Raw genomic sequence first — 56,247 nt, forward strand, 5'->3', positions numbered from 1 at the left:
AATGCCAAGCAGAACAGTGCACGTCAGAGACAAGAAGCCAGTTCGTTTCATACTCGCCCACTCACGATTGTGGGAAGTAGCCAAACGCACCACGCCTGAGACAATCTCGGCTCGCGTGCGCTATATATAGAGTCAGGGAGATCCACATACGACGAGAAGGGCGGCACGCGTGAGCGACCTTTCCACCTGCCCCACCAACGCAGCAGCCAGCGATGGCGACACCCCGCACGACGAGTGCGGCGTCTTTGGCGTCTGGGCCCCCGGGCGCGACGTCGCCCGCATGACGTACTTCGCACTGCGTGCGCTGCAGCACCGCGGCCAGGAGTCCGCCGGCATCGCCGTGGGCAACGGCGACACCGTGCTCGTACGCAAGGACCTTGGCCTGGTGACGCAGGTGTTCTCGGATGCCGACCTCTCGGCCATGCCAGGCAGGGTCGCCATCGGGCACGTGCGCTATGGCACGGCTGGCGCCAAGGGCTGGGAGTCCTCGCAGCCGCACCTCTCCACCATCGATGACGTGATCATCGCGCTGGCGCACAATGGCACGCTCGTCAACTTCGACGCCCTGCGCCGCGAGCTCATCGAGATGGGCATCCCCTTCCGCTCCAACACCGACTCCGAGGTGGCGGCCAAGCTCATCGGCTACTTCACCGTGCGCGCCGGACGCCTGCGCTCCGGCATCGCACACACCATGCACCTGCTCGAGGGCGGCTATGCCATCGTGCTCGTGCGCGAGAACGCGCTCTACGCCTTCCGCGACCCGCACGGCATCCGTCCGCTCGTGCTGGGTCGGCTGGACGGCGACGGCTGGGCCGTCGCCAGCGAGACCTGCGCCCTCGACATCGTGGGCGCCACGTTCGTGCGCGAGGTGATCCCAGGGGAGATCGTCCGCATCTCCGAGGATGGCCTGAGGTCCGAGGTGGGTCTCGAGCCGCTGCCGCCAGCCCACTGCATCTTCGAGCACGTGTACTTCTCGCGTCCCGACTCCGTCCAGGATGGCTCGTCGTTCTACAAGATGCGCCACGACATGGGCCGCCGCCTGGCGCGCGAGACCCCCGTAGACGCGGATCTCGTGATCAGCGTCCCCGACTCCGGTACGCCCGCAGCGGAGGGCTTTGCCGCCGAACTGGGCCTTCCCTACGGGACGGGTCTCATCAAGAACCGCTACGTGGCGCGCACCTTCATCCAACCCACCCAGGAGCTGCGCCAGCTGGGCGTGCGCCTCAAGCTCAACGCCCTGCCCGACGCCGTGGCCGGCAAGCGCCTAGTGATGGTGGACGACTCCATCGTACGCGGCACCACCTCCAAGCAGATCGTGCGCATGCTGCGCAACGCCGGTGCCACCGAGGTGCACGTGCGCAGCGCCTCCCCCATGGTCATGTGGCCCTGCTTCTATGGCATCGACACGGCCGACCAGGATCAGCTCATCGCGGCCAACATGTCCCTCGAGGAGATTCGCGGCTACATCGGTGCGGACTCGCTGGGCTTTCTCTCCACGAAGGGCCTGCTCGACGTGGTGCCCGTCAACGGCTACTGCACGGCCTGCTTTACGGGCGCCTATCCCGTGGAGATTCCCGAGTCGTTCTATAGGGACAAGTTCCCACCCGGCAACCGTCCTCACAACCTGTCAAACGCCTCGGCGACCTCACGGATGTCCATCGACGAGGTGGTCGCAGAGTAACAGGCGGACGTCGCTCCCCACCTCCCCTGCCACACCCTACCATGTCTTCGTCATGGTCCCTGTCGTGCGAGTGGAGAAAGGTACCCACACGACAGGGACATGCCGACGGCGACACGGCGCAGCGCGACTCGTCCCCCCCCACTACAGCCTGCGCAGGCCCTCCCAGCCCCACATGAGGATGGGGTCAGGTATCACCTTGGCCAGGATGCGTAGGATGGCGCCCGTCACGCAGCAGGTGGCGATGGGATAGTTGCAGCGGTTGACCAGCATCGACCACCAGGCGACCCTGCGCGGCGAGAGGGTCGGCATGGGATGCCGTACCGTGGTGCCGTTCGCCGTCCGCCGTGCCACGTCCATAAACTCCGTGCGTATCCATATGGGACAGACCGCCGTCACGAAGATGCCCCGCCCGCGCAGCTCGAAGCGGAGCGACCGCGTGTAGCTGCGCACGAACACCTTGCTGGCCGCATACACGCCCAGCCCCGGGAGCGGCGCGAACGATGCCGTCGAGGCAACCTGCAGGATGCGGCTCCCCCGCCGCATGAGCGGCAGGCACAGCTGCGTCATGTCCACGAGCACACCACAGTTGAGCCGCACCATGCCGTCCACCTCGACACGGCTGAGGTCGTCACAGGTACCGAACTTGCCAAAGCCCGCCGCGTTCACGAGCAGCCCCACAGAGAGCCCCGCCCGCTCCCGGGTGGCCTGCGCGAGCAGGGCCTCCATCCTGTCCATGGCATCAGGCGCAAGCAGGTCGAGTGTCACCACCCGCGTGGGGACGCCCAGTTCAGCGGCGAGCTCGCGCAGGCGATCCTCGCGCCGGGCGATGAGCCAGAGCTCCTCGTAGCGCCCGCTTCCGGCGGCGATGCGCGCATACTCCCTGCCCAGCCCGCTCGATGCTCCCGTTATGATCGCAATGCCCATGGCATACCCCCTGTCCCTTTGGGCACAATCCTAGCGGTCGGCCGCGATCGGTGGGCGGAGAGGAGATGCGACGATGGGCCCACGAGAGGCGCACCCAGACAGCTCGTCCGTGAGGTGCGACACGGGACCTCCCGAGGAGCTCGGCCACGTACTGGGCAGCGATCCGGATGGCGAGAGATCGATGCTGCTCATGGCCCCCCTCTCTGCGCGACGCCAGGCCCACGCGGCCCGAGGACATCGCCGACGAGACGCCTGCCATCCTCGAGCAGCGACACGCTGGGGACCGCACGAGGCCCCACGGGCGGTCGTAGACGCACTACTATCAGATGCGGCGGGATGGCTGTGGCGATGTGCCAGACGAGGGGGACGATGGCCATGATGACCGGCAGGACTGAGGGTTTCGGCAGGGCGCTCGAGGACGAGTTCCTGGAGCTTGCGCGCTCGCTTGGTGGTGACGTGGCAAGCCGTGCCCGGGGCGACGCCTATCTCGCCCGCACCAACGCCCTCTATCATGGGAAACCCTGCAGCTGGGCCTTCACGCCCAAGATCTTCGATCGCGACCAGATTGCCACGCTGGCAGACGCTGCCGAGACCATGGGGCGCATCATGGAGAAGGTCACGTGCACCTTCTGTGCCGACGAGCGCGTACGCAGGCTCTTCAACCTCCCACCAGCCCTCGAGCGCCTGGCACTCGTGCCAGGCGGCTACGAGCGACAGATCCCACTCGCGCGCGTGGACGTGTTCTTCGACGAGGAGACGGGCGACTACCAGTTCTGCGAGCTCAACACCGACGGATCGGCCGGCATGACCAATACCGTGGAGGTCACACGGGCCATCCAGCAGAGCGAGACCTATCGTCGCTTCGCCGCGCGTCATCCCGACATACGGACGTTCGACATCCTGAACGGCGCCGTGGACGCCCTGCTCGACACCTATGCCAGCTGGCGGGAGGGCCATCCCACCGCATCCGAGCGACCTGCCGTGGCCATCGTGGACTACACCGAGAGCGCCTCCCTCGACGAGCTGGAGGACATCCTCATGCTGCTCTCGGAGCGGGGGCTGTATGCACAGTACGTGGACATCCGCACCCTCCGTGTGGGCGAGACCACGGGCGTGCCACGACTCATGATGGACGATGGCCCCATTGACCTGGTGTATCGCCGCGCCGTGACCTCCGAGGTCGCCGAGAGGCCCTGTCCTGGCGTGGACGCGCTCACGCGCGCCGCCGCCGAGGAGCTGGCCTGCGTGGCTGGTGGCTACCGCACCTGGCCCTGCGCGGCCAAGACCGTGTTCGTCGCCCTGTACGACCCCCTGATGGAGGAGGTCCTCTCGCCCGAGGAGCTGGACTTCGTGAGACGCCATGTGCCCTACACCCAGCAGCTCGCTCCCGAGAGCGACCTCGCACCCTTCGCGGAGAGGGACCGCTGGATCGTGAAGCCCGCAGGCGGCTACAACGCCGTGGGCGTGACAGCGGGCCGGGACTGCACGCAGGCGGAGTGGGAGAGCGCGCTCGCTCGGACGGCACGGGCCAACGGCGTGGTGCAGGCCTACGCGCCCCAGTACCGCACGCCCGTCATGCGGGGCGGCGTGCTGGGGCCCGGCGAGGATCCACTTGCGGCGGAGCCCATGAGCAACATGGAGGGGCTCTACCTCTTCAACGGGAGGTTCGGCGGCGTGTTCACGCGCTGTGGCACCCAGAGCGTCATCGGCGAGCACACGCATCGTCTCAACATGGGCTGCCTTGTGGTGGGGTAGACCAATCCACACGGCCTGGCCGACCCACCCGTCTACATGAGCGCACGCACGCGCCGGCGCAGCTCGGGCAGGACATCCTCCTCGAACCAGGGGTTGCGTGCCATCCACATCTGGTTGCGCGGAGAGGGATGCACCAGCGGAACGTACGTGGGTAGGTAGTCCCTGAAGTTGCGCACGACGTTCGTGAGTGTGTCCTTGCTCCTGAGTCCCAGATAGTGCCTGTTGGCATAGTTGCCCACCAGCACCGTGAGCTCGATCTTGGGCGTGAGCTCCCACAGGCGCGGGTGCCACTTCTCGGCAAAGCCCTTGCGTGGCGGCAGGTCGCCCGACTTTCCCCTGCCCGGAAAGTAGAAGTCCATGGGCACGATGGCGAGCTTGCCCGACTCGTAGAACTCCTCGCGACTGACGCCCATCCAGTCGCGCAGGCGGTCGCCGGACTTGTCGTTCCACACGATGCCCGTGTCCTGCGCGACGCGACCTGGCGCCTGCCCGATGACGGCGATGGTCGCCTCCGGCCCCACCGAGTAGAGCGGGTCGATGCCGCGCCTCGTGAACTCCGCGTTCTGGGGATCGGCCCTAATCTCATCGAAGACCTGCTGGAATGGGTCCTTCTCTGCCATATGTGTCATCGCCCTTCGGTTGATTGTCGCCAGTATGTACCACTACCGCCTCACATTCCGTCGCAATTACGACGAATATGGCAATCCTCCCCGACACTTGCGCTACGCTAGGCGCCATGGAAAGGAGCCCCATGTCCACCTACCTCAACCCCAGCCCCGTCTTTGGGCCCGTGCACAGCCGCCGCCTCGGCGTCTCGCTGGGTGTCAACCTCATGCCCGCCATGGGCAAGATCTGCTCGTTCGACTGCATCTACTGCGAGAACGGCCTCAACGAGGAGCACCGCACGAAGGATCCCTATGTGACGCTCCCCGAGCTCACGCAGGCCCTCGAGGGGGCGCTCTCGCAGATGGGGGAAGGCGGCGAGACACCCGACGTCATCACCTTCGCCGGCAACGGTGAGCCCACGGCAAGCCCCATCTTTCCCGAGGCCATCGCCATGGCACGTCAACTACGCGACCGGTACTGCCCCTCGGCTAGGGTTGCCGTGCTCTCCAACGGTGCCTACGCCGACCGTCCCCGCGTCCGCGAGGCGCTCATGGGCGTTGAGGACAACATCCTCAAGCTGGACACCGTGGACGCCGACTACATACGGCTGCTCGACCGGCCCGCTGGCGACTACGACGTCAAACGTCAGGTGGAGACCTTCGCCTCCTACGGGGGTCATGTGATCATACAGACCATCTTCCTCACGGGCACGGTGTGGGGACATGACATGGATGACACCGGCGAGCACTACGTAGGTCCGTGGCTCCATGCCCTCGAGCGCATTCGCCCCTCGGGCGTCACGGTCTATACCATCGCGCGCGACACGCCCGAGCCGGGCCTGCACAAGGCCTCGCCCGAGGCGCTCGATGCCATCGGGGCGCGGGTGCATGCGCTGGGCATCCCCTGCTCCGTATCGTACTGAGGCACACCTTGCACCACCTCCCACCCCAACTCACCGAACTTATGGGGAGCCCCTGCTTTTTGCGGGGGGCCAACGAGGGGATGGTAGCCTAGATGCCACTGGAAGACCCGATGGGGAGAGGGCATGGGCGAGCTCGACGACCGGCAGACGCATAGGCACGGCACCCTGCAATCGGGCAGCAAGTTCAGCCGCCGCGCGGGTTCGAGCACGGTCAGGAACGCACGGCCCACCTCGCGTGATGTACCCGTCACCAAGCGCCGACTGCAGGACGCACCCGCACGGCCTGCGGAGGACTATGACGACCCTCGCCGGTACGCCGAGATGAACCGTCGGCGCACCGCGCGCCCCCGGACAGGCGCAGACGTCGCCCAGCGCGTCGAGCGTGGCATGCGGGAGCGCCTGGAGCAGGGGCGCGACGAGGTGCTCGAGCGCTACCAACGCGGCCGGCAGCGTCCAGAGGACGGCTTCTCGCGCAGGCGCGCCTGGGGCCGCAGGCGCGCGGGACAGGCCGACGCCCCACGCAGGCGCCGCCACGTCGGGCGCACCATCCTCATCGCACTGGCGGCCGTCGTCGCGGCGCTCCTCGTCATCTATGCCATCGTGTTCGCACCCATAGACCAGAGGATCGCCTTCAGCGATGCGGACGGCCGGGCGCTCTCGGGCAAGCTCACGACGAGCACGCCGCTTGCGCCCTACTACGCGCTGCTGCTGGGCTCGGACGATCGCGAGAACGGCGAGCCCGCGCGCACGGACACCATGATGCTGGCGCGCATCGACCCCCTGGGCAACAAGGTCACGCTCGTCTCCATCCCCCGCGACTCCAAGGTGGAGATCGACGGCCACGGGACACAGAAGGTCAATGCCGCCTTTGCCATCGGGGGCGCCTCGGGTACGGTCGATGCCGTGGAGAAGCTTACCGGCATTCGCGCAAGCCAGGTGGCCGTCATCGACTTCAACGGCCTTGCCAAGCTCATCGATGCCATCGGAGGCATTGACGTCAACGTCCCCGTCGCCGTCAACGACCCGGAGTATGCCCAACTCGTGCTGCCCGCCGGCGAGCAGCACATGGACGGCGACACGGCCATGCGCTTCTCACGCGTGCGCCATGGATTTGCGCTGGGCGACTACCAGCGCCAGGCCGATCAGGCGCTCGTGATGAAGGCCATCGTGGAGAGGCTGCGCACCAACCCCACGCTGCTGCCCGCCGCCGCCGATTCCATGGGCGAGGTGATGGACACCACCTATCACTGCTACGACCTCATCCCCCTGCTGCTGCGCATGAGCCTGCAGGCACCAACGATGTACAGCGCATCGCTGCCCTCCGCAGCCAAGATGGAGGGCGGCGTGAGCTACGTCATCGTGGACGCCGATGCCACCAAGCAGCTCATGAGCGTGGTGGACGCCGGCGGCGACCCCTCCACCGTGGCGAACGGCTACCAGGAGGGCTCCACCGTGCCGGACGAGGGCTCTGCCCCCACGGGGAGTGGCAGCAGCGGCTCGAAGCCCACGGGCAGGTCAAGCGGCACGGGATCCTCGCGCTCAACCGGTAGCTCGCGCTCCACCGGCGGTTCGGGCAAGACCACGGGCACCACATCGCGCAGGCGCTGATGCCTGCCGCGCCGCTTGCGCCGCCCTACGCCTCGGCACCCCAGAGCAGCTCGCCCTCGCCGGGCCGCTCGCCCAGGCGGATGGCGCGAATCGCCCCCTTGTGAAAGGCCACGGACTCCCCCGTCAGCGTGCAAGCCAACCGCTCCATGAACGGAACGTGCCCCACGGCGACGACGGTCGGCTCATGCGCGGCGCCAAGCTCGGCCAGGAACCGTTCCTCGTCCTGCTCGTAGAGGGAATCGTGGGGGTCTATGTCCTCGGGGTCAATGCCTAGGGCGTGGGCGACGACCTTGGCCGTCTGCAGCGCGCGAACGGCAGGGCTGGCCCACAGCGCAAGCCCCTTTACTCCGTGCAGGGAGGCAAGCGCCTGGGGGTATGCTCGCTCCAGCGCCCGCAGGCCCACAGCCGTGAGCTGGCGCTCCTTGTCCCCATGCACATTACGGGGTTCCGCATCGCCATGTCGCACCAACACCACCGTCGTGACCATAGATGACCCCCTCACGTCAAACTGCACACGCAACGCCTTCATTGTGACGCAACGGACACGTTTGCCCAGGTGCTTTTTCCGGGCAATCATTGCGTGTGCACTTCTATCCCACATCCTGAGATCGGATTCGGTCGGATCCGTTTTAATGTACCCCCATGGGGTATAGTACGCATCGTACGGAACAAGGGGGTCCAATGGTCGACAGCTGTCATGGCAAGAAGCACACACCGCGTTCGGACGAGCTCAAGAGGAGCGTGACCGGACGCCTCAACCGCGCCATCGGCCAGCTTGAGGGCGTCAAGTCCATGGTGAAGGAGGACCGCTACTGTGGAGACGTCCTCACGCAGCTCGCAGCGGCTGAGAGCGCCGTCAAGGCGGTGTCGCGCATGATCCTCAAGGATCACCTGGAGACCTGTGTGGTCGAGCAGGTATCGGTTGGCAACACCGAGATCATCGACGAAGTCATGGACCTCATGAAAAAGTTTGGTGCATAGGAGGCAATACAACATGGCTCAGACACAACGGCGGGAGACGTTCGACATCAGGGGGATGACCTGCGCGGCCTGCGAGGCGCGCGTGCAGAGGTCCGCCGCGGCCGTCAAGGGCGTGAGCGAGGCCAGCGTCAACCTGCTCAAGAACTCGATGGAGCTCAGCTACGATGGCGACCCCAAGACCATCGACGCCGTGGTCGCCGCCATCGACAGGGCTGGCTACGGGGCCGTGCCGCGCAGCACAGGCAGGGTCACCACGCGCCAGAAGGCCCCCGCCTTCGTCGACCCCAAGGTCAACGCCCAGAAGGCCGTGCGCGCCAGGCGCAACCAACTCGTAGGCTCGCTCGTCTTCGGCGTGCCCCTCTTCTACCTGGCCATGGGTCCGATGCTCGGTTGGCCCGAGGTGCCGGGGCTCGACGGCATGGGCAACATGATGGCCGCCGCCGTGACGCAGCTGCTGCTGGCCGTGTGCGTCATGTTCGTCAACCGCAGCTACTTCACCATGGGCTTCAAGACGCTCCTCCACGGCTCGCCCAACATGGACTCGCTCATCGCCATCGGCTCGGCGGCATCCTTCGGCTACAGCCTCGTCGGCGTCTACCAGATGGCCTTTGCGCTCGGCCACATGGACGTGGGGGCCGCGCACGACGCGATGATGCACGCACTGTTCTTCGACTCGGCGGGCACCATCCTCGTGCTCATCACGCTCGGCAAGTACTTCGAGGCCCGCGCCAAGGGCAAGACCACGAGCTCCATCTCGGCCCTCATCGACCTCGCCCCCAAGGAGGCGACGGTCGTGCGCGGCGGGGAGGAGGTCAAGATCCCCACCGGCGAGGTCTCCGTCGGCGACAGGGTCGTCGTGCGCGCCGGTGAGTCGGTGCCGGTGGACGGCGTCGTCGTGGAGGGGTCGGCCTCGGTGGACGAGTCCGCCATCACCGGCGAGCCGCTGCCCGTGGAGAAGGCCGCAGGCGACACGGTCACCGGCGCCACCGTCTCCCGGCGCGGCTGGTTCGCGATGGAGGCCTCCGCCGTCGGGGCCGACACGACGCTCGCCCGCATCATCCGCCTCGTCGATGAGGCCACCAGCTCCAAGGCCCCCATCGAGCGTCAGGCCGACCGGATCGCCGGCATCTTCGTGCCGGTCGTGCTCGGCATCGCGGCCGTCACCTTCGTGGCGTGGGTCGCCCTCCTCGTGCCGGGCGACCTCGCCACGGCGATCAACCACGCGGTCTCCGTCCTCGTGATCTCCTGCCCCTGCGCCCTGGGCCTCGCCACGCCCACCGCCGTCATGGTGGGCACCGAGCGCGGTGCCAAGGCTGGCATCCTCGTCAAGAGCGCCGAGGCGCTCGAGACGGCGGGTTCGCTCGACACCGTCGTGCTCGACAAGACCGGCACCATCACCGCGGGCACGCCCGAGGTCACCGATCTGCGGCTGGCACCCGGCATCACCAAGCGCGACCTGCTCCGCGTGGCGGCCGCCCTGGAGCGCAAGAGCGAGCACCCACTCGCCGAAGCCGTCTGCGCCTATGCGGACAAGGAGGCGCCCGGCGTGGACGCGACCGCCGAAGTTACCGACTTCACGCAGGTCGCAGGTGGTGGCCTCGTGGCAACGGTGGACGGCCATGCGGTCGTGGCCGGCAACGCCCGCCTGATGGGTCAGCGGGGCATCGACCTCACGGACCTTTCGGCGGACGCCGATGCCCTGGCGGCCCAGGCCAAGACACCGCTCTCCTTCGCCTCGGACGGGCGCGCACTCGGTGTGGTGGGCGTCGCCGACGTCGTGAAGCCCACCTCGGCAGATGCCATCGCACGCCTGCGCGCGATGGGCATCCGCACGGTCATGCTCACGGGCGACCAGGAGCGGACCGCGCACGCCATCGCCAGCCAGGTGGGTGTCGACGAGGTCGTCGCCGGGGTGCTCCCCGACCAGAAGGAGCGCAAGGTCCACGACCTCCAGCGCCAGGGGCACAGGGTCGCGATGGTCGGCGACGGCATCAACGACGCCCCGGCCCTCGCCCGTGCGGACGTGGGCATCGCCATCGGCGCCGGCACCGACGTGGCCATCGAGTCGGCCGACGTCGTGCTCATGCGCTCCGACCCCGGCGATGTCGCGACCGCCATCGAGCTCTCGCGCGCCACCATGCGCGACATCCGCCAGAACCTGTTCTGGGCCCTGTTCTACAACGCCATCTGCATCCCGGTGGCCATGGGCGCCCTCACACCCCTGGGCATCACGCTCAACCCGATGATCGGCGCGGCGGCCATGGGCTTCTCGTCCGTGTTCGTCGTGTCCAACGCCCTCCGGCTCTTCGCCTGGAGGCCGTCGACCGGTGGAGCGCCTGCCGCCACACCACCAACCACCATCGCTACCTCTGTGGAGGGAAAGGAAGGGAACGAGACTATGACCACGAAGACCCTGGACATCGAAGGCATGATGTGCGACCACTGCGTGCAGCACGTGACGCAGGCGCTCGAGGGCGTGAGGGGCGTCAAGAACGTCCACGTCTCGCTCGAGGACCACAAGGCCACGCTCGAGGCCGGCGCGCTCGTCTCCAACAAGAGGCTCGAGAACGCCGTCGAGGATGCCGGCTACAAGGTAACCGGCATTGCGTGATGCGCATCCCAAGTAGCGAGGCGCTCGGGGTGCCAGGGGTGCATGCCTGGCACCCCACGGCCCCCCTTACAGCAAGCATCCATCCTTCTAGCGCTTAGGTGTACGAGGGAACAGGCATATGTGGTGTCTTGTCAACAGACAACGTGTCCTGTAAGATGAGTGCATCACGTGTACGTGCTCACCTTATGATACAAGGTAACAAGACAAGGGAGTCATGCATGAATACACACGAAAGCAACCTGTTCTCAGACATCAGCCTCCGTGGGGCGCGCCCCATCATCAAGACCGTCCTGTGCGTGACGGCCGCGGCGCTGTTGCTCTGCCTCTCGGCCTCTGTTGAGATTCCCCTCCAACCGGTGCCCTTCACCCTACAGGTTCTGGCCCTGGGCATCATTGCGGCAACGTTTGATCCCGGCGAGGCGGTCGCAAGCGTACTCGTCTACATCGCCATCGGCGCCTTGGGCGCACCCGTGTTCTCTGGCGCCATGGGTGGGCTGCTGCGCCTTGTGGGCCCCACGGGGGGCTTCATTGTGGGCTTCGTCCCGGGTGTCGCGGTGGGGTCGTTCGTCCGCAAGTTGCTCATCAGACACAGGATGCCCCGCCCCATCGCGACGTTCCTCGCGCTTGGTGCCATGATGGTCATCATCTACCTGCTTGGTTGGGGCCAGCTCGCACTCGTCGCTCACCTCTCCCCCACCGCTGCCTTTGCCGCCGGTGTGGCCCCCTTCGTCACCCTGGACATGCTCAAGGCAGTCATCGCCACCAGTGTGGCATGCGCCATCGACGCGGCGGCAACGGCAAGGTAGGGATCCCTGACGCGGATCGAGGGGTCTCGGCGACTACGCCGACCGTGACAGCACATACGGCGACTCGGGCGGCCTTCTGCGGAAGGTCGCCCCCTTCATCATCTCGTCCGTCTCGTGCCAAAGGGTGCCGTGGGGTTACGAATGGTGCGGCGTGCAGTGCTCGTATCCTCGCATGCGGCCATCATACCCTACAGTATCCACTGGCTACCGAGGGCAGCCGGCATCGGTTGCCCCATCCTCTCGTTGGAGCAGGCATGACACGTCACACCACCCCCAAACGCACAACAAACTTCAATGTCAGGTACTTCTTCCGCAACCTCAACGACCAGATACGCACCGACCGGCGCACCTTCATCCTCTACACCATCCTGCGGGCGCTGGTGATGATCACCCTCGTTCGTTCCATCATGATCGGCTCCATCGAGAGCGCGGCGCTCTGCGTGTTCTCGCTCGTGCTCTTCCTGCTGCCGGCACTGGCCGAGACCCAGTTGCGGATAGAGATCCCGCCCCTGTTCGAGGGCATGATCTACCTCTTCATCTTTGCCGCCGAGATACTTGGGGAGGTCAATCACTACTACGTGCTCATCCCCGGCTGGGACTCCATGCTCCACACGATCAATGGCTTCCTGTGCGCGGCCGTGGGCTTCTCGCTGGTGGACCTCCTCAACCGGCACAGCCCTGGCCTCAAGCTCTCCCCCCTCTACCTGGCGCTCGTCGCCTTCTGCTTTTCCATGACCATCGGCGTGCTGTGGGAGTTCGTGGAGTTCGCCGTCGACCAGACGCTGCTCTTGGACATGCAGAAGGACTTCGTCATCCAGGCGTTTGGCTCCGTGATGCTCGATCCCACCCAGTCCCCGCACTCCGTGCTCGCAAGTGGCATCGTACGCACCACCATCGAATGCGCCGACGGGCAGTCGTTCGTCATCAATGGAGGCTACCTGGACATCGGCCTCATCGACACCATGAAGGACCTCTTCGTCAACTTCGTCGGTGCCGCGGTGTGCTCCACGGCAGGCTTTCTCTACACGAGCGGTCGTGCCAAGGGCACGCTCGTGCGCGGATTCCTCATCCATCGCCCTGGCGACACATCGCTTGCCACCATCAGCCATGACGAGCGGGAGGAGGCTCACCCACTCGAGCCCCACGCTAGATGACGTAGAACCAGGGCGCCTCGGGCTCATCCGGCTTGCGGATGGTGATCTCCTGATCCTTGAGCTTGACGCGCGCATTCTCGGGTACCGACTCCACCACGAAGGCGCTGCCACTGATGACGGCACCGCTGCCGATCACGGTCTCGCCACCTAGGATGCTCGCGTTGGAGTAGACGGTCACGTTGTCACCCAGCGTGGGATGGCGCTTGGTGCCTGAGAGCTCCTGCCCCTTGCGCAGGGAGAGCGCGCCGAGCGTGACGCCCTGATAGAGCTTCACGTGATCACCGATGACGGTCGTCTCGCCAATGACGACGCCCGTACCATGATCGATGAAGAAGTACTCGCCGATCTGCGCGCCCGGGTTGATGTCGATGCCCGTCTTGCCGTGCGCGTACTCGGTCATGAGGCGCGGGATCAGGGGGACCTCGAGCTCATAGAGCACGTGGGCCATGCGATAGACGAAGATCGCGAAGAGCCCCGGATAGGAGACGAGCACCTCGGCATAGCTCTCCGCCGCCGGGTCACCGTCGAAGAGCGCCTCGATGTCCTTGAGCAGCAGGGAGTGCACCCCTGGGAGCGCATCCATGAACGACGAGACCTTCTCGGACGCCCGTTCGCTCACGACGTCCGCATCCAGCGAGGCGTCCCCAAAGAGCAGGGCGTTGCTCACCTGATCCTGAAGGACGCGCTCGATGTGCAGCAGCTTCTCCCCCATCAGCAGGTCGGAGCTCTCGCCTGCGGCACTCGCATCGTCAAAGTAGCCGGGGAACATGAGACTGCGGATGTCCTTCAGCAGGGCGACGCAGGTGTCACGCCGGGGGAAGCAGCGATGGCGCGGGCCAAAGAGCTCGTTCTCGTCGTTGTAGCGAGTCCTGAACGCGGCAACGTTCCTGCTGAGACTAGCGCCCTGCATTGGCGTCCCTCCCCTTGATGGCCAGACACCCCGATCTGGGGTGCCTGGCCTCGCATGCATCATGCCTGTTATACCCCATCAAGGGGCGGACACTCCCCGCTGGGTGGGAAAATCCTGATGCACGGCAGCGCGCTACCGATACCGCACCAAATCAAAAAGTGGGCGCGATTCCATGTGCGAACGGGACGGTCGTGCCTCCTCGGCAGGATAGCCCACCGGCATCAGGAGCACGCTGCGCTCGCTCTGGGGAAGGCCGAAGAGCCGCTCGGATTCCGACACGTGATACCAGTTGACCCAGATGGTACCCAGGCCTAGCTCCACCGCACGCAGCATGACATGGGTGGCGACGATGCTCACGTCCTGCTCGCCGGAATGGAACTGGGGCTCCCAGGGATTCTGATAGTCCTTGGTCTGGTCATACGCAAACAGCAGCACGATGGGTGCACCATAACGACATTTGGTGATGGCATCCACCTTGGCGAGCGCCTCATCGCTTTGGAGCACATAGATGCGCTCAGATTGCATGTTCTTGGCCGTGGGCGCCACAAGCAGACATTCCAGCAGCCGATCGAGCAGCCCCTGGGAGGGTCTCTCGCCTGAGAACCTCCGCACCGAATAGCGTTGCCTGGCAAGCTCCATGAAGCCCATGGTCATCTCCCCTCGCCCAGGTGACATGTGGTGACAACATCATTGTGCCATCTTGTATCAACTCTGAAAATGAGGGATGGGCCAACGGAGCGATTACGGCGTTGGGTTACGACAGGGCGTCACGAGGCACCATAGCCACAGGACACCTGCCACGGGAACGGTGCGCGAACCTACCTGAGGATGCCCGTCAGTTTCAGCACCAAGAGCATCAGGTCAATGAGGGAGATCACGATGCCTGCCAGGGCAAGGCCCTTCCTGGAGCTGCGGAGGCCGTAGGCGCTGAACCCAAGCGCCAGGAGGATCAGCACCCCACCAGGGCTCAGCCTCGGGAACATCGCCAGGATGAGGCCGATGAGGGCGACGACAAAGCCAGCGATGGCAAAGGTGCCGTTGCGCCTCCTTGATTTGGCTGCCTGCTCCTGGAGCTGCGTCGGAACGGTGCCGGGCTGTATGCCCGCCTGACTCTGCAGCGATGCCTCCAGCTCGGCCATCAGCTCGCGGAAGTGATTCTTGCCGACGGACTTCACATAGCCATTGTCGACGGCGGTCGGCTTGGTGTACTTGCCGATCCACCCATCGATCTCGACGGTCGCATCCGTGATCCCACACGTCAGCCCCATGCGCCCGTAGAGGATGGGGTCATTGAGCTCCCAAAAGACCGTGCCGTCATCAGCCGTCTTCTGCTCGAACTTGTGCGTCGTCAGAAAGACGTAGACCGCATTCTGCGCATCGGGCAGGGGGAGCTTGTGCTGGATGGTGAAGTGCGTGGCGGGCATCGGCGGTTCCTTTCCTCATGACGTGCCGGGCCTCTCGGTACCGGCGGCGCGCCCATGCTAGTAATATTGAAACATCATTATATCGCTCGCATCAACCGCATGTCCAGATGAGGGGCTGACGACGCCAATGATCCCCATCACCGGCATCCTGCCCATGGTCGTGCCCCGCACGATGGCCGGCTGCTCGCGCGCACGGCCTCCAACCGCGGCCCTCTACCGCGACCAAGACGGCTGCGGTCGAAACCCGCTGGCGCATTCGTGCCCACGGGCAATACATCATGTGCAATTCATATAATGGGGACATGAGGCACTGCGACCATGCGAGGAGAGAGCATGCTCAACTTCACCCACGACATCCCAACCAAGCTCCACTTCGGCAAGGGCGCCATCGAACACCTGGCGCCGGCGCTCGACGCCTTCGGCAAGAACGTGCTATTGGCCTACGGCGGCGGCTCGGTCAAGAGGTCCGGCCTCTACGACACCATCCTCGACATCCTGCGCGACGGGAACTTCAAGGTCACCGAGCTCGACGGCATCGAGCCCAACCCCCGCATCGAGTCGGTCGAGCGCGGCGTGGAGCTCTGCAGACAGAACGGCATCGACGTCATCCTGGCAGTTGGCGGTGGCTCCACCATCGACTGCGGCAAGGCCGTCGCGACCGGCATCTTCTGGGAGGGCGCCCTGTGGGACATGGTCACCTCGCGCCATGGCCAGCTGCGCGCACTGCCCATCGTCGACGTGCTCACCATCGCGGCGACCGGCTCCGAGTTCGACGGTGGCGGTGTGATCTCCAACATGGCCCTCAACCAGAAGGTCGGCAACAGCTATACCTATCCTGCCGTCTCCATCTGCGACCCCACCTACACCTTCACGGTGCCTGCCTACCAGACCGCCGCCGGCTCCGCCGACATCATGAGCCACGTCTTCGAGGGCTACTTCAGCCGCACCATGGACTCCGACCTCTCCGATGGCATCGCCGAGGCCATCCTCAAGTCGGTCATGCGCAACTGCCCCACCGCCCTCGCCAATCCCGAGGACTACGAGGCGCGCGCCAACCTCATGGCCGACTCCTCGGTGGCGTGCTCGGGCATTCCCGAGTACGGCAAGCAGTCCACCGGTTGGCCCTGCCATGCCATGGAGCACCAGCTCTCCGCCTTTTATGACATCACGCATGGCGTTGGCCTGGCCATCCTCACCCCGCGCTGGATGCGCCACATCCTGGCCAAGGACGCCACGACGCTGCCACGCTTCGTGAGGTTCGCCCGCAATGTGATGGGCCTCGACGGCGACGACGAACTCTCCCTCGCGCACGCCGCGATCGATGCGCTCGAGGACTACCTCACGTCCACGGGCATCCCCATGGCCCTCACCGAGCTGGGCATCGGCCGCGAGCACTTCGCCGAGATGACCGCGCGGGCCAACAGGGGCGGTCGCCTGGACAACGCCTTCGTACCGCTCACCGACGAGGACATCGAGCAGATCCTCGAGGCCTGCCTGTAGGTCGGTACGGGGCAGCGCACACCCGTGCGAGTCAGCAGCTCAAACATAGCGGCAGCCCATGGGGAATCCCTGGGTTGCCGTTTTCATGCCGAGACTGCAGTGGCCTTTTCTCTATAGCTGGCGCCATCTTCGTTACGGAGCAGTTGGAAGGTCATGTTCACTGTTGCGAAGTCAGCTGACAATACGAGCGCTTAGGACGGTCTCGAGTTCGCAAGATGGCTCTTCAGAGCAGTGGTGAGATAGTGAGCTCAAATTTAATGAACCCGCCTATCCTTGTTCCTATAATCACATTTACTATATTATATTCGTGATTTTGAGAGGAGTACGATGAACGACAGGGGCCTAAAGGACGGCATCCGCCGTAAGGTCGAGAACCTCCCGGAGGATACGGCTTTCACATCGAGCGACTTCGCGGACATCGCCGATTCACAGAACGTACGCCAGGCGCTCAAGGAGCTCACGGACAACGGCACGATAGCGCGTGCCACCCGTGGCGTCTACTACAAGCCGCGCTTCAGCGGCCTGTTGGGGCAGGTGGTGCCGCCCGATGTCGATGAGGTGGCACATGCTATCGCGAGGGCGCGGGGCTGGGAAATCGCACCTTCCGGTGACCACGCGCTGAACATGCTGGGGCTGGACACCCAGGTGCCAGCCGTTTACGCATACATCAGCACCGGCCCGTACGTCAGCATCCAGGTAGGACCCTACAAGGTGCGGTTCAAGCATGCCGCAAACAGGAACGTCGTCGGAATGTCACCGCTCACTGCCCTCGTCGTGCAGGCACTCAAGACCCTCGGCAAGGACAGAGCGAACGAACACGTCATCGACCGCATATCAAAGAGGCTGACTGTCCATGAGAAGGAGACGCTGCTTGCTGAAACTGGGCACGCCACGGCATGGATCCGCGACGCCATCCACGAAATCACGCAATAGGAGAACCACATGCTGAACGTAGCGAAGGCAAATGACAGGGAGCGATCCGACCTCATCAGGATTACGGCGGCTGAGAAGAGACTCCAGCCGGCAATCATCGAGAAGGACCTGTAGGTCTGTTACCTACTCGACCACCTGTTCTGCCACAGCGAGTTCAGGGGCTCCATCATCTTTAAGGGTGGCACAAGCCTATCGAAAGCCTATCATCTCATCGAGCGGTTCTCAGAGGACGTCGATCTCATACTCGACTAGCGGCTCATAGGTTATGGCATCGACGAGCCCTGGGAGGAGCGCTCCAACACCAAGCAGGACAGATTCAAGCTCGAGACTGTCGAGCGCACAAACCGTTATCTCGCCGAAGTCTTCATTCCATCGCTGAAGGAGGGGCTCTCGGAAAGACTCGGTTTCGAGGCAGACGTACGAGCTGGTGCCGAAGAGGAGACCGTTCTCTTTGCCTACCCAAGGTTGCTCTCATCCGAATCGACGCTGGATGTAGTGAAGCTGGAGATTGGTCCGCTGGCCGCGTTGACGCCGTCGACACCGGTGGGAGATAACGCCCTACGCCGCCGAGCTGCACCCGGAAGCCTTCTCGCAGCCGTCAACCATAGTCGAAACGGCCGTAGCTGAGCGCACCTTTGGGAGAAAGCTACCATCCTGCACCAGGAGGCCAACCGTCCCATGGGCAAGGCAATGCCGAAACGCTACTCGCGCCACTATTACGATATGTACCGCCTCGGACATTCTGATGTTGCGGCCCGCGCCATCGCGCAACCTAAGTTGCTCGCCAAGGTCATCGCCTTTAAAGAGAAGTCCTACCGCACGCCCTGGGCAAGGCCCGCCGACGCCAGGCCCGGCACGCTCAAGCTGACCCCACAGGCGGAGCGATTGGCCGAGCTCGCCGCTGACTATGGGAGCATGCAAGCCGATGATCTTCGGTGAGGCACCCGCATTTGACGATGTGGTCGCCTTCATGTCCGACCTGGAGTCGCGCATCAACGCGACGGCAAGAACATAGAGAAATGTGATTGCGGCAACAATGATCTGGGAGATGGAGGTAATCATCCACATCACATCACCCCTCCTCGCTTAACTCCTAGTGCTTTGCTGGGTATGATGCAGGAATCGTCAACGCACGCATCATGCAGGGTGCGCCAAGGAGGGCCCTTGCTGGTGGCGCTGGGCGCCGTACAGAGGGGCGACCAGATCGCCTACTCCAACAACTACCGCGAGCTGGGCTCCATGTCGATGACCTCCTACATCTTCATGTAAGCATGCGGACCTCCGGCACATACGCTAAAGGCCTCTAACGATCGCTCGAGCCGATCGATGATGAACACCACGGTGCACGTTAGACGCAAGGGAACCGGAGCATATCAAGACATTACACGGCAGTCGGACCATCCTTGTGCTGCATATAACCACGCACTAAAATTACGACCAATGGGGAGCTCGCGAGATGCGGGCTGAGAGGGAGCGTATGCCCGCTCCGACCCTATGAACCTGATGCGGGTAATGCCGTCGAAGGGAGTGCGTATGTCGCAGCCACGCGTTTTGTCCTCTTCGAAATTGGGATGGGTCTGGTTCGGGGCAGCCGTGTCCCTTGCCGAGATCCTCACGGGAACGTTCTTCGCCCCGCTCGGATTCGAGATGGGTATAGCCGCCATCCTTGTGGGTCACGTCATTGGATGTGCGTTGTTCTACCTGGTAGGCTTCGTCAGTGCGAAAACCGGCGAGTCGGCCATGGAAGTCGCGAACCGCTCGTTCGGCCGTTTCGGTGCCGATGCGTTTTCCATTGCGAACGTGATCCAGCTCATTGGTTGGACGGCCATCATGATCATGTCCGGTGCTACGGCCGCCACATTGCTGATGCCGCAGCTGGGCGTGGCAGGTTGGAGCGTCATCATAGGCGCGCTCATCGTGCTGTGGATCGCCATCGGTATGAAGAAGATGGGCACGGTGCAATCGATTGCCGCCATCGTACTAGTGGCGCTCACGTTCGCGGTGAGCTTCGCCGTATTTGGCGACAGCACCAAAGCCTCTGCGGTGAGCGCCGAGAACCTGTCATTCGGCGCGGCAATCGAGCTGGCTGCTGCGATGCCGCTTTCATGGCTGCCCGTTGCGGGCGACTACCTGTGCACCGCCAAGAGGCCAGCGGCCGGCACCACGCTCGCTACTGGCGCGTACTTCATCGGAAGCTGCTGGATGTTCGCTATCGGGCTGGGATGCGCGCTGTTTGCCGGGTCGGACGATGTCGCCACCGTGCTGGCGCAGTCGGGCATGGGCGCTGTGGGCATTCTCGTCGTTGTGATTTCCACGGTGACTACCACGTTCCTCGACGCGCAATCCGCTGGCGTATCTGCCGAATCCATCCATCCACGCCTGCACGCGCGCGTCTGCGGCATCGCGGCAGCCGTTATTGGCTGCGTACTGGCCATCGTGGTCCCGGTGGGCGACTTCGAGGGGTTCCTGTACCTCATCGGCTCGGTGTTCGCGCCAATGGCGACCATCGTGTGCGTGAATTATTTCGTGCTGCACCGCAACCGCGCGGGCGTGCGCATTGATTGGCACAACGTGGTGCTGAGGCTGCTCGGATTTGGACTGTATCGTCTCTCGCTCGATTGGGTGCTTCCATGCGGCAATACGCTGCCCGTGATGGCAATCATCGCCATCACGGCAGTCGTGATTGACGTCATCGAGCGGAAGATGCGCCGACAGTGTGCGTAATGCCGCTGACGTTTCTCCTTGAGCCTCGGCGCGGCGGGCGGCATGTACGATCCCGCCGCGCTTGGGGAGTCCCCCTTCCTTGTCATCCAAAGAGTGTCACCAAAACGTCCTAGCCATCGACACCGAGCACTGGTCGATCGCACCGGAGGGGTTCACGATGACATGACCGAGAAGGGCCGGAAGAGGATAGGGACAATGATGGACATGTTAGGACATTGGTCCATCATGTCGGGGCATGTCTCAACATGTGGGTCACGTGCACCTCTTGGATACTTGATGGCCCACATCGACTATTGAGTATGCCCTACTCCTTCTCCAGCTCGGTGTTTATGGCGTTGACGATACCCTCGACATCGTTGGCGTCACGCACGAGCCTTTTGAAGTCATCGTCCATGAGCAGCACCGCGGTCTTGGAAAGAAGCTTGAGGTGCGTCGTGCCGGCCTGGCTGTTGGGAACCAGAAGGGCGATGGCGATATCCACAGGCTTGCCGTCGAACGAGGGCCACTCGACCGCATGGTCGTTCTTATAGACGATGACTGTTGCACGCCTGATCTCATTGCACTTAGCGTGAGGAATCGCAAAGCCCTCGGTCATGCCCGTCTCGCCCAGAGCCTCTCGATCGATGAATGACTGGTGCACTGCCGCGGCATCGTCAGTCACGCCAAGCTGAACGGCCTTGCGGGCCACATCCCAAAGAGCCTCGTCCTTGCTATCCGCATGCTGTCCAAGCATCACGTTGTCTGACTTCAGAAAGCCCATCGTCACACCGCTTTCGTATCTAGCTGTTCTGCACAAAGAGCTCGACGGCCTAGCTCGATGGCACCGAGGATGCCTTGCGCACCACCACATCCCGCCGGAACGATGTACTCGCTGATGTTCTCTACCTGGGAGGTCGCGATGTAACCGTGCAGAATCTCCTGGACCTTGTCACGCACGAGTGGGAAGAGCTGACCCTGGCTCATCACACCTCCACCGAGCACAATCCTCTGCGGCGCATAGCAAAGGACGTAGGTGCTGACACCCTCCGCAAGATAGGCTGCCTCGAGGTCCCACACGCGGTCATCGGAGGCAAGGTCAGCGGCCTTCTTGCCCCAGCGTCTCTCGATCGAGGGGCCTGATGCCATGCCCTCGAGGCAGCTGTCGTGGTAGGGGCACACGCTCCTGCCACGGTCGCCCTCAACTTTCGGGACAACAATGTGACCTGCCTCAGGGTGCAGCATTCCGTGGAGCAGGGTGCCCTCGATCATGACACCAGCGCCGATGCCGGTTCCGACAGTCACATACACAACGCAGTCGCATCCCCTTGCCGCACCAAACGTCGCCTCGCCCAGGCATGCAGCGTTGACATCCGTGTCATATCCGACGGGAATGCCCAACCCACGCATGAAGTCGCCCCGGAAGTCGCGGTACTTCCAAGCTGACTTGGGCGTCTCAAGAATCTGCCCATACCGTGGGTCACTCGGACTCACGCATGTGGGGCCAAACGCACCGATGCCCAGTGCATCTATGTCACGGCTACGGAACCACTCGACCATGTGGGGCACACACTGCGCTGGATCGGTTGTAGGAATCTGCGTGCGCTCGAACACGTCTCCCGTGCCATCGCCCACGGCAAGAACCATCTTGGTTCCGCCCGCCTCGATGCCGCCGATCCTGCTCATGCCATCCACCTCATGACTCACTAGACAAAACGGGATAGAAAGCGACCCCGTAGCCTTTGGCCGTCGGGGCCATTCTCCGGGAGGGCTTCTTACTCGAGGCCCGCCCTCCACTGCCTGACGCCGGACTCACGGTACAGCGCGGCCTTGCCAATGCTGCCGAACAGCTTCATCTTGTGCATGATGACCTGCTTGCCGGCCTCTATGCACTCGGGGAACAGGTTGTTGGGATCCCAGCCACTGTTGGGTTGCGCGAGAATCTCGCGGGCCTTCATGAAGAACGCGCTCTTGTAGTCGGAGGAGATGTTGACCTTCTGGATACCGATCCCCACGGCCTCGACCACCTCAGCGTCGGGATTGCCCGAGCCTCCGTGGAGGACCAAGGGAATGTCGACGGCATCCTTGATGCCCTGGAGAACGTCCATGCGCAGCTTTGGGGTAACGCCCTTGGGGTACAGGCCATGGCAGGTGCCGATAGCAACAGCCAGGGTGTCAACGCCGGTTTTCTCGACGAAGACCCTAGCGTCGTCAGGATCGGTGTACTTGACCTCAGTCATACCGCCCTCGATAGTCACACCAGTCGTGCCGATGGTACCAAGCTCACCCTCAACGGACACGTCGATCATGTGGCAGTAGCGCACGACCTCAGCAGTCTTCTCGATGTTCTCCTCAAAGGGAAGCAGGGAGCCGTCCAGCATGACGGAGCTGAAGCCGTCATGCACGGCGCGCATGATGGACTCGATGGAGTCGCCATGGTCCATATGCAGGACAAAGGGAACGGGACTGTTGCCGATACGATCGACCATGTACTGCACGAACTCGTCCTTGCAGTACTCGAGCTCGGTGGGGTGTACGGCAATGATCGCGGGAGAGTCGTTCTCCTCGGCGGCCTCCACGACCGTGCGGAACAGGTTGGACTCGGAGACGTTGTAGGCGCCCACTGCAAAGTGCTTGGCCTGAGCTACCGCGAGCATCTGATTCATGTTAAGAAGCATTGCCATCTAACCTTTCTCGAATGAGGGATCATTGCTGAGTTAGCACAATTACCAGAGCGCCTTGTCCTTGGAACCGGTCAGCTCGATGTATCTCTCAAGGACCTTGGAACCCGCAAGGTAGGAGTGGTGTAGCAGCTCGGGGTAGTCGTACTCGGAATCTTGCCTGAGGGCGCTGTCGATGAAAGTACGCTGGGCAATCATGTAGTCCGTTCCAACGTTGATCTTGTTGACGCCGCACTCGACGGAGCGCCTGATGTTCTCGGAGCCAGAACCCGAGCCACCGTGGAGCACCAGGGGGATGCCCGTCTCCTTCTTGATCTTCTCGACGATGTCGAAGTGGAACGTGGGAACATAGCCTTCCGGGTAGTCGCCATGCGTGGACCCAAACGAGACGGCAAGGGCATCCACACCCGTCCTCTTGATGAAGTCGATGGCCACATCAGGGTTGGTGTACATGTCCGCATCCGTATAGCCAGAACCCTCCCCCACCAGTCCCATGTTGCCGACCTCGGCCTCAACGCTTGCGTCATACTGTTGGGCAAACTCGACGATGGACGTGGTGATTCGCACGTTCTCATCGAAGGCGTAGGCAGAGGCGTCAATCATCACGCTGGAGAACCCATTGTGGAGGCAGCGCTTGAGGTGAGCGACATCACTGCCATGATCGAGGTTGATGGCAACGGGGACCGGCGCCTTCTGGGCCATCTTGACAATGGGCCCCGTCAGGATGTCACTGTCGAAGTACTTCTTGATGTGCTCCTGCAGCAGATCGATGATGATTGGCGCGTGCATCTTGCAGGCAGCATGGATGATACCAGCAGCGGACTCAAGGTTGAAGGCATTGATCGCCATGATGGCGTAGCCCCCCTCGTTCGCCTTCTGGAGCATCCCACGCATGGACTCATACATTTCAAACCTTTCAGTGCTGCAGTGGAACGAGCTGGGGCGCGAGAACTCGAACCCGCACCCCTGGGAAAGACCTAGCTGAAGCTCAGACCAGAAAGGTCGACCTCTTCTTCCTCCTCTTCGGTATTGAGGTCATCGACCTCCTCAGGCTTCAAGGGCCTCTTCAGAAGCACCAGGAGCAGCGCGGTGACGAGCGCGCCGGCGAGAAGGGCGACCAGGGCCCAGCCGGGGTTCCTCATCATCGGAACGACGAACATGCCACCGGAGGGGACCATGGACTCGACACCCATGGAGAAGGCGATGGCGCCGCAGACCGCATCACCGAGGGCAGTGCTGATGACGGTACGGACGAGGTCGTTCATGGCGATGGGTATGACGCCCTCGGTGATCATGCAGACGCCCATGGGGAAGGCCACCTTGATGTTCTCGATCTCGGAGAGCTTGAAGACGGGCTTCTTGAAGACATACTTGGAAAGGACGAGGGCGAGCGTCACGCCAAACGGGGGAGCCATGGAGCCGAGGACCTTGACCGCCTCGGGACCATAGATGCCGTCTGCCATCATGCCATCGCAGATGAGGTTGGGAACCTTGGAGATCGCCCCACCGTAGTCGAGATGTTGGATGAAACCAAGGATGAAGCCGGTAACGAACTTCTGACTGTAGTCAAGCCCCTTGATGAATGCGGTCAGACCTGCGGTGATGGCAGCAATGGGCCCACCGAGGATGAAGACCATGATAAGCCCGGCGGCGATGGTGGTAAGCGTGGGAATGATCATCATGGGCATAAGAGCCTGCGCCCACTTGGGAACGGTAAGGTAGGTCTCGAGCCACAGGGCGATGTAGCCGGCAATGATGCCGCCGATCATGCCACCCAGGAAGCCGGCGCCAAGGAACGATGCGACCTGGCCCATGAGGAAGCCGGGAGCGAGGCCAGGGCGATCGGCGATTGCATAGGCGATATAGCCTGCGATGAACGAAGGCAGGAGGCCCATGCCGAAGACGCCGATGGTGGTGAGAGCGGACGGAATGGTGATTCCCTCGAGCGTGGTGACGTTCTGACCACCCGTGAGGTTGCCGATTGCAATCAACAGACCGGATGCGACGACCAGGGGAAGAAGGTAGCTAATTGCCGTAAGGATTGGTGCCTTGATGCCAACCTTCTTCATCTTCTTCTTCGGCCTCTCTATCTCTTCAGTCATTGCGCACTCCCCTTCCTTAGAAATGCCTTCCCACACGTATGACGTTCTTCCAACGCCTACTTGCCAAGTTCCTGATGGATCTTTGCCACAATCTGCTTGGGAGCCTTGATGGCCAAATCTGTCGGGATCTTCATGACCCTCTTGTCCTTGAAGCGGTCAGTCCCCTCGATATGCACGTCGATGCACAGGAGGATGCAGTCGGCATCCTCAATCTGCTGCGGAGTCAGTTCGTCCTCGACCCCGATGGTGCCCTGAGTCTCCATGTGAATCTCGTCACCCGCCGCCTTGGCAGCCTTAACGATGGCCTCTTTTGCCATGTAGGTATGGGCGATACCGCTGCAGCATGCACAAACCCCAACGATATTCATGCATTCCCTCCTCTTGTCGCTCTACGCGATACCTGTTTTGCGCACTACACCCTGTCCTGTCGCGAGCAGTTGTAACTGTATTTCATGTTACATATTTTTTTGGAATTACGTTCCAACAGTCTTCTTCCCTATACGGGCGGTCGGATTTTGGAGACGAGCGGCATCCATACGGCCTTCAGGAGCAGAAGAGCAGCCAAGAGGAAAAGACGGCCCACCAGGGAGAGATGTGGCGGGCCGTCAGATTGTCATGAGAAACTGGTCGTTCTCGCAAGTGTCCTAGTAGAACGTGGGTGTATTCTCCTTATCACGTCCGAGGCTCTTCCTCTCCATGCGGACGTGCTCCCTCACGTTCTTTCCATGCGCGAGGAGGAACATGAACAGCGTCTCGACAATGAAGTTCTCCGGAACGTGCGTCGAGAACTGTGGCCCAGTGAGCATCGGGTCACGCATCACAGCGGTGAAAACCACATCAGAGCGGAGGGCAAGCACGGAAGCCGGATTTGACGTGATGAATAGTATGGGGGTCCCAGAATCCTCCGCGTTGTCGACGATGGTCTCCAAGCGATGAGAATAGCCGGATGACGAGACCACGAACAGCAGGTCGTTGCGCCTCAGTGACAGGGAGTCGAGAATCATGACCTCGGTGTTGACCGGGCAGTTGGCTCGAATTCCGATCTGACCAAGACGGAACGCGAAGTTAGAGCAGATGGGGATGGAGTTGCCAACGGCTGCGAACAGGATGCTGTCAGAGTTCATGATGAGACCCACCGCCTTGCTGACGTTGTCCGAATTCATCTGCTCCGCAGTACCCTTGAGCTCCTGGATCTTGTTCTCAAGAATGTAGCTGATGGAGGCATCCATGTTGTCGAGGGAGATCTCGGATACCTCATCCCCCTCCGGAACGTCAGCCCCTGCCTGATCGGAGGCGATCGCCAACCGAAGGTCCGAGAAGCTCTCGTAACCGATATGCCGAACGAAGCGGGACACTGTCGCACTTGACGCTTCGCTCCGCACGGCGATGTCTCGAAGCGAGAGCTTCGCAACCTCGCTGACATTTTGGATGATGAAGTCCGCAACCTTCTTCTCGGTGTCAGACAACGCTTCGTAAGCTGCACATATGGTGTTGACGGCGCTTTCCTGTGGGCTCATGCGAGTACTTCCATCCACTTCGTTAGAGACTCTCGTTGCCCCTTGTATGCTTTGAACATAAGAGACTGCGGTGGCTATCCTGTATCTGCCTCTCCCATTCTGAACTCATGCAAACAGACGGCGCCACCGTACCTCGCACTCCTCCCTGAGTGACCTCGTGAGTGTCGACCTGAAGATCAGCCCTCAGACCCCCGAGACGATCGGGAGGCAGATCGCTGTATATACGGCCTCCGATCCGACCGCCGTGGCAACGCTGTAACTCACTATAAAGGCCCCATACCGTAACACCATTTCATCATAGCAATAAACTATGGAACAGAAGGCGTACGAAAGAGGCCCTCGGAGCTGTCGCTCACATATGTATGAGCAAAACGTGCGTCGATAGTCTTGGCTACAGCAATAAAAATCAACGAGAACACCACGACCAAAGAAAGCGTGGATGCCTATAGATAGTGACAATCCCACCTTCCCTACCTGCCCCACATGGAGACTCTCTCCTCAAGCCTGTAGGGATCTCTGAACTCGACGAGCCTACTGTGGTTCAAGGCGAGTCATACCGCATCAGACACGTCCTCGTGCAGAGAAGTGCTCAGAGACGCTCCTCGGATGAGATACTGGAGCCGCTCAGAACCGATGCGTTTTTCGTTCAATTTCTGTTGACAAAACACTACTCTCGCGAAGTCGCCTCGGCAACCCACGCCCTAAGCGCAGGATCGGGCGCTTCACCCTTGCCGTTTCGATACTTGGCGCGCGACTCCCGTATCGCGGCACGAATCGACTGCACAAGATCGGGGTTGGCGCCAACCGCACTGGTGGGCACGAAGAGCGTGCCAACAACGCCCTCGTCACGAAAGGCCCAGTTTATGCCGATGAAGTTATACAGCGCGGAACCATTGAGGCCACCATCCCTGAGGAAATAGGTCCCATCGTCCCCACGCACGGGCTTGTCCTTGAGCGTGAGCCAGGGCACGTTGCGCGACGAGCCATCCGCCATCGACTCGGTGAAGCCATGCTCGCTCAGGGTCACACGGTAGGTGCAGGAGAGCTCGTTGAGCGGTGCGGCCGAGACATCGCGCGCGCCATGGTACCTGAGCCACTCGTCCACGACCGGGCGCCTGGTGGAGAGCATCACGGGTGGACGCCTCATACAGGCAATGCCGAGCACGACCAGGATCACATCGCCGACGAGGACGAGCCAGCTTCCTGCAGGATCCATCGCAGCCATGAGGATGGCGATGGGCAGGAACCCGATCAGGAGCACCAGGGCAAGGACGAGCCAGCGTCTCATCAGAGATCCCACGGAAGACTGAAGGAGATCCTTGAGTCCAGCACTATCCATATGTACGTCATAGCTCAGTGGTGTGACCATCCGTCCGTTCCCTTCTCTCAGTGCTCCCTACCGCTTGCCCTGGTCGCGCCGCCTCCTCTCGTCACGCCTTGCGCTTGCCGAGGCGGCCAGGCCAATCACCACGCCCAGGACGACTATGACGACCAACGTGATGACGACGATCAGGACGATCATCAATGGAAGCTTTGACCAATCCATACGTACCTCCCCTCATCGGCAACCGAGCATACAAGCGAGCAGGCAGCCCCAACGCCCTTGTTCATACCAAGGCAACGTGGCTCCCGTCCACGAGCGCCCCCTTCCCAACGAGCACGCGCACGAGCTCATTGGGGTTGAGCTGCTGGCCCGCATACGGTGCATCGCAGTACATGAGGTCGACGTCATCGGACGCCTCATAGCGCGCGGGCTCGCAACGGGCCACTATCTGCGACACGAGACGTGCGCTTTGCTCGACCGTGAGGTCAAGGGGAACGCGAAACTCATACCACGCACCAGTCGCGGGCAGTTTGACCTCAAGCAGCAGCTTGTCCTGCATGCCTACCCCTGCCCCTCGGAGCTGTCGCCCCCACCGTCATCCACCTCCGCACACGCATCCCGCTTGGCGGCGAGATAGTCCTCCTCGCCCGCCTTGAGCAGGGCGAGCAGATGCTCGCTGTCGATGCTTTGGTAGCCAACATAGAGCACGGCATCGATCGAGTCCCGGTCGAACATCATGTCCTGTCCAGGCTTCACGAATCCCGTGGGATGGTCGAGGCCGAAGTAGTCCCACAGAAGGCCCGTCTCGACGTCCTGCTGCATATATCCCATGATCGTCACTGGGCTCTCGTGCCCGACGACATGAACGACGGAGCCGATCGGCAGCCACTGGTCAGTCGTTAGCATTGCGCCCCCTAGTCCTCCGCATCGTTGTAGTTCTTTGCCGCATCATCATACGAGCTCTGGTACTGCTGGGCACACCGGTCGAAGTAGGAGACGTTGTCTTGCGCCGTATGGAGCAGGTCCGTGGTCGAATCGATCTGCTCCTGCAGCCTGTCGATGACGGACTGTGCGGCCTTGATGGCATCCGTCACGTGCCCGGCGTTTGGCTGCGCGATCTTCTCCGCCGCGGAGTTGCAGCTGTCGCATTCCGTCCTGGCGGCAGCCTCCTTGCCTAGGCTGTTGAGCGCATCGATGACGTCTTGGTTGGACGGCTCCAGATCGTCGCACTTCGACTTCACGTCCTTGGCGATCTTCATCTGCTCGTTCAGTTTGTCCAGCTCCCCCTGGTAGCCAGAGGCCTTCTGCGACCACTGGGAGGAGTTGGTCTTGCACCAGTTGACCTTGCCTTGGTAGAGGTCCATCTGGTTGGACCAGTAACTCTTGCTTGCCATGCTGCCATCCTTTCTGTGTGAGGGGGGCGTCGGGCATCAACTGGATGGGTTGCTCTCCCCCGGCCACGGGTACGCGTGGTCAAGGGCATGGAACAGGTCGCCGTCCTCGTAGAAGTCGACGGCCACGAACGCCGTGGGGTCTTCCCAGTCGCGAAAGTTATTGCACCAGTCCTCGGGGATGCCCTCGTGGGCGGCGTGGCAGCGAGCGTACATGGCACCGAGCTTCGGCACGATGATGCACCAGCGTATGCACACCGGTCCCCTACACACGTCTGGATCGTTCCACCCGTACTCCCTCCTGCCCATCGTGCAGCCGCGCCTGTCGTCCACGAACACCTCGTACCGACGCCAGGTGATGGACCCGACCGCATGGGCCAGCTCGAGCATGGGCTCGACGTCGAGCCCATGCTCCGCACAGTAGCTCCTCACAAAGCGCCTGTCGTTCGTGTTGAGGGCACGAAACAGGGGGTCGGTGTCGTATTCCACAAACCTCTCGTGCCACTCTCGCGCAGCTACCTGGAAGGGGAATTTCCTCTCGTCGAACAGCTCGCGGAAGCTCTGGGGCCACTGGGGGCGGTCGTCCGGGAAGGGACGCAGGTTGAAGATGCCCGGCGCCGCCTGCACGAGTCCCGTTGCGCCGTCGTCACCCATGGTGACGCCCATCGTCCTGTCCTTGCCGGCGCGCCTGTCCGTGATGGTGAGCCCGGGCCTCCTCAGGGGCGCCAAAGCCCTCTCCAGCTCGGGGTTGGGGTTTCCCTCGGCATCCACCCAGCCGGCGGGATGGAGGCGCCCTACCATGCTCTCCCTCCAGGGGCCCTGCCAGGACTTTTCCATGGAGGCGCGCGCGAGGTCCATCGATCCCACGTTGCAGGCAATGCCGCCGCTGTCACAGCCGTCAAGCAGCACGAACAGGTCCTCCCGCGAGAGCGGGAGCCGCTCGAGTGGGAGCTCTGCGAGGTCTATCTGGCTTCTCCTGAAGAACATGGAAAGGCTCCTTTCCTCTAGCTGTTGCATCTGAGAGCCGAGCATCAAATGCTTGCGGACATGGCGAAGCAGGTGACAGGGCCGCTTGCGGAATACCCGAAAACATTCGATACTCGACTCTCAAGGTGCGACGTTCCAACAAATAACGAGAAATCGAAGAACTATGGTCTAGTTCTTGACTTCATATAGCTGACTCCCCATGATTCCTTATCCTGTCCGCTGAATGCACACCGTAGGGTTGGGAAACCCCAGCTCGAGCACCGATGGCACATCGGAACCGAAGACACTAATACGTAACGCACCGTCACTCATGAGTGTTAGAAGCAGGGATGCCATACTTGCGTAGGTAGTAGGTTACGCATTCTTGATGTGTCTATATTGATTCTTCTCAAAATCCATATTATCCCTCTAGAAGGGAAGGGCTGCAGATGCATCCATGGGTGGAGGTTCCACGCTATGTGGATGTCCGGAAGATGGATGGGGTGCCAGGTTAGACTCAAGGGACTGACCCCGGAGGAGTTCCGGGGTCAGTCCCTAGTGGCCTAGTCTTTATTTGGCAGTTCAAGCTTTGGGACTCAGTTCAAGCCCGTACGAGACGCAACCATCATCCATGACTTTGCTACGACGCTGGTAGAATGGACAAGAAGGTCGCGTCCAGAGAGGGAGACAGCCATGTCCATAGGGATGGCCGTAGTACCCGGACTGATTCCAGGGGATCCCGTCATGGTGGGAGCGCTGGCCATGATCGACTATGTGCTGCTGCTCACATCCTCGTACGGCCGTGCCGTTGTGGCGCGCGCCTGGGGGCAGGAATTCGCCTCCCACGTCCCAGCGATGGCATTCGCCATGCTGCATGCACTGTTCGTCTCCGATGTGGTGGCAGCCATCGTGCTGCATATGAGGACACGGAAGGCCGATGGCGCCTCAGGACTCGGCGAGGGCAAGGCGGCGTCATGAGCTCCCCTGTCAGGCGGCGGCTTGTCGTCGCAATCTCCGCGGCGTGCGCCGTCATCGTCCTCGCACTCCCCTTCCTCATAGGCTTCTCCCTAACCCCGGACGTTTCGGAGTCCTCCCTCAGCCAGGCGATAGACCGGGAGAACGCCCACAACAAGCAGCTGCTGACCCTACGACACGACATGCAGCCGACCCTCGACGAGTTCAAGGGCATCCTGTCGGGCATGCGCACGGCAAGCCCCCAGAACGTTGCCCTCTCGGTATACGAGCAGATTGGCCTGCAGAGCAGCGCCGAGCATGCCGTCGGCTCGTATCTGCACGTCAGCTCCTACATCGAGGATTGCGACGTGTCGGAAGACTGCGGCACCGTGCGCGTCATGTATGAATGCGCGGCCATCACCGCAGACAGTGAGAAGGTGGTCATCGCGGATCGCACGCGGGCCACATGGGACATCGAGAAACGGGACGGCTCATGGACGGTCACATCCGTTCACGATGACAACCCAGCGCTCTCATTGGATGGGAGGCCATAGACAATGGGGGCCGTTACAGTCAAACGAGCGCTGCGGGCCGTTGCGGTGGCGCTGATCGCGATCGTCGTGGCGACGGGATTATACCTGTTGGTACACCTTGCCCTGCAGGGTGCCCACGAACGGGAGTTTCAGCCCCTCATCGAGGACACACGCAGCCTGGTCAAGGGCAAGACCGTCCTCGACGAGAGCGACCCGAGGTGGGGAATCTACGGCTACAAGAGAACGGAACTGCCCGACGACGTGCGCGTGACGTGCCAAATCAATTACATCGAGGGGTACATCTGGGGTGACAGTGGCAAGGTGTACACCAGCGACTCCATAGCATGCTACAACCACGACGGTGACGTGGAGTATGGCTCGGGTGACGGCCCGGTCGAGTGGACGGTCCATCGCGACGCACAGGGAAGATGGCAGATCGAGAACGTACGCCACGTGGACATGGGGGCGAGCTGGCTGCCGTTCGGCATCCCATATATTTGGAGCTAGGGCCACATGCCGCGGCAGCGTTTCAAGGGTTGGTGATCGCATATGGAGGAGCAGCGTTGCGGGCGGCATGGCGACACGTCGCGCGCCCGCCCCGCTCGCAGCCTAGGCGTAGGCGTTTCGCGGTCGCTCTGGAACGTTTCGGCCCCAAGTGCGCGCTGGCCCCTGCCAATCTCGGAAGGAATCGGGGGCGCAGTCGGCCCGTCGCACGCCATCCGCCCCGCCCCAAGTGCATCGGGCGAGGAAACGGGCGACGGGCGCACCTCCCGGGATCGCGAAGGCGACGGGGCCAGCGCGCACTTGGGGCCGAAACGTTCCCGTGGCCGCCGGGATGGGGCGACGGCACCCGCTGCGCGCCGGCGTCAGGGCCCCGACAAAAAATCCCCGGCCCGCTCGGCGGGCCGGGGATCGCAAAAGCATGGTCGCGGGGGCTGGATTTGAACCAACGACCTCCGGGTTATGAGCGAGTCAGAGGCTGTTTCACCGCAAATCTTGCCAATCCACTGCACAGTCGATATGCGTCTGACCTGTGGTTTTTCTAATCTCCTGCATCTCTGAAATCTACAACTCCCATGTCTCCATCTTCGGTTTGGTGGTCACAAATGGCCGTGGAAAACTCGTTAGGAGGAGATATGGACACCAGGTACACCAGCAGGTCGCTCAGACGAAGACGCAACACAGATCAATGGGAGTGCAGCCTCTCGCACACCGACCCCGTAACCGGCGAGGTGGTCAGGACCTACCACACCCTCGTCGCCAAGACGCAAAGGCAGGCGGAGCGCACTCGCGACGCCCTCACCGTGGAGCTTGAGCTCTTGGGAGGGGCGTCGTCATCCAACGTCTCCCTGCGCGACTTCATGGCCTCGTTCATGCGCCACAAGAAGGGCTCGGGCACCATAGAACCCTCCACCGTGAGGAGCTATCGGTCAGAGAGCAGGCTCATCTGCACCTACCTGGGAAACGTGGCCCTCGCCGACATCTCGGTGCCGGAGGTGAACCGCTGGATGGTCCGCATGAGCGCCGACGGCTACGCCCCCAAGAGCGTGTCAAAGCCCTTCCGCCTGCTCAAGCAGGCGCTCAAATGGGGTATGGCGCAGGGCCTCATCGCCAGGAACCCCTGCGACTTCTGCAAGCCGCCCAGGCGCGTGAAGACACCCATCAACGCCCTACCGCGCGAGGAGCGCACCCGCATGCTCGAGCTGGCGAGGCGCGCACAGCCGGCGCCTCTGGGCATAGCCATTGAGCTCTCCCTCACCACGGGAATGCGCCGCTGGGAGGTCTGCGCGCTCAGGTGGTCCGACCTCTCGGACGACGGCACCATGACCGTGAGCCACGCCCTGGGAAACGGAGACGGCGGCTTCTACGTGAAGGAGCCCAAGATCGGAAGCTCCGCCAGGACGATACCCCTCACCAAGCACCTGAACGCGATGCTCTCCGCCAGGCGCCGCGACGCGGAGCGCGTGGCGCGCGAGATGGGCGTCGCGCTGGGAGACCCCTACATACTGGGAACGTAGGAGGAGAGGAGCCGGCCCTACAACCCCACGCAGCTCGGCAAGGACTTCTCGGCCTTCTGCAGGATGAACGGCTTCAAGTGCACCTTCCACGACCTCAGGCACACCTTCGCCACCATGATGATCGCGGGCGGCTGCGACGTGAGGATCGTGGCGAGCTACCTGGGGCACGCCAGCGTGTCCATGACCCTGGACATCTACGCCGATGTTGACCCCGAGGCAAAGCGCGCCGCCGTGAGCAAGGTCGAAGGGAGCTTCGACGTCGAGATGGGCGGATACGGCGACGCCATCATGGACAGCGCCATCGGCGCGCCCAAGCACCGCGAGCCCGCACTCACCTTCTCGGTTGACCAGCTCAAGGCGATGCTCGCCGCCGCAGAGGAGAGGGAGGCTGGCCATGGGCGTCCTTAGGCTCGTCTGGCGCCTCGTGCGCTTGCTCTTCCGCGCCGTCTCACGACGGATGTGAGCGACATGTTGTGAGTTACTGATATATACACATGGAAGTGAGCACAATTTGTATGCACTTCTACTATAATTCATCAGTATGAAGTTCAAGGAGTACATAGAATCGCATCAGGTGTTCACCGCAGACGATCTGCGCACGGTCGCCACCTGGGGAACCGCGCGGACTCAGCTGCAGCGTGCCCTTAAGGCAGGCGAGGTCGAGCGCGTGCGCCGGGGCGCCTACGTGTCCAAGACCGGCAAGTTCCTCGGCGAGGCCCCCGACCCGTACCTCGTAGCCAAGACAATCGACCCAGAAGCCGTCATCTCTTACCATTCTGCACTCATCGCCCACGGCGTCGCGCACAACGTCGGCTTCGAATGCTCGTTCAGATCCGCAAAGGTGCGCTCACCGTTCGAGTACGGAGGCGTCCGCTACGTCCCCTTCAATGGTGGCGACAGCCCACAGACGCAGGCTATGCGCTCCAAATCCTATGGCACAGTAAAGGTGACCACGCGCGAGCAGACTCTCGTCGATTGCCTGACATACCCCGGGAGGGCCGGTGGCATGGAGGAGGCTGCGCGGTCCTGCTCGGCGTTTCCCTACCTCGATTTGGAAGCGCTGCTCAAGATCCTCAAGGACGCGTCTTCCTCGACGCTCGCCCGGGTGGGATGGCTCCTCGACGCAAAGCGCGAAAACTGGGGTGTCGACGAGGACGTCCTGAGCGAGCTGGAAGGTCGGCTTGGGAAAGGGCCTTACAGGCTTGATCCGAAAATAGGAGAAACAAGAGGTTGGAGCAGCCGCTGGAGGCTCTGCCTTCCCGAGACAGAAGAGGAGGTTCTCTCATGGGCATCATGAACGCGGACGAGTTCGAGCCGAGGACCGTGGACAAGGTTGAGCGCCTGCTCGACCTTCTGGATGAGATGGAGCGCCATCCCGCCCTCAAGGGCAGGCTCGCCCTCCACGGCGGCACGGCCACCAACCTCTTCATGCTCGACGTGCCGAGGCTCTCGGTCGACATCGACGTCTCCTGCATCGGGAGCGTCTCTCGTGAGGACATGCTCGCCGACAGGCCGCGCATCGAGGCGGGCATAGAGGCCGTGGCGCAGGCGCTGGGCTACGCGGTGGAGGCTCACCCCGGCGGACATGCCGGGCGAACCTTCCTGCTGCGCTATCGGGGTGACTGGGGAGTCGACCACGTGAAGGTCGACTGCATCTACATGAACCGCTCGCCCATCCTGCCGCCCATTGTGCGCGAGACGCCCGTGAGGCCGGACGCCAAGGTGCGCACGTTCGCAGACGCCGAGCTTGCCGCCGGCAAGGTGAAGGCGTTCTTCGACCGCGTGAAGGTCCGCGACCTCTACGACATCTCCAACCTGCGGGGTGTTTACAAGTCGCTCGAACCCGATGAGCAAGAGAGCGCGCACCAGCTTGCCCTCTACTATGCCTCGCTCTCCGCATGCTTCCCAAAGCCTTTCGAGGGAAGGGAGCAGCGCTTCACGGACAGACTTTCCGAGCTCGCAGACCAGCTCTACCCCATGCTCCGCTCATCTACCGAGCGCCCAACGCTCGATGCCCTCATGAAGGATGCCGAGCGCTTCATAGCGGAATGGGTCCTGCCTAGGACAGATGGAGAGCGCGAATACCTTGAGCGTCTCGCAGGAGGCGACTACCGACCGGAGCTCGTCTTCCCGGACAAGTCGATGGCCCAGGCCGCCGCCGTAAACCCCGAGGCGCTCTGGAAGGTCGAGAACCTCAGGAAGATGCACCGGTAGGACGCGCCGCCCCGAGCCCGAAGGCCAGGGCAGCCACATGGGCCAACCTCCCTGTTGAGACGATCGGTGTGGTAGCGGAGTAACCCTTTCAGCCCGCCACCAGACACAATGCCATAGCGAACGCCGAGGCCTCCACACGCCACAACGGACACGCCACGATGGCACAAAGCACCCCGGATACCCCACGAGCATGGGTATCGCGCATCACATGGCATCCGCGCGAGCGCCCCGCCTCCCAGCGAAGCCGACAGCAGTCGGCCAGCGCACCGCGCCTCCACCGCACGCCCGGCGCACAGGCACGCAACGCCTCCTCACAACCTCATCGCCGCATTCCCACGCACTGCCTCCGCGCGCGTCCCCACCCCGTCTCGCCTTGGGAGCGAAGACTCGCCCACGACCGCTCCCGCGCAAGGGCCGCGAAAACTTTTCCGATGGCCGCAAGCGCCCTTCGGAAAACTCAGGCGCATCCGCGTTTCGCTTTCCCCCTTGCGCTGCCGCTTTCCCGCAGGCGCCATCCGCCCCGCAAGGCGCGCCAAGGGAGGCGGGCCCCAACACGAGGAGGCAGACAGCCATGGGAAAGAGCATCGACGAGAGGTCGCACGAGGCAATCCGCGCGTACCTGAAGCACAGGGGCATCGAGGTCCTGGGGAGAGCTGGGCGCACGGCTCGGACGGCATCGACTTCATCGCCATGGACGACGAGGAGCTCGTCTTCGTGGACGCCGCCACCAAGTGCGGGGGCTACGACATGCCCAAGGAGGAGCCCGACCAGGAGCGCTTCGAGCGCATCGCGGCGGCATACCTCGCCGAGGCCGAGGTGGAGGGCCTCAACAGCATCCGCTACGACATCGTGAGCCTTTTGGTGACGGACTCCGAGAAGGCGCTCCTGCGCCACCACAAGAACGTCCTCAACGACGGGAGGTAGGCCCCAAAGCGACTGCCCCGGGCCTTCGAGCTCGGGGCAGGGCGGGTCATACAGATTTGCTCTGAATCTTTAGACGTAAAGCCATGAAAGTTCCAAAGCGCGCTGACTTGCTGAAGAACATCCTGGTCAAGTTCGACGTCGTGAGTATGCTCATCGTCGGTGAGAGCCAGACACTTCTCCGCCATCACCTCAACGCGCTCGGCGCGCGCTAAGCACAGGGCGCTCTCAGGAGCTCCGGCTCCGGGGCGTTGCTCATAGCGTTTTGAGCCAGTTCGTGAACGGTTTTCTTAGTCATAGTCACCCTATATGACAAGGCAGAGATCACCACGCGCTCTCGTTAGGGCAACATAGAACTTCGCTTTAGTTGTGCCCTCAAGTTTTGCAGGCTTGCCTTCAATCCACTTCTTCATTTCGCCCGTCGCGAATATGACAACATCGCCAAGCGTAAGCCCCTTCGATTCGCCCATGTTTATCCTATGACAGCCAACGGTACCTGCGACATTTTTGTTCCATGTCAATACAGTGGGCAGCTCTGCTCTTGTGGCGACCCATGCAGCGAAATCTTTCTTTTCCAGCACAGTGACTTTGCCTTGCGGCTTTGCGAGTCGCTCATCACTCGGTATAACCGGCTGATATTCGCTGTAGAGCCGGTTGGCATAGTCCATTACGTCTGCTGAGCACCTGTGTGTAACCGAGAGAGTAGTGGTATCCAAGTCGTACGATGTACGACGTTCAAAGAACTCGAAGATATGCTGCAGGTTCTTGTATTTGGCTTTCCAGCCTGTTCGGTAGGTCTGCTGCCTCGGGTCGCCTACGACCACCATGTTGTCAGCACAGTCCATCATAGCAAGGATGAAATCGTAATCATAACCAGCGAAATCCTGTGCCTCATCTACCAGGATGACATCGTAGATTGCGCATATCCGATTAATGACCTCGCCGCCCCATTGCTCATTGCAGTAGACAGCCAAATCAGCAAGAGAAGTTCTGTGTACAACGCCCGGCTTGGCGCAGAAGTATTCCTCCATACCGCGAGTAACGCCCCTGCGGCGACGTGGCTCTTGGTTATTGAAGAGCATGCGATCGACTCGATGCGTGAAATTCTGAGCGCGAAATGGCCTTACACCATGGGCGAGCAGGAAAGAGAACCAGGTCATGATGGTTATGTTTGCAGGAAGGTGCCCAAGCGCGGCAATAACTGCAGCACGAAACTCGCTAGCGTTCGCATCGGTGTAGGTCAGATATAGCACACTCTTATTGGCATAGCGTTCGACTGCAATGTTACGGAGCAGAGTCGTCTTGCCAGCGCCTGCGCCAGCAACGATTATTCTCTTGCGGTCTTCAGCATTACTCATCGAGCCAACCTATCCCGTCGCTTATATAGTCGGGAATGAGGACGTTTGCGCCAGCATCAAATAGCTCAAGAGCAGTATCGGTCTTGTTCCCTTCCATATATTTGAGAAGGCTTGCTTTGCAGTCGTCTTTTCGACCCAAGATGTTCTCAAGGTTTTCGAAGCCATTCTTTCTCAACATCTCTGCTTCAAGGGTATTCCAATTGAGCTTCTTATCCGGGTCTATGTCAGTCGGATCGTCCGGCTCAAATTCATCTCGAACGTAGCCTAAGTGCACATGGTCATCTGAGGAAAAGTCGGCATACTTCTTATCGAGGGCTGCGGTATCGCCGTCATTGTCGGTAAGAACAAGCACGCGCTTTTTAATGGAACTCGCGATCTCAAGGAATCGGAGAAAGCCGCTTCCGACAGAAATGGCGTCAATTCCATCCTCGATTGGCAGCCTGTTGTTGTGGGTTTGCCGATATGCCAACTGTACGATTAACTCGTCTGAAGAACCCTCTACCAGGATTGCCGCCCGCGAGAGCACGAGCCTTAAGGTGTCGTATCCAGGCAGTTTCTTGAAGAATCTCAGCGTTTCCGGGGAAAGGTCTACGAGCGGAGAGCAATAAGGCTGTCGTGAATCGCCGCCTACGATTTGCAAGTTCTCAAGGCCAAGCACGTTTGCCACATAGCTCGAATGGGTCGTTACGATGACCTTACGGCCATCCGCACCATCAGCAATCAACCTGATGAGTTTGCTCAGATTTGTATGGGAAAGATGGTTCTCAGGCTCCTCGAAGAGAAGCAGAGTTGTCTTTTCTGGGCGTTCCTTGCCTAGAGCGATGCCAGTCTGCATCATACTCTGCGCTCCCGCGCCGATATGCCCATAAGGTACGCTTTCAAGACGAACAACGATATTTTTCTTCCAAGAGTCCGTCGTGCCATGATCGGTGGTGATGTCAATGTCACCAATGCCTTCGATACCAATGGTTGGCAGTGAGCCATTGGCTTTCTTAAGCGCATCTTTGGCACTCCATGCATCGAAAGCAATGCGGGCTTCTTGGGCTAGCGCCATCTGGTGTTTCTCATCCAATCCATTAAGAAGGACGCGGGCTGCGCGCTCGTCCACCCTGCTGCCCCGCCAGTCTCCGGCAGGGTTGATCATCACGGACCGAACGGGAATCTTTCGAGGCGTAATCGGCCCGTCCCCGAAGGTCATCCACTTTGCCTCGTAGTATTCGATAGGCAGGCTCTTGAGGCTGCTTTCGGGCAAGCTTTCGAGCTCGTCACGATAGTCCTCATCGAAAAGGACAGAGAACGTGAATCCGCAATGCTTACTCTTCTCGGAATTGACGGCACCTGAAAGGTATTCAGCGTCATGCCCATCGCCGCCACTGAGGTACACCTCAATCTTGATTATGGGAAGCCTTGAAAAGTCGCCCGAGCACGCGGCGGCGATAAATGCAGCGACGTCATCATTGTTAAATAACGCCTGCGAAAGAACTCGTTGGATGGGCTCTCCTCGGTATAAGCCCGTAAGGGCAAGGTGTATTGCTTCGAGGATAGTGCTCTTCCCAACGCCATTATCGCCTACGAGTATGCTCAGTTGACGTATCATATCGACAGTCAACGGCTCGCGAATGCGCTTAAACCCGCTGATAATGACCTTTTCTATGTCAAATTTCGGGCTAGGTTCTCCTGTCGGCATACTCATCTATCCAATCTGAAGCAGACCCTGGTAAAACGCGCTCGGGAACATGAACTTCCTCGACGGCTTCTTTTTCTTGTCGTCGCTGTCGAACGTCACCTCAATGTACGAGTCACCAAGGTCGATGATGTGTCCGTAGCCAAATGCCTTGTGGAACACGACGTCGCCATCGGATAGCGCATTCAGCTGCTCCTGGGTCACGGCGGGCTTCGCGGGTGTCGCCTCCTCGTCAGCAGGAGTCGTGACAGGCATAGGGTTACTCTCGGACTTCGACGGTGCGGACTCGGGACTCTTTGCCATGGGAGCAGTCATGGACGGCATGGCCGCCGAAGGCTTGGTCGTGGTCTTCCCCGCAGCTCGCAATACGCCCGTTGCGTCGCTTGCGCTCACTGCACTCGCCGTCGGCCGCACCAGCCCGTTAGGAGCCACCATCGACTCCTCCTGAGCCATGGCCATGTACTCGAAGTCAGTGAGCGTCGTGTCGAACAGGCCCACACGCTCGCCCTCATGGCGGTTCACGCCGGCATAGCTCAGTGACGAGTCCTCGTAGCGACGGAACTTGTACACGGCGTCGTTCATGAGCGCGTCGTTGAACACACCCAGCGAGACCAACAGCTCGAAGTCCTTCACCGTGAGGCCGGTCACCTTCTTGAAGAGTCCCGGCTCCAGCTGCGTGATGACGTCCTTTAGGGTCTCTTCGCGGTAGTCGGTCAGGTACATGAACACCGGTATGCGTGTGGCGAACTTGATAAGCTTCTCCTGGATCTGCTTGCGCTTGCTCTTGAGCTCCTTCTCCTCGGCGGAGATCTCCTCCTTCTCCTTCGGGGTCAGCTCCTCCTTCTCGCGCTTGGCCTTCTTGATGGCCTCGGAGCGGTTGATGATCGTCTCGATGTCGGCATTCAGGGCACGGAAGCCCTCGATGCTCATGAGGGCATTGAGGGCGTCCTCGTTGTTGAGGATGCGCCGCAGCGTGTCGTTGTCCACGTTCACCAGAAGCGCAGACTCCCAGCGCCTCGCGAGCAGCGTCGCCGAGGTGCCCGCCATTGCGATGTCGAGGATGTCGGCAGCGCTCACGGGCCGCATGGCACTGCCGTCATAGGCCAGCACCGGCAGGAAGTTGATGAACTCGCCGACCTTCTGCTCGGGCCCCACGCTCTCGTCCACCTTGAGGCGGCAGCTGTAGTCCGACACCATGCGCAGCGACCGGTCCAGCGCGAAGTCGAACACGTAGCACTCCCGCTTCACGATCTCGGTCTTGTCCGCATCATCCTTCACGGTCCAGGGCGACTGCACGCGGAAGGCGGCCTGGAAGTACGTCTCGGGGCTTCGCATGTTGGTCAGCATGAAGATGCCGGTCCAGGGCTTCACGGTCACGCCGGTGGTCAGCTTGCCGCAGGTGAGCGTGATGGTCTGGGAGTGCAGCGGGTCCTCCATCGTCTCACGCACCCTGTCGAGCGCAGCCATTCCAACGCCCGCCTCCGTGCCGGCGCACACGCTGACGGTGTAGTCATGGAAGAACACGTTCTGCGGCTCACGCAAGAGGTTGCGCATCGCGTAGCAGCTGTTCACGCGCGGAAGGTACCATAGCGTGTGGTTCAGCACGCGCAGCAAGCGCGTGTCGGCATATGGTAGCGCGGGTTTCTCCGCGCCAAGCTTCAGGTCGTCAACGGCTGATGGCTTGTACGCACCACGAATCAGGTCGAGCCACTTTTGCACGGCGTCCTTGAGCACGAACTCGGCAGCATCTCCCTCTCCCCTTGCCTCGAAGAACGCGTTCAGGTCGAAGCTGTTGTACTCGCCGCCGAGCGCCACGTTGCGAATCTCGTCTGGCATCTGGTAGGTGAGCAGCACCATGCGCGGTAGCGCGGCGTAGGGGTTCGGGAGGCCGGGGTGCTCATGTGGCCACGCCTCCTTAGCCGCCTGCTCGTCGGAGTAGGTCCAGTTGTAGATCTGCTCCTCGATGAACTCCCCTGAGTTGAGCGCCCTGAAGGGCGTTCCCGAGAGGAACAGGTAGTACTTAGTCACGATAGGCAGGTCGCCCTCGTCCATCTCGTTGCCGGTGTTCGCATGGCCGAGGCTGGTGTCCATGTCCTCCTGGGTGTTCAGCTCGTCCTCGTCCTCGGGCTCGAAGAGCGTCTTTGAGTTCTCGTTCCACGCGCCGAAGTGGTACTCGTCGAAGATGACGAGGTCCCAGTCCTCCTCGCGCACCCACTCGTGCTGGGGCTTGATTCGCCCGGAGCGGTCGCGGCCCAGGAAGTCCTGGAACGACCCGAAGCACACTATCGGACGATCCTTGTCGGCAGCCTCGTACTGCTCTGCGATGTTGGGCCTGCTGGGGTCCTTCGGGCGGCTGATGAACTGCCAGCCCTCGAAGTCCACATGTGTGTTCAGGTCCTCCTCCCAGGCGGTCTGCACTGCCGGCTTGAAGGTGAGCACGAGTGCGCGCCTGAATCCCATGTCCTTGGCGAGCTCGTAGGCAGCGAAGGTCTTGCCAAAGCGCATCTTGGCGTTCCACAGGAACTTGGGCGTACGCGCGCCGCCCTCCCGCTCCAAGGAGTGGAAGTACGCCTCGGTCTTGTGGACGGCCGCCTCCTGCTCGGGGCGCATCCTGAAGTCCTGGGTGCGCCGCTCTACGTTCTCAGCGCGATCGCGGACCGCAAGGTAGGCTGCCCTCACATCTTCGATGCTACATTTGAACCATTCAGTTTTCTTGCCATCGGAATCCCGCTGCTTGTAGAACCCATTGAGGTTTAGATTTGCGTGCACCTCGTGATCCATGAAGGTGGTGCCGTCGGTGCGCATGGCTGGTGCCACGAACACGACCTCGTAGGGCTTGTCGCCTGGCTTGAGCGTCGGGTAGTGCTCGTGCATGCGCTCGTCTATGGTGCGGGCGGTGTAGCCGACCTTGAGCATGCCTTTAAGTTGATAGTTATCAGGTTCGCAGTAGGCGTAGATAATCGGCGTCGCGTCAGGACGTGGCGGGAAGAAGTCGCTACTAGTCATCTTCGCCACCCGTCATTGGCTTAATTTTTGTCTCGATTTCCCGCATACTATCCTCATCAAGACCAAAGTAGCTATAAAGCTCCTCGTCGGTGGGGGCCTTGCTTAGGTCGATGGCGGGCACAAACGCGAAGCAGCTTTTCGATATATTTTGCGTTGGCGTTGCCTGCCATATCAAATAGCGTACGAACTTTGTACGTATGTAGGCTGCCAAGTTCTCCGCCCCTGCCTGGCTGTCAAAGGCGTCAACGACAAGATATGTCTCGCTGCATACGGTCTTAGGCGGCAGGATCTCGATAACTGTCAACATTTTTCGCTGACCATTCTTGTCGGACTGCCCCGCATGCTCTGCCGCTGCTTTCGAGATAATAACCTTCCACTGGTCAATCATCTCCCGGCCAGTCGTCACACCATCTTTGTTAACTGTAGACATCCCCCCGCGATACCTGAGAGCCAGATCACCTTTCTTATAGTCAGACCCAGCCCCGATACCAAACGGCTTACGAGAGCGCACGATATCGGCATAGAACTCGCTGGCTTTGGATTGCACGCTACGTATAATTTTCACTGCCCGATCGGAAGCGATGAACACGGGGAATTCGTCGAGGGCTCTATCGGAAGAGGTGTCCTCTCCGTTCTCATGCAGCGTTGCGTGACATGGACCATCATAGTCGCGCGCCCACAAGAAGTAAGAAACGCCGCCTGCAATGTCAACGCCTTGAAAGCAGTCACGTGAATCGCTGTATGTGACCATCTCCTTGATGCGGCGATCATGGAGCATAGAATCACGGAAAGCATCGAGGCCCTTGCCTCCCGACTGCCATTTTGCCGGCACAATCATACAAAGGTAACGAGGGTTAAGCTTCTTTGCCTGCTCGATGAACCTATGGTAAATGGGCATGGCACTGCTGCCATTGCCACCTCCATCGTTCATTTGGTAGGGAGGGTTGCCTATGATGACATCGAATTTCACACTAAATACCTCTCCCGGATCGTCTAGGTGAATGAACTCGTATGCGTAAGACTCCAGATCCTGTTCGCGGTCATACACAGCCTTAGGGACGCCGCAATACTTACACCGTCCGTATTCCCATGTGTGTTTCAATTGCCTGTAATCAACGCGGCCCTGAGGCTCATTAAAATGGACTATGGAGTATTTGCTGTTTGGGTACTTAGAACAGTAGAGGCTGCGCCGCGCAAGCAGACTCGTGAGTTCGGTTATTGCCATACCAAAAATTTGATTGCGGTAGATATGATTAAGCCGCTCCTGTAGGTCTGGGAATTGTGGCTCAAGGCCATCTATGAGTCGAACTGCAACTTCCCTCAGGAAGACGCCAGACTTAGTGCCGGGGTCAAAGAACGTAGCGTTAGGGTCGCTCCAGATTTCACGAGGCAGCAGGTCGAGCATCTTGTTCGCCAAGTCCGGAGGAGTGAAGACCTCATCGTTGCTCAGGTTGGCAAGGCAGCTCAGTACGTCGGGATTGTAGGTGGTTTCAAAAAGGCTACTCATTGTTCTGCACCTCGTAGAGGCTCGTCATTGAAAACTCCCGTATGGGCTTGGGAGTCATCGCACCGGTCTCCTCGTCCAACTCCCACTCCGAGGTGGGTGTACCACTTGCGCCGAACAGCGAGAATTGTTGTTGGTCGGCGCTGCCCTCCAGCATCTCGTCCAAACGGAAGTCGCGGCGCTTCACCTTGTCGCCCATAACCAAGGACCACTCGGAGAAGACGATTGGCTCGTTGGTGTCGTCCCCATGTTCGTCCACGGCCTTGAGGCTTAGGGCGTTGCCGTTCAGGATGTTGCGCGATAGAACGTAGCGGATGGCCTCAAGGTAGCCAGGCGTCGGGCTCTTCTTGCACACGCGCAGATAGTCCGCCTCCACGATCGAGTACAGCCGCTCCCGGCATGACGCTACGTTGTCGGCAAGCAGCTCCACGCCGTAGATGCTGCCCACGGCTATGAAAGCGTAGCGCTCCCACTCGGCGAGCGAGCGCCGGTAGCGTGAGCCCACCACGGCAAGCTTGCGCCTCAGCACCTCGTCGAGAAAGTTTCCGTCGCCGCATGCGGGCTCCAGGAAGCGCGACTCGATGCGTTCGGTCTCCTGTTTCACCATATCCAGCATGGCGTTCACCTCGCGCACGTTGGTGAACACCTCGCCGTGGTCCTGTACACGCTGGCGCGATTTTACTTGTGCAGTCATTTATCACGCTCTCTCGTAAGCTCTTCAATCATGCACATGCGGATGAAGGCGCTGAAGCTGATGCCCTTGAGGACGGCTGCCTCTGCTCCCGCTTCCTTGAGGTTTCTTGGTATGCGCATGGTGATGGTGGTCATATCGCCGCCGACGAGTTGCTCCTGCAGCTCGGTCTCGGTGGCGCCGCTGTTCACAAGCTCCGAATACTTCACCTCGTGCACCTGCCTTTTGAGTAAATACAACATGAATACATTCTAGCAGTAACGAGTTTATGCGAAGTTTGGCTCCTGCCGTATAGGGAAGATTTCCAGTTCTAAGCAAGCAGCCTATCTTGTGCGCACAACGCACGAGATAGCGCTTGTCGGCACCGGGAGCCGCGCCCATCGCGCCGCCGCTTCAATGGCGTGCTTCTCCACCCGGATGCCGAGCGACGGGAGCACGCGCGCGTGCGCACGCGATACGCTCCCATGCGGGGGATGCCCCGCGCCCCTGGGAAGCCCGGACTTACCATCCGGGCAAGACGCGCCGCCTCTCGGCGCCTAGGGGGAACCATGGAAAGATTCGACAGGCGCCTGCACGTGCGCGTTAGCGAGGCAAACGTGGAGCGCGCTAGAAAGCTCGCAGGCAAGCTGGGCATCACCATGTCCGCACTCGTGAGGCTGCTCCTGCAGCTGCCGGCGGAGAACGTGTCGGCACGCCGCCACGTGGTGCTCGACCTCGCCTGCGCCAACCGGCTCTACCGCGAGCTCAACCAGTGGGGCTACCAGCAGAACCAGTCAGCCCACGCCCTGAACCGCATCGCCTACTACCTCAGGCGCGAGGCCATGGACGCATCCGACATCCTGGAGGAGCTCGCCTCGGTCAAGCGACAGCTGGAGCGACTGCGCGAGAGGACGGGCGAGCTCTCCGCTCCCGTGCGCGAGGTGGCCGAGTCGCGCCTGCTCTTCCTGTAGGTGCTTCTCATGCCGCTGCTCAAGCCCATATCCGGCCACACGTCCTGCAGGGGCGTCTATCGCTACCTCACCAGGGACGGGCGCGCGCTCGCCGCCGACTACCTGAACCTCGACGTTCCCGAGCGCGGGGACATCGCCTTCGACTGGGCCGCCGCCATGGACGCCACCCGCACCCACTGGCGAAACGACACTCCCTGGGGAGACAGGCCCTGCCGCACCTACAAGCACTACGTCCTCTCGCCGGACCCCAATGACCACGTGAGCCTGAACGCGCTCCGCGAGCTCGCGGTCGCCTGGGCGCGCGAGCACTTCGGCGACTACGAGGTGGCAATCGTCTACCACGACGACAACGCCGGGCGCATCCCGCACGCCCACGTGGTCGTGAACAACACCAACATCGTCACGGGGCACCGACTTCAGGACCCCGACCCCAAGGAGCTCAAGCACTCGCTGCAGCGCATGGCCAAGGAGCGCGGGCTCTCGGACTTCGATAGCGTTGAGGAAAGATCGTCCGCGCGTGGGCGCGTGCGGCCCCGCACGCTGCAGGCCGAGCACGTGCGCCGGGCGGAGCGCGAGATCGCCGAGAAGGGTGGCTACTCCTGGGTGGCGGACATCCGCGCCCGCGTCCGCGTGGCGCGCTCCGTCACGAGGGACGAGGACGAGTTCAGGGGACTCCTCAAGAGCCTGGGCGTGGAGGTCGAGGACAACTCCGCCAAGGCACGCCGTCGCGACTGGGTGTTCTCGCTTTCCGGGCACCCCACTTGGCGCGTCTCGGGCGAGAGCCTGGGGCTCGACTACGGGCGCGAGTCGCTCATGCGCGGCTTCTCATTAGGAATGGCGGGGCACCTCTCAGACGCAAGCGAACGCAGGGTCGCGGAGCTTGCGCGCTCCGCCGTAGAACTCGGAAATCTCTCGGAGCTGGAGAGGCTCTCCGAGGCACTCGCATGGCTCAAGGGCAACCGCATCCGCACAACGGCGGACTTCGCCGCCAAGGGCACGGGCAACCCCGAGATGGCCGCCTACGTGCAAGGCCTCGGCATCCTCAAGAACCGCAGCTCAGAGCGGCACCATGCACCGAAGCCGTCGAAGCCCTTCTCCCGCACCCAAGGCGCAAGCGCACAGCGCAGCAGCACCGCAGAGCACACGAACGAGCACCACTGCGAACATCAGCGCGACGACGGAAAGGAGAGCCGGCGATGATCGTGAAGACCTACTACCAGGACGGGCGCATGGACGCGTTCGACACCGCCAACCTCACCGACGCGAGCATGTATCGAGGCAACGTAGTCACCAACTGGTCGCTCGACATCTCAGGCGCCATGCGCGAGGGCGGCGTGCTGATCCTCTCCATGCGCTGGTACCCCGCACCGGGGCAGGACGCGCCCGCCGGGCCGGAGGGCCTCCCCATAGCCCACAGGCGCGACGGGCTCTGCGTCGTCGTTGCGGACGGCGTAGACGTGCCGCAGCTCTCCATGGTGATGGTGGACGGCGAGCTCGCACTCCTGCGCGTGGGCGACGGCCTCGTGGACTGCAACCGACTCGCCTGGGCCTCGCGTATCGCAGACGGGCTGCCCGCCCAGGCGGTCTCGGCGCATCGTACGCTCAGCATGCTTGTGAGCGACGGTGCAGACGGAATCGATATAGAGGCCGAGGTCTGCCGCCTGATGGGCTTCGACCCTGCAACGTATGAGCTTGTGGAAGAGCTTGCAGAGGATTCAGCGGCGGATAACTCCCAAGAATGCCGGCTCTAAGCGTCATCCCAACACTTCTGCCATAATGAGGAGTGGTGCTGCTTCCTACGAGCGGGGCCCGCAAAGATAGAAACGCAATGCGTACCAAACAAGGTACGTTAGAGCCGGTAGGTAGCCCGATCGTCTCGCTGACGCGAGGTAAGTAACCCTCCCTCCCTGGGTTGTCCTTTCTTTGCGCAACCACACACAAGGAGGAAATCCATGGAGCGATCCAGCATCACGCTGACCGTCCTGTTTGATGCACCCTTTTGGGTTGGTGTCTTTGAGCGCGTTGAGAACAGTCAGCTTACCGTGGCTAAAGTCACTTTTGGCGCAGAACCAAAGGACTATGAGGTACACGACTTCGTGCTCAGGCGCTTCTACGACCTCAAGTTCAGTCCCGCAGTAGCCGCTGAAGAGCAGCACACAAGTGAGAACCCTAAGCGGCGCCAACGTGCCGCTCGCAAGCAGATGCAGGAAACAGGCATAGGGACTAAGTCTCAGCAAGCGCTACAGCTACAGCTCGAAGCAAATAAAACCGAGCGCAAACAAGCCAGTAGAGAACAACGCGAAGCAGAGAAACAGCGCCAGTTCGACCTCAAGCGGCAGAAGCGCAAAGCGAAGCGCCGAGGGCATTAGACAAGAACAGGGCTCGCGCGTGCGAGCCCTTGCTTATCGTTCCCTCTCCCCCGCCCATGACGCTGCACCAGATGCCCTGCAACAGGCGTAGGCAGCAAGCGTCATGAAGCCGGAGAGGAAGCCGGCTATGTAGGCGACGATGCTAGTCCTCCCCCACCTCGTCCTCCTCGCGGCGGCTCGTGCCGATGCTGCGCGCGATGCCGATGACGGAGGCGGCACAACCCGCCGCAGCCAGGGCACAGATGCCCGCTATCGGCACCTCGTCTCCCGTCTGCGGAAGCTTGCCTCCGGGCGTCGGTGCCTCAGGTGCCTCAGGAGTCTCGGGCGGCGCGAGCTTCACAGTCTGCCCCTCGTCGTTCACGTCGGCATGCGACGCGACCTCCTGGCCTTCCAGGGTGAGCGACTCGAAGGCCACGGCCGCGTGGCCTGACAACTCCACGCCGTCGAAGGTGAAGGTGACCTCCTGTGTGCCGTCCGCCGCATCGGGCACGAAGGCAACGGTTGAGGCGACGGCCTTGCCGTCCGCGCGCACGGGCTCGCCGGTCTCCTTGTTCACGAGAGTTCCGGTGAGCGTGTACTCCTTGCCGGGCGTGAACCCCGTGTAGGAGACGGTGTCCACGATGGTCGCCGAGTCATCTGCCACTGCCTCGTGGTCGCCGTCATCCGCGTCGGTCACCTCGGTTTGCACGCCAGGTGCGGGAGACGTCTTGCTGGGCGGCGCGTCGTCGGTGAGCGTGCCCAAATCCACGGCTACGGCATCGCGGTAGACCGACACGTCGAAGGCCGGGATGAGCGTGCGGTCGGCGTTGGCCTCGCAGGGAAGCTCCTCCACCGTGTAGGTGTCAAAGGGCAGCGCACCCTTGGCGTCGTCGGGCTCGGAGCCTCCAAACCACACGCCGGAGCCCGCCGTGCCGCCGTTGGTGTCCTTGGTGTGGGCGTTCCAGCTCGTCGCCGTCGATGCCTGGCCGTTGCCGTCTGTCACGATGACATGGGACTCGCCCGTGGTCTTGCTGGTGATCTTGAAGGGCACGCCCGCGAGTCGCTGCTGGGCACCGTCCGCCACCTTCACGAGTGCGAGGTCGCCCTGCGGCACTGCTATATTCGCTAACGTAGGAGTCGACGGAAGGGGCCGGTACCGGAAATCCGTACCAAACGATGATGTTTGGAGGATGGCGTGTACTCCCTTGAGCAGAGGACAAGAGCGGTCGAGCTCTATATCAAGTATGGTTTTAAAGCCACGGCTACGATACGCGAGTTGGGATATCCAAGCCGGGCACAGCTTGTAGGATGGTATCGGGAATGGCAGGACAACGGAGGCGCGCTCAGGGGGCGCAACCTAGAACGCTACTCAGAAGGGCAAAGGCGGGCCGCCGTCAACCACTATCTGGAGCACGGCCGCTGCAACGCCTATACGAGACGCGAGCTGGGATACCCCGGAAGTACGCAAAAGCTCAGAGAGTGGATAGACGAGCTGGCACCTGGCGAGAGGCGGACAGCCGAGCCCAGGACGTTCACTCTCGAAGAGAAGCAGAAAGCCGTGACAGCGCTTGTCAGACGAGCCGGAAGCGCGCAACAGATCGCCGACGAGGTCGGCTCCACGCGTTGTACCCTCTACAAGTGGAAGCGAGAGCTATTGCCTGAGAAGGAGCCCCCGATGCCCGACACAAGCAACGCCGTCTCAAATGGCGCGTCCGACGCCGGAGCCGCCAGAGCGGCTCCCGTCACGCAGACAGAAATAGATGCCCTCGAGGCCAGGAAGGCCGAACTCGAGAAAGAGCTGCGCCAACTCGAGCTCAAGCGCGACATCCTGGAGGGCGCCCTCGAGATCCTGGGAAAAGGGACGGGCGCCGACCCGGCAAACGAGCTCACGAACAGGGAGAAGACTCTGCTGATTGAGTCGCTGCGCCCCAAATGGAGGCTGTGCGAGCTTCTCTCGGCGCTCGACATGGCCCGATCGAGCCACCAGTACCAACTCTCGGCCATCGCCGCCGGGGACAGGGACGCCGGGGCGCGGGAGCTGGTCTGCGCCGTCTTCAACGCCAACGACGGCGCCTACGGAAGGCGCCGCATCCACGACGAGCTCGAGGCACGAGGACATGTCATCGGCGAGCGCAGGATAGGGCGAATAATGGCTGAGGAGAAGCTCGAGGCGCACGGCAAGGCAAAGCCCGGGAAGGCCTACAGCTCCTACAAGGGCGAGGTCTCGGAACACCCCGGCAACAAGGTCTGCCAGGACTTCGAAGCCGGACTTCCCAACTTCCTATGGCTCACCGACGTCACGCAGCTCTCGATACCGGCCGGCAAGCTCTATCTGAGCCCGGTTTTGGACTGCTTCGACGGCGCCATCGTAAGCTGGACGACCTCGACCTCGCCCAACGCCGAGATGGCCAACTCCATGCTCAAGGCGGCTTTGGCCACTACGACAGACGAGGAGCGCCGCCATCTCGTGATCCATTCGGACTGCGGCTGCCACTACCGCTGGCCCGAGTGGATCTCCATCTGCGAGAAGGCCGGCATCATGCGCTCCATGTCGCGCAAGGGGTGCAGCCCTGACAACTCCCGCATGGAGGGCTTTTTCGGCACCATGAAGGTCGAGATGCTCTATGGCAGGGACTGGGCGGGCGTCACGTTGGATGAGCTCAAGGAGAGGATAGACGCCTATATAGAGCGTTACAACAAGACGAGGATCAAGCGCTCGCTGGGCTCGATGAGCCCCCTACAATACAGGCAGAGCTTGGGCCTCGCAGCCTAGCAGCAAGGTACGGAAAAGCGGTACCGGCCCCGAACGCTCGGCAGGTTTTAGACAGTTCGCCCATGGGCATGCTGACCACCCGCGGGGGCCCACCAAGAGTTCAGCCAACAGGACTACCAGAACTACCAGAGGAACCAGGCCACTCATGCTGCAAGCCGCATCCCCTACCACCTTGGTTGAGCGTGAGACGATGAGCGCCGCGGACGCCCTCAACGAGCCCGCCTCCATAGGAAGGCAGCCGGCGCATCTGCGCAATGTAATAACGACGATCACGACACCCGTACGCAAGGTCGCCGGGTCGTGCATCCTCTTTCTGTAGAAATCGGCCACACCGCTCTTCAAGCCCATATCCGGTCATGTGTCCCGCTGCGCATGCAGGTGACTCACCAAGGCCAACGCTCGTTCGGCCGCGAAGCCCGAGTGGCCTTCCCGGGCACCCAGGCAACCAGCAACCCTACAATGACCCCAATGAAAGTCAAAGCATTACGGAATGGACAGCGAGCATGAATCAGCCGAAGTCTACCCCACAGCCGACAAGCTCCCCTCAACCGCACCAGCCTCAGCCCCAGTACCAGCAACCAGACCAGGTACCCCATCAGCAGGGTCAGCTTGGCCAACCGTCATGTCAGGTACCATACCAGCAGTCTGTCGGATGCGCTTCATCACAGCGGCTATTCCAACAGGCAGTCACCCCGCCAGCGACCAAGCCCCAACGTGCCCCAGCCCAATGGGCGATGCTAGCGCTGGGCATCGTCATGCTCGTCCTCGCATGCTGCAGCATCTACTTCTTCGTCGATGCCTACAATACCGAGATGCGGCTCAACGGCACGCACGAGTCAGGGTCGTCCTACCTCGCCGTCAGCATAGGCTACATGTTCGGTCTGATGTTTGCCGTCTTCTCCTTCCCCGCCATCGGATCTCTCACGCTGTTTCACCGCATCACACCAGTTCGCATCACCGTTAACGCCGTGTTCGCCACACTCATGTTGATGGTGGCCTTCTCCATGCTCGGCACGACCATTTCGGCCATCGCATCGTCCAGCATCATGGGTTCTCTGCCAATCCTGGAAAGCGCTGAGTTCCTTGCCTTCGTCGTGATCCCTTTCGTCTATACCGCTTGCCTCGTGGCATGCGGTATGCGCCTGAGGCGTGAGCAAAGGGCGAAGCGTCGCGCGCCCGGACTCCCGCCCGCGGCCTAGGCGTAGGCGTTTCGCGGTCGCTCTGGAACGTTTTGGCCCCAAGTGCGTGCCGCACCCGTCGCCCCCACGGTCGCGGGAGGCACGCCCGCCGCCCGCTTCCTCGCCCGATGCGCTTGGGGTGAAGCGGATGGTGCGCGATGGGCCAGCTGCGCCCCCGATTCCCCTCGAAATTGGCAGGGAGCATCACGCACTTGGGGCCAAAACGCTCCCATGCCCGCGGGGATGGGGGCGCAGGCACCCGCTGCGCGCCGGCGTCAGGGCCCCGACAAAAAATCCCCGGCCCGCTCGGCGGGCCGGGGATTGCAAATGCATGGTCGCGGGGGCTGGATTTGAACCAACGACCTCCGGGTTATGAGCCCGGCGAGCTACCAGACTGCTCCACCCCGCACTGTCTGGGCGCATCATCTGCGCAAGGAGTAACTATACGCACCGAACCATCCCGTGTCAAAGGCATTCGGTGGTACAACTGAGTCTCCATAAATCCCTCCCCCCTGTACGCGCACATCTGATAGCTCCTCAGGACATTTCATGGGCATCGCGACCGCATCTGTGCGATAATGAGAACGATTTCATGTAGTCTCACCAGCAAATATAGGGGTCATTCTAGCGTAGCAAGTGAACGGGAGCATGGGACATGGACATCACCACGGTGGCAAAGCTCGCTGGCGTCTCCCGCGCCACCGTCTCGCGCTACCTCAACGACGGCTACGTCTCCACCGAGAAGCGCCGTGCCATCGCCCGCGTCATCAAGGAGACGGGCTACACTCCCTCCCGCCAGGCAAAGCAGCTGCGCACGGGCAAGTCCAACCTGGTGGGCGTCGTCATCCCCAAGATCAACTCCGCCTCGATCTCGCGCATCGTCGCCGGCATCACCGCGGTGCTCAACGACTCCCAGTACCAGATGCTCCTTGCCAATACCGACAACAATGAGCACCTCGAGGTGGACTACCTCAAGCTCTTTGCGGAGAAGAGCCATGTCGATGGCGTCATCCTGGTGGGAACCGTCATCACCCCCGCGCACGAGCGCGCCATGGCAGGCCTACAGGTGCCGCTCGTCGTCCTTGGCCAGGAGGTGGAGGGGCACTCGTGCGTCTTCCACGACGACTATGGCTCCCAGCGCAAGATCGTGGAGCTCGTGCTGCGGCACTCCCGGCGCCCCGCCTTCATCGGGGTGACCGAACGCGACATCGCCGCAGGCCACATGCGTCATACGGCCTTTCTGGACGCATGCCGTGAGTATGGCCTTGACGTGCCCGCCTGCGCGCAGGCCACCACCGGCTTCACCATCGAGTCCGGCTACCTCGCCTGCGAGCAGCTGCTGGACGCCTACCCCCAGGCGGACGCCATCGTCTGCGCCAGCGACACCATCGCATTTGGCGCCATGGCCTGCCTGCGCGAGTACGGCCGCGACATCCCCGAGGACGTGCAGGTGACCGGCGTCGGCGACTCCGAGTATGCCGTCGTGGTCACGCCCACGCTCACCACCATCCACCACCACTACAAGACCTCCGGCATGGAGGGGGCGCGCCTGCTGATGGATGCCATCCGGCATGAGGTCCGCGTGGTTCGCAAGGTACGCCTAGCCTCCGAGGTGCTTGCGCGCGGCACGGTGAGCTAGGTCCGCTCCCCAAGTGGCAAGCCCTCAGCTGGGTGACCCGCAGCCTCATCCCCTCCCTTCCTCGCAGACCCGTGCAAGAACAGGGAGAAGATTTGTAGTGTGAGAACGATTACATAAGAGTATGATGGTTACAAGCGTGTCTGAGATGTGGCCAATCTCAGCGCATATGAGAACGTTTTCACACGTACGTACGAGCAAGGAGGGTCTAATGGCACTTGACTACTCACAAGCCGCGAAAGAGATCCTGGAGGCGGTGGGAGGCCCAGGCAACATCGTCTCGGCAGCTCACTGTGCCACCCGCCTGCGGCTCGTCATCGCCGATGACGAGAAGGTCGATCAGGCCAAGGTCGATGACGCCCTCGGCGCAAAGGGCAACTTCCAGGCATCCGGTCAGCTGCAGGTGATCTACGGAACCGGCACCGTCGACAAGGTGTACGAGGAGTTCTGCAAGCAGGGCAACATCTCCGCGGCAAGCAAGGCCGAGGCCAAGGAGGCCGCCGCCCAGCAGCAGAACGGCTTCATGCGCGCCATCAAGGTGCTCTCCGACGTGTTCGTGCCCATCATCCCCGCCATCGTTGCATCCGGCATGCTCATGGGCATCATGAGCGCCATCCAGTTCATGGGCACCCCCGCCCCCAACGGCGCCGGTCTCTTTGTGCTCGACACCACCAACGTGTGGTGGAAGATCGCTGGGCTCATCAATGCCTGCGCCCTTGCCAACCTGCAGATCCTGCTCGGCTTCTCAGCGGCGACCGTCTTCGGCGGCAACCCCTACCTCGGCGCGTCGCTCGGTGCCCTACTCATCAGCTCCGACTTCATCAATGCCAACCAAGTCGCCAATATCCTGGCTGGCAAGGTTCCCGACATCACTTCCATTCCCGTGCTCGACGTCATCCCCGGCGTCTACAGCATCCAGTGGATCGGCTACCAGGGCCACGTCATCCCCATCCTCGTGGGCGTCTGGATCCTCTGCTTCTTCGAGAAGCGCCTGCACAAGGTCGTCCCCGAGATGTTCGACCTCTTCGTGACTCCGCTCGTCTCCGTGTCCCTGGCCGCCTACATCACCATCCTGTTCATCGGCCCCATCTTCGTGTGGCTCGAGAACAACATCCTCGGCCTTCTGCAGTTCCTGCTCAGCGTGCCCTTCGGCATCGGCGCCATCGTGATCGGCCTCATCTACAGCCCGTCGGTGGTCACCGGCCTGCACCAGATGTACACCGCCATCGACATCGGCATGCTCTCCAACCTGGGCGTCACCTACTGGCTGCCCATCGCATCGGCCGCCAACATCGCGCAGGGCGGCGCCTGCCTGGCCGTGGCGCTCAGGACGCGCTCCGAGAAGACCAAGGCCCTCGCCGTGCCCTCCGGCATCTCCTGCCTGCTGGGCATCACCGAGCCGGCCATCTTCGGCGTCAACCTGCCCAGGCTCAAGCCCTTCGTCTGTGGCATGATCGGTGCCGCCGTGGGCGCGTTCATCTGCTCCGTCACGCAGCTCGCCGCCACGGGCACCGGCGTCACGGGCATCTTTGGCCTGCTGCTCTGCATCGCCCAGCCCGTCCAGTACATCATCATGTTCGCTGCCGCCTTCGGCGTGGCCTTCGGCCTCACGAGCGCCATCTACAAGGATGACGCCGATCCCACCAAGCCCAAGCTGGAGAAGAAGCCCGACGTGGAGAAGAACGTGGCCACCACCCAGGCGACCGCCAAGCAGACCGCGGCCGTTGCCGAGCATTTCGCCGGCTCCAGCAAGGGCGTCGTTCCCGAGACCGCCGCTGGCGTCGTGGCCTCCCCCATGGCTGGCACGGCCGTCCCCATGACCTCCGTGAATGACCCCGTCTTCGCCTCCGAGGCGATGGGCAAGGGCGCTGCGGTCGAGCCCGCCGAGGGCAAGGTCCTCTCGCCCGTCGATGGCCAGGTGACCATGGTTGCCGAGACCGGTCACGCCATCGGCCTGCTCTCAAGCGACAACGCCGAGGTGCT

The 56,247-nt window shown here is 61.9% G+C and carries 55 protein-coding genes, 1 tRNA gene, 1 pseudogene and 1 riboswitch (1 of these 58 cut by a window edge); of the genes and pseudogenes, 30 read left to right on the forward strand and 27 right to left on the reverse strand.

Annotation, left to right across the window (positions count from 1 at the left end):
- The first annotated feature begins 169 nt into the window (after positions 1-169).
- Positions 170-1,681, forward strand: a complete 1,512-nt coding sequence (gene purF, locus J2S71_RS11715) for an amidophosphoribosyltransferase (protein ID WP_307392126.1) — start codon at positions 170-172, stop codon at positions 1,679-1,681.
- A 141-nt stretch (positions 1,682-1,822) separates the two neighbouring features.
- Here the strand turns inward: purF and J2S71_RS11720 are convergent, their stop codons facing one another.
- Positions 1,823-2,605, reverse strand: a complete 783-nt coding sequence (locus J2S71_RS11720) for an SDR family NAD(P)-dependent oxidoreductase (RefSeq protein WP_307392129.1) — start codon at positions 2,603-2,605, stop codon at positions 1,823-1,825.
- Between the two features lie 369 nt (positions 2,606-2,974).
- Between J2S71_RS11720 and J2S71_RS11725 the strand changes: the two genes are divergently transcribed.
- Positions 2,975-4,360, forward strand: a complete 1,386-nt coding sequence (locus J2S71_RS11725; protein WP_307392131.1) for a Rossmann-fold NAD(P)-binding domain-containing protein — start codon at positions 2,975-2,977, stop codon at positions 4,358-4,360.
- 32 nt (positions 4,361-4,392) lie between these two features.
- Here the strand turns inward: J2S71_RS11725 and J2S71_RS11730 are convergent, their stop codons facing one another.
- A complete protein-coding gene (locus J2S71_RS11730; protein WP_021725451.1) occupies positions 4,393-4,980 on the reverse strand; it encodes a uracil-DNA glycosylase family protein in 588 nt (195 codons plus the stop codon).
- Positions 4,981-5,111: 131 nt separating this feature from the next.
- Here J2S71_RS11730 and J2S71_RS11735 point away from each other — a divergent pair, with 131 nt between their 5' ends.
- Both J2S71_RS11735 and J2S71_RS11740 read left to right on the forward strand, forming a co-directional pair.
- Positions 5,112-5,888 (forward strand): radical SAM protein, encoded by a 777-nt coding sequence (locus tag J2S71_RS11735; protein WP_307392135.1) that lies wholly within the window; start codon positions 5,112-5,114, stop codon positions 5,886-5,888.
- A gap of 123 nt (positions 5,889-6,011) precedes the next feature.
- Positions 6,012-7,496 carry an LCP family protein gene (locus J2S71_RS11740; protein ID WP_021725383.1) on the forward strand — a complete coding sequence of 495 codons (1,485 nt, stop codon included), beginning with the start codon at positions 6,012-6,014 and terminating at the stop codon, positions 7,494-7,496.
- A gap of 25 nt (positions 7,497-7,521) precedes the next feature.
- On the opposite strand, the gene J2S71_RS11745 is transcribed toward J2S71_RS11740, so the two are convergent.
- A complete protein-coding gene (locus J2S71_RS11745; RefSeq protein ID WP_307392139.1) occupies positions 7,522-8,010 on the reverse strand; it encodes a SixA phosphatase family protein in 489 nt (162 codons plus the stop codon).
- Positions 8,011-8,177: 167 nt separating this feature from the next.
- Here J2S71_RS11745 and J2S71_RS11750 point away from each other — a divergent pair, with 167 nt between their 5' ends.
- The 4 genes from J2S71_RS11750 (at position 8,178) to J2S71_RS11765 (ending at position 13,048) form a co-directional block, all read left to right on the forward strand.
- The gene (locus J2S71_RS11750) at positions 8,178-8,477 is read left to right on the forward strand and encodes a metal-sensing transcriptional repressor (protein WP_021725419.1); all 300 of its coding nucleotides are present in this window, start codon (positions 8,178-8,180) and stop codon (positions 8,475-8,477) included.
- 13 nt (positions 8,478-8,490) lie between these two features.
- Positions 8,491-11,088: a heavy metal translocating P-type ATPase gene (locus tag J2S71_RS11755; RefSeq protein WP_307392142.1), complete on the forward strand. Its 2,598-nt coding sequence runs from the start codon at positions 8,491-8,493 to the stop codon at positions 11,086-11,088.
- Positions 11,089-11,306: 218 nt separating this feature from the next.
- Positions 11,307-11,894, forward strand: a complete 588-nt coding sequence (locus tag J2S71_RS11760; RefSeq protein WP_307392145.1) for a biotin transporter BioY — start codon at positions 11,307-11,309, stop codon at positions 11,892-11,894.
- A gap of 254 nt (positions 11,895-12,148) precedes the next feature.
- Complete coding sequence (locus tag J2S71_RS11765; protein ID WP_307392147.1) at positions 12,149-13,048, forward strand: DUF2238 domain-containing protein; 900 nt, start codon at positions 12,149-12,151, stop codon at positions 13,046-13,048.
- Here the strand turns inward: J2S71_RS11765 and J2S71_RS11770 are convergent.
- From J2S71_RS11770 to J2S71_RS11780, 3 genes are all read right to left on the reverse strand, one after another.
- Positions 13,041-13,958, reverse strand: a complete 918-nt coding sequence (locus tag J2S71_RS11770) for a serine O-acetyltransferase (RefSeq protein ID WP_021725438.1) — start codon at positions 13,956-13,958, stop codon at positions 13,041-13,043. The genes J2S71_RS11765 and J2S71_RS11770 overlap by 8 nt on opposite strands.
- Before the next feature lie 132 nt (positions 13,959-14,090).
- Positions 14,091-14,606: a nitroreductase family protein gene (locus J2S71_RS11775; protein ID WP_021725406.1), complete on the reverse strand. Its 516-nt coding sequence runs from the start codon at positions 14,604-14,606 to the stop codon at positions 14,091-14,093.
- A gap of 170 nt (positions 14,607-14,776) precedes the next feature.
- The gene (locus tag J2S71_RS11780; RefSeq protein WP_307392152.1) at positions 14,777-15,382 is read right to left on the reverse strand and encodes a hypothetical protein; all 606 of its coding nucleotides are present in this window, start codon (positions 15,380-15,382) and stop codon (positions 14,777-14,779) included.
- 333 nt (positions 15,383-15,715) lie between these two features.
- On the opposite strand from J2S71_RS11780, the gene J2S71_RS11785 reads away from it, so the two are divergent.
- The 5 genes from J2S71_RS11785 to cytX all read left to right on the forward strand — a co-directional run bounded on the left by J2S71_RS11785 (position 15,716) and on the right by cytX (position 20,539).
- Positions 15,716-16,882, forward strand: a complete 1,167-nt coding sequence (locus tag J2S71_RS11785; RefSeq protein WP_307392155.1) for an iron-containing alcohol dehydrogenase — start codon at positions 15,716-15,718, stop codon at positions 16,880-16,882.
- A gap of 327 nt (positions 16,883-17,209) precedes the next feature.
- Complete coding sequence (locus J2S71_RS11790; protein WP_307392158.1) at positions 17,210-17,815, forward strand: DUF6088 family protein; 606 nt, start codon at positions 17,210-17,212, stop codon at positions 17,813-17,815.
- 168 nt (positions 17,816-17,983) lie between these two features.
- A complete protein-coding gene (locus J2S71_RS12380; RefSeq protein WP_370873245.1) occupies positions 17,984-18,067 on the forward strand; it encodes a nucleotidyl transferase AbiEii/AbiGii toxin family protein in 84 nt (27 codons plus the stop codon).
- A gap of 426 nt (positions 18,068-18,493) precedes the next feature.
- Entirely contained in the window at positions 18,494-18,754 is a 261-nt protein-coding gene (locus tag J2S71_RS11795) for a nucleotidyl transferase AbiEii/AbiGii toxin family protein (RefSeq protein WP_307392161.1), read from the forward strand.
- Between the two features lie 492 nt (positions 18,755-19,246).
- Positions 19,247-19,360, forward strand: a riboswitch (TPP riboswitch).
- Entirely contained in the window at positions 19,349-20,539 is a 1,191-nt protein-coding gene (gene cytX / locus J2S71_RS11800) for a putative hydroxymethylpyrimidine transporter CytX (RefSeq protein ID WP_307392164.1), read from the forward strand. It overlaps the preceding riboswitch by 12 nt.
- A gap of 304 nt (positions 20,540-20,843) precedes the next feature.
- On the opposite strand, the gene J2S71_RS11805 is transcribed toward cytX, so the two are convergent.
- The 13 genes from J2S71_RS11805 to J2S71_RS11865 form a co-directional block, all read right to left on the reverse strand.
- Positions 20,844-21,299, reverse strand: a complete 456-nt coding sequence (locus tag J2S71_RS11805) for a PTS sugar transporter subunit IIA (RefSeq protein WP_040651068.1) — start codon at positions 21,297-21,299, stop codon at positions 20,844-20,846.
- A gap of 2 nt (positions 21,300-21,301) precedes the next feature.
- On the reverse strand, positions 21,302-22,201 hold the full coding sequence (locus J2S71_RS11810) for an ROK family protein (protein WP_307392169.1): 900 nt from the start codon (positions 22,199-22,201) through the stop codon (positions 21,302-21,304).
- Between the two features lie 89 nt (positions 22,202-22,290).
- Complete coding sequence (locus J2S71_RS11815) at positions 22,291-23,199, reverse strand: ketose-bisphosphate aldolase (RefSeq protein WP_307392172.1); 909 nt, start codon at positions 23,197-23,199, stop codon at positions 22,291-22,293.
- Positions 23,200-23,241: 42 nt separating this feature from the next.
- Positions 23,242-24,090 (reverse strand): class II fructose-bisphosphate aldolase, encoded by an 849-nt coding sequence (locus J2S71_RS11820; protein ID WP_307392175.1) that lies wholly within the window; start codon positions 24,088-24,090, stop codon positions 23,242-23,244.
- Positions 24,091-24,173: 83 nt separating this feature from the next.
- Positions 24,174-25,298 (reverse strand): PTS fructose transporter subunit IIC, encoded by a 1,125-nt coding sequence (locus tag J2S71_RS11825; RefSeq protein WP_307392178.1) that lies wholly within the window; start codon positions 25,296-25,298, stop codon positions 24,174-24,176.
- Positions 25,299-25,354: 56 nt separating this feature from the next.
- Positions 25,355-25,666 (reverse strand): PTS fructose transporter subunit IIB, encoded by a 312-nt coding sequence (locus tag J2S71_RS11830; protein ID WP_021725414.1) that lies wholly within the window; start codon positions 25,664-25,666, stop codon positions 25,355-25,357.
- A gap of 276 nt (positions 25,667-25,942) precedes the next feature.
- Positions 25,943-26,815 (reverse strand): MurR/RpiR family transcriptional regulator, encoded by an 873-nt coding sequence (locus J2S71_RS11835; RefSeq protein WP_307392181.1) that lies wholly within the window; start codon positions 26,813-26,815, stop codon positions 25,943-25,945.
- Between the two features lie 667 nt (positions 26,816-27,482).
- A complete protein-coding gene (locus tag J2S71_RS11840) occupies positions 27,483-28,103 on the reverse strand; it encodes a hypothetical protein (RefSeq protein WP_307392184.1) in 621 nt (206 codons plus the stop codon).
- Positions 28,104-28,211: 108 nt separating this feature from the next.
- Entirely contained in the window at positions 28,212-28,361 is a 150-nt protein-coding gene (locus J2S71_RS11845) for a hypothetical protein (RefSeq protein WP_307392187.1), read from the reverse strand.
- Positions 28,362-28,422: 61 nt separating this feature from the next.
- On the reverse strand, positions 28,423-28,698 hold the full coding sequence (locus tag J2S71_RS11850; RefSeq protein WP_307392190.1) for a hypothetical protein: 276 nt from the start codon (positions 28,696-28,698) through the stop codon (positions 28,423-28,425).
- Between the two features lie 2 nt (positions 28,699-28,700).
- Positions 28,701-29,045, reverse strand: coding sequence for a DUF4176 domain-containing protein (locus J2S71_RS11855; RefSeq protein WP_307392194.1), 345 nt, complete (start codon positions 29,043-29,045; stop codon positions 28,701-28,703).
- Positions 29,046-29,053: 8 nt separating this feature from the next.
- On the reverse strand, positions 29,054-29,533 hold the full coding sequence (locus tag J2S71_RS11860; RefSeq protein WP_307392197.1) for a hypothetical protein: 480 nt from the start codon (positions 29,531-29,533) through the stop codon (positions 29,054-29,056).
- A 36-nt stretch (positions 29,534-29,569) separates the two neighbouring features.
- Positions 29,570-30,517 (reverse strand): hypothetical protein, encoded by a 948-nt coding sequence (locus tag J2S71_RS11865; RefSeq protein ID WP_307392200.1) that lies wholly within the window; start codon positions 30,515-30,517, stop codon positions 29,570-29,572.
- A gap of 672 nt (positions 30,518-31,189) precedes the next feature.
- Here J2S71_RS11865 and J2S71_RS11870 point away from each other — a divergent pair.
- The 8 genes and pseudogenes from J2S71_RS11870 to J2S71_RS11900 all read left to right on the forward strand — a co-directional run bounded on the left by J2S71_RS11870 (position 31,190) and on the right by J2S71_RS11900 (position 37,139).
- A complete protein-coding gene (locus J2S71_RS11870; RefSeq protein WP_307392202.1) occupies positions 31,190-31,474 on the forward strand; it encodes a hypothetical protein in 285 nt (94 codons plus the stop codon).
- Positions 31,471-32,004, forward strand: a complete 534-nt coding sequence (locus J2S71_RS11875) for a hypothetical protein (protein WP_307392205.1) — start codon at positions 31,471-31,473, stop codon at positions 32,002-32,004. The genes J2S71_RS11870 and J2S71_RS11875 overlap by 4 nt, the downstream gene beginning before the upstream one ends.
- Positions 32,005-32,007: 3 nt before the next feature.
- Positions 32,008-32,490: a hypothetical protein gene (locus J2S71_RS11880; RefSeq protein WP_307392207.1), complete on the forward strand. Its 483-nt coding sequence runs from the start codon at positions 32,008-32,010 to the stop codon at positions 32,488-32,490.
- A 629-nt stretch (positions 32,491-33,119) separates the two neighbouring features.
- Positions 33,120-34,001 carry a tyrosine-type recombinase/integrase gene (locus J2S71_RS12385; RefSeq protein WP_370873225.1) on the forward strand — a complete coding sequence of 294 codons (882 nt, stop codon included), beginning with the start codon at positions 33,120-33,122 and terminating at the stop codon, positions 33,999-34,001.
- Positions 34,002-34,019: 18 nt separating this feature from the next.
- Positions 34,020-34,409: pseudogene (locus tag J2S71_RS12390) on the forward strand (tyrosine-type recombinase/integrase); the annotation flags it as partial.
- Between the two features lie 133 nt (positions 34,410-34,542).
- Positions 34,543-35,298, forward strand: coding sequence for a type IV toxin-antitoxin system AbiEi family antitoxin domain-containing protein (locus J2S71_RS11890; RefSeq protein WP_307392210.1), 756 nt, complete (start codon positions 34,543-34,545; stop codon positions 35,296-35,298).
- Entirely contained in the window at positions 35,286-36,215 is a 930-nt protein-coding gene (locus tag J2S71_RS11895) for a nucleotidyl transferase AbiEii/AbiGii toxin family protein (protein ID WP_307392211.1), read from the forward strand. The genes J2S71_RS11890 and J2S71_RS11895 overlap by 13 nt, the downstream gene beginning before the upstream one ends.
- Before the next feature lie 690 nt (positions 36,216-36,905).
- The gene (locus J2S71_RS11900) at positions 36,906-37,139 is read left to right on the forward strand and encodes a PDDEXK family nuclease (protein ID WP_307392214.1); all 234 of its coding nucleotides are present in this window, start codon (positions 36,906-36,908) and stop codon (positions 37,137-37,139) included.
- 302 nt (positions 37,140-37,441) lie between these two features.
- On the opposite strand, the gene J2S71_RS11905 is transcribed toward J2S71_RS11900, so the two are convergent.
- From J2S71_RS11905 to J2S71_RS11930, 6 genes are read right to left on the reverse strand one after another with little or no spacing between them, the layout of a single operon-like run.
- Positions 37,442-38,494 (reverse strand): UvrD-helicase domain-containing protein, encoded by a 1,053-nt coding sequence (locus J2S71_RS11905; protein ID WP_307392217.1) that lies wholly within the window; start codon positions 38,492-38,494, stop codon positions 37,442-37,444.
- Complete coding sequence (locus J2S71_RS11910) at positions 38,487-40,187, reverse strand: ATP-dependent nuclease (protein WP_307392220.1); 1,701 nt, start codon at positions 40,185-40,187, stop codon at positions 38,487-38,489. Before J2S71_RS11910 ends, J2S71_RS11905 begins: the two co-directional genes overlap by 8 nt.
- The gene (locus J2S71_RS11915) at positions 40,188-43,184 is read right to left on the reverse strand and encodes a GIY-YIG nuclease family protein (RefSeq protein ID WP_307392222.1); all 2,997 of its coding nucleotides are present in this window, start codon (positions 43,182-43,184) and stop codon (positions 40,188-40,190) included. It abuts the gene before it with no gap.
- Complete coding sequence (locus J2S71_RS11920; RefSeq protein WP_307392225.1) at positions 43,177-44,691, reverse strand: Eco57I restriction-modification methylase domain-containing protein; 1,515 nt, start codon at positions 44,689-44,691, stop codon at positions 43,177-43,179. The genes J2S71_RS11915 and J2S71_RS11920 overlap by 8 nt, the downstream gene beginning before the upstream one ends.
- Complete coding sequence (locus tag J2S71_RS11925; protein ID WP_307392228.1) at positions 44,684-45,382, reverse strand: SAM-dependent DNA methyltransferase; 699 nt, start codon at positions 45,380-45,382, stop codon at positions 44,684-44,686. Before J2S71_RS11925 ends, J2S71_RS11920 begins: the two co-directional genes overlap by 8 nt.
- Positions 45,379-45,621, reverse strand: coding sequence for a YlcI/YnfO family protein (locus J2S71_RS11930; protein WP_307392232.1), 243 nt, complete (start codon positions 45,619-45,621; stop codon positions 45,379-45,381). Before J2S71_RS11930 ends, J2S71_RS11925 begins: the two co-directional genes overlap by 4 nt.
- Positions 45,622-45,927: 306 nt before the next feature.
- Between J2S71_RS11930 and J2S71_RS11935 the strand changes: the two genes are divergently transcribed.
- From J2S71_RS11935 to J2S71_RS11950, 4 genes are all read left to right on the forward strand, one after another.
- A complete protein-coding gene (locus J2S71_RS11935) occupies positions 45,928-46,329 on the forward strand; it encodes a hypothetical protein (protein ID WP_307392235.1) in 402 nt (133 codons plus the stop codon).
- Positions 46,330-46,338: 9 nt separating this feature from the next.
- Positions 46,339-47,529: a relaxase/mobilization nuclease domain-containing protein gene (locus tag J2S71_RS11940; RefSeq protein ID WP_307392238.1), complete on the forward strand. Its 1,191-nt coding sequence runs from the start codon at positions 46,339-46,341 to the stop codon at positions 47,527-47,529.
- Complete coding sequence (locus J2S71_RS11945) at positions 47,526-48,080, forward strand: hypothetical protein (protein ID WP_307392240.1); 555 nt, start codon at positions 47,526-47,528, stop codon at positions 48,078-48,080. Before J2S71_RS11940 ends, J2S71_RS11945 begins: the two co-directional genes overlap by 4 nt.
- A gap of 201 nt (positions 48,081-48,281) precedes the next feature.
- Positions 48,282-48,698, forward strand: a complete 417-nt coding sequence (locus J2S71_RS11950) for a YjdF family protein (RefSeq protein ID WP_307392243.1) — start codon at positions 48,282-48,284, stop codon at positions 48,696-48,698.
- A gap of 142 nt (positions 48,699-48,840) precedes the next feature.
- On the opposite strand, the gene J2S71_RS11955 is transcribed toward J2S71_RS11950, so the two are convergent.
- Positions 48,841-49,791 carry a VaFE repeat-containing surface-anchored protein gene (locus J2S71_RS11955; RefSeq protein WP_307392248.1) on the reverse strand — a complete coding sequence of 317 codons (951 nt, stop codon included), beginning with the start codon at positions 49,789-49,791 and terminating at the stop codon, positions 48,841-48,843.
- Between the two features lie 69 nt (positions 49,792-49,860).
- Between J2S71_RS11955 and J2S71_RS11960 the strand changes: the two genes are divergently transcribed.
- The 3 genes from J2S71_RS11960 to J2S71_RS11970 all read left to right on the forward strand — a co-directional run bounded on the left by J2S71_RS11960 (position 49,861) and on the right by J2S71_RS11970 (position 52,649).
- Entirely contained in the window at positions 49,861-51,450 is a 1,590-nt protein-coding gene (locus J2S71_RS11960; protein WP_307387982.1) for an IS3 family transposase, read from the forward strand.
- A 145-nt stretch (positions 51,451-51,595) separates the two neighbouring features.
- Complete coding sequence (locus J2S71_RS11965) at positions 51,596-51,769, forward strand: hypothetical protein (protein ID WP_307392251.1); 174 nt, start codon at positions 51,596-51,598, stop codon at positions 51,767-51,769.
- A gap of 436 nt (positions 51,770-52,205) precedes the next feature.
- Positions 52,206-52,649: a hypothetical protein gene (locus tag J2S71_RS11970; RefSeq protein WP_307392253.1), complete on the forward strand. Its 444-nt coding sequence runs from the start codon at positions 52,206-52,208 to the stop codon at positions 52,647-52,649.
- A gap of 311 nt (positions 52,650-52,960) precedes the next feature.
- Here the strand turns inward: J2S71_RS11970 and J2S71_RS11975 are convergent.
- Positions 52,961-53,037, reverse strand: a tRNA-Met gene (locus J2S71_RS11975).
- A 246-nt stretch (positions 53,038-53,283) separates the two neighbouring features.
- Here J2S71_RS11975 and J2S71_RS11980 point away from each other — a divergent pair.
- Complete coding sequence (locus J2S71_RS11980) at positions 53,284-54,267, forward strand: LacI family DNA-binding transcriptional regulator (protein ID WP_307392256.1); 984 nt, start codon at positions 53,284-53,286, stop codon at positions 54,265-54,267.
- 208 nt (positions 54,268-54,475) lie between these two features.
- Positions 54,476-56,247, forward strand: partial view of a PTS sucrose transporter subunit IIABC gene (locus J2S71_RS11985; RefSeq protein ID WP_307392260.1) — the 5' portion only. It continues 241 nt past the right edge of the window; 1,772 of the gene's 2,013 nt are visible here — the first part of the coding sequence; its start codon is at positions 54,476-54,478; its stop codon lies off the right edge, out of view.

It is taken from the genome of Olsenella profusa DSM 13989 (assembly GCF_030811115.1).
GTDB lineage: Bacteria > Actinomycetota > Coriobacteriia > Coriobacteriales > Atopobiaceae > Olsenella_F > Olsenella_F profusa.

Excerpts from the sequence above, each read along its gene's own strand:
- J2S71_RS11810 (WP_307392169.1), bottom strand. The coding sequence starts at position 22,201 with ATGAGCAGGATCGGCGGCATCGAGGCGGGCGGAACCAAGATGGTTCTT.
- J2S71_RS11980 (WP_307392256.1), top strand. The coding sequence starts at position 53,284 with ATGGACATCACCACGGTGGCAAAGCTCGCTGGCGTCTCCCGCGCCACC.
- J2S71_RS11765 (WP_307392147.1), top strand. The coding sequence starts at position 12,149 with ATGACACGTCACACCACCCCCAAACGCACAACAAACTTCAATGTCAGG.
- J2S71_RS11950 (WP_307392243.1), top strand. The coding sequence starts at position 48,282 with ATGGAGCGATCCAGCATCACGCTGACCGTCCTGTTTGATGCACCCTTT.
- J2S71_RS11735 (WP_307392135.1), top strand. The coding sequence starts at position 5,112 with ATGTCCACCTACCTCAACCCCAGCCCCGTCTTTGGGCCCGTGCACAGC.
- J2S71_RS11970 (WP_307392253.1), top strand. The coding sequence starts at position 52,206 with ATGCTCGTCCTCGCATGCTGCAGCATCTACTTCTTCGTCGATGCCTAC.
- J2S71_RS11825 (WP_307392178.1), bottom strand. The coding sequence starts at position 25,298 with ATGACTGAAGAGATAGAGAGGCCGAAGAAGAAGATGAAGAAGGTTGGC.
- J2S71_RS11795 (WP_307392161.1), top strand. The coding sequence starts at position 18,494 with ATGGGCAAGGCAATGCCGAAACGCTACTCGCGCCACTATTACGATATG.
- J2S71_RS11845 (WP_307392187.1), bottom strand. The coding sequence starts at position 28,361 with ATGGATTGGTCAAAGCTTCCATTGATGATCGTCCTGATCGTCGTCATC.
- J2S71_RS11965 (WP_307392251.1), top strand. The coding sequence starts at position 51,596 with ATGCTGCAAGCCGCATCCCCTACCACCTTGGTTGAGCGTGAGACGATG.
- J2S71_RS11750 (WP_021725419.1), top strand. The coding sequence starts at position 8,178 with ATGGTCGACAGCTGTCATGGCAAGAAGCACACACCGCGTTCGGACGAG.
- J2S71_RS11915 (WP_307392222.1), bottom strand. The coding sequence starts at position 43,184 with ATGACTAGTAGCGACTTCTTCCCGCCACGTCCTGACGCGACGCCGATT.
- J2S71_RS11740 (WP_021725383.1), top strand. The coding sequence starts at position 6,012 with ATGGGCGAGCTCGACGACCGGCAGACGCATAGGCACGGCACCCTGCAA.
- J2S71_RS11835 (WP_307392181.1), bottom strand. The coding sequence starts at position 26,815 with ATGAGCCCACAGGAAAGCGCCGTCAACACCATATGTGCAGCTTACGAA.
- J2S71_RS11760 (WP_307392145.1), top strand. The coding sequence starts at position 11,307 with ATGAATACACACGAAAGCAACCTGTTCTCAGACATCAGCCTCCGTGGG.
- J2S71_RS11910 (WP_307392220.1), bottom strand. The coding sequence starts at position 40,187 with ATGAGTATGCCGACAGGAGAACCTAGCCCGAAATTTGACATAGAAAAG.
- J2S71_RS11815 (WP_307392172.1), bottom strand. The coding sequence starts at position 23,199 with ATGGCAATGCTTCTTAACATGAATCAGATGCTCGCGGTAGCTCAGGCC.
- J2S71_RS11860 (WP_307392197.1), bottom strand. The coding sequence starts at position 29,533 with ATGGCAAGCAAGAGTTACTGGTCCAACCAGATGGACCTCTACCAAGGC.
- J2S71_RS11870 (WP_307392202.1), top strand. The coding sequence starts at position 31,190 with ATGTCCATAGGGATGGCCGTAGTACCCGGACTGATTCCAGGGGATCCC.
- J2S71_RS11935 (WP_307392235.1), top strand. The coding sequence starts at position 45,928 with ATGGAAAGATTCGACAGGCGCCTGCACGTGCGCGTTAGCGAGGCAAAC.
- J2S71_RS11890 (WP_307392210.1), top strand. The coding sequence starts at position 34,543 with ATGAAGTTCAAGGAGTACATAGAATCGCATCAGGTGTTCACCGCAGAC.
- J2S71_RS11720 (WP_307392129.1), bottom strand. The coding sequence starts at position 2,605 with ATGGGCATTGCGATCATAACGGGAGCATCGAGCGGGCTGGGCAGGGAG.
- J2S71_RS11875 (WP_307392205.1), top strand. The coding sequence starts at position 31,471 with ATGAGCTCCCCTGTCAGGCGGCGGCTTGTCGTCGCAATCTCCGCGGCG.
- J2S71_RS11725 (WP_307392131.1), top strand. The coding sequence starts at position 2,975 with ATGGCCATGATGACCGGCAGGACTGAGGGTTTCGGCAGGGCGCTCGAG.
- J2S71_RS11780 (WP_307392152.1), bottom strand. The coding sequence starts at position 15,382 with ATGCCCGCCACGCACTTCACCATCCAGCACAAGCTCCCCCTGCCCGAT.
- J2S71_RS11770 (WP_021725438.1), bottom strand. The coding sequence starts at position 13,958 with ATGCAGGGCGCTAGTCTCAGCAGGAACGTTGCCGCGTTCAGGACTCGC.
- J2S71_RS11865 (WP_307392200.1), bottom strand. The coding sequence starts at position 30,517 with ATGTTCTTCAGGAGAAGCCAGATAGACCTCGCAGAGCTCCCACTCGAG.
- J2S71_RS11755 (WP_307392142.1), top strand. The coding sequence starts at position 8,491 with ATGGCTCAGACACAACGGCGGGAGACGTTCGACATCAGGGGGATGACC.
- J2S71_RS11820 (WP_307392175.1), bottom strand. The coding sequence starts at position 24,090 with ATGCGTGGGATGCTCCAGAAGGCGAACGAGGGGGGCTACGCCATCATG.
- J2S71_RS11880 (WP_307392207.1), top strand. The coding sequence starts at position 32,008 with ATGGGGGCCGTTACAGTCAAACGAGCGCTGCGGGCCGTTGCGGTGGCG.
- J2S71_RS11805 (WP_040651068.1), bottom strand. The coding sequence starts at position 21,299 with ATGGGCTTTCTGAAGTCAGACAACGTGATGCTTGGACAGCATGCGGAT.
- J2S71_RS11840 (WP_307392184.1), bottom strand. The coding sequence starts at position 28,103 with ATGAGACGCTGGCTCGTCCTTGCCCTGGTGCTCCTGATCGGGTTCCTG.
- J2S71_RS11930 (WP_307392232.1), bottom strand. The coding sequence starts at position 45,621 with ATGTTGTATTTACTCAAAAGGCAGGTGCACGAGGTGAAGTATTCGGAG.
- J2S71_RS11785 (WP_307392155.1), top strand. The coding sequence starts at position 15,716 with ATGCTCAACTTCACCCACGACATCCCAACCAAGCTCCACTTCGGCAAG.
- J2S71_RS12385 (WP_370873225.1), top strand. The coding sequence starts at position 33,120 with ATGGACACCAGGTACACCAGCAGGTCGCTCAGACGAAGACGCAACACA.
- J2S71_RS11850 (WP_307392190.1), bottom strand. The coding sequence starts at position 28,698 with ATGCAGGACAAGCTGCTGCTTGAGGTCAAACTGCCCGCGACTGGTGCG.
- J2S71_RS11775 (WP_021725406.1), bottom strand. The coding sequence starts at position 14,606 with ATGGGCTTCATGGAGCTTGCCAGGCAACGCTATTCGGTGCGGAGGTTC.
- J2S71_RS11830 (WP_021725414.1), bottom strand. The coding sequence starts at position 25,666 with ATGAATATCGTTGGGGTTTGTGCATGCTGCAGCGGTATCGCCCATACC.
- J2S71_RS11730 (WP_021725451.1), bottom strand. The coding sequence starts at position 4,980 with ATGGCAGAGAAGGACCCATTCCAGCAGGTCTTCGATGAGATTAGGGCC.
- cytX (WP_307392164.1), top strand. The coding sequence starts at position 19,349 with ATGTCGCAGCCACGCGTTTTGTCCTCTTCGAAATTGGGATGGGTCTGG.
- J2S71_RS11920 (WP_307392225.1), bottom strand. The coding sequence starts at position 44,691 with ATGAGTAGCCTTTTTGAAACCACCTACAATCCCGACGTACTGAGCTGC.
- J2S71_RS11925 (WP_307392228.1), bottom strand. The coding sequence starts at position 45,382 with ATGACTGCACAAGTAAAATCGCGCCAGCGTGTACAGGACCACGGCGAG.
- J2S71_RS11945 (WP_307392240.1), top strand. The coding sequence starts at position 47,526 with ATGATCGTGAAGACCTACTACCAGGACGGGCGCATGGACGCGTTCGAC.
- J2S71_RS11940 (WP_307392238.1), top strand. The coding sequence starts at position 46,339 with ATGCCGCTGCTCAAGCCCATATCCGGCCACACGTCCTGCAGGGGCGTC.
- J2S71_RS11905 (WP_307392217.1), bottom strand. The coding sequence starts at position 38,494 with ATGAGTAATGCTGAAGACCGCAAGAGAATAATCGTTGCTGGCGCAGGC.
- J2S71_RS11900 (WP_307392214.1), top strand. The coding sequence starts at position 36,906 with ATGGACGACGAGGAGCTCGTCTTCGTGGACGCCGCCACCAAGTGCGGG.
- J2S71_RS11790 (WP_307392158.1), top strand. The coding sequence starts at position 17,210 with ATGAACGACAGGGGCCTAAAGGACGGCATCCGCCGTAAGGTCGAGAAC.
- J2S71_RS11855 (WP_307392194.1), bottom strand. The coding sequence starts at position 29,045 with ATGCTAACGACTGACCAGTGGCTGCCGATCGGCTCCGTCGTTCATGTC.
- J2S71_RS11895 (WP_307392211.1), top strand. The coding sequence starts at position 35,286 with ATGGGCATCATGAACGCGGACGAGTTCGAGCCGAGGACCGTGGACAAG.